This window comes from Streptosporangium brasiliense (assembly GCF_030811595.1).
In the GTDB taxonomy this organism is placed as follows: Bacteria; Actinomycetota; Actinomycetes; order Streptosporangiales; family Streptosporangiaceae; genus Streptosporangium; species Streptosporangium brasiliense.
Genome location: NZ_JAUSRB010000002.1, coordinates 6723884 through 6778095, shown reverse-complemented (window position 1 = coordinate 6778095; position 54212 = coordinate 6723884). Strand labels below are relative to the sequence as shown.

Here is a 54212-nt window from a genome sequence, read left to right as displayed (position 1 = left end):
GGCCTCGCATCCTGTCCTGGAGCCGGCTCCTGCTGCGAGTGATCGCCTCGGTGGACGGCTCGGGCTTGGTCAGCAGGGTGGCGAGCGTGTCGAGGTCATCCATGGACTGTCTCCTTGTCGATGAGGGCGAGGATCTTCGCGCGCGCTCGGCTGAGCCTGGAGCCCACCGTGCCGATGGCGATGCCGAGCGCCTGGGCCACCTCCTCGTAGCCGAGCTGGCCCAGGGCCACGAGAAGCAGGACGTCGCGCTCGCCACCGGACAGGGCGGCAAGTGCCTTGGCCAGGTGCGGCTGCATGCGCTCAGCGGCGACGGAGGCGACGACCCGGCTCTCGTGGCCTTCCACGACGGGTTCCGGCCCCAGCCGGGCCAGCGCCCTGTAGTGGCGTGTCTCCTTGCGCCGGTGCCTGGCGATCAGGTTGGTGGCGATGCCGAACAGCCAGGGCCGCAGGCTCCCGCGTTCCGGGTCGAACCGGTCGCGCCGATCGAAGGCCAGCAGGAACGTCTCGGCAGTGATGTCCTCGGCGATCTGCGTGTCCAGGCGACCGGCCACGTACAGGTAAACGTCGCGGTAGTAGCGGTCGTGCACGATGACGAACAGGTCAGGGTCCCGCCAGCACTGGGCGACGAGTTCGGCATCGGTCACCTGTTCGCCCACTTCGGCGATCAAGTTCTTGTCTCCGACATAAGCCCGCCTTACGGGTGATGGTTACGATCACTCGTTCTTCGCCGCAAGCCAGGATCGTCTTCCCTCACGTGCGTTACGCCCAGTACGGGGCCGGGGCCCGCAAGCAGGGTGACTCACAGAAGGAACCACCAGGCGGCATCTTCACCGAGCCTGGTGATCACGGGCTGGGACGCTCGCGCGGCGGGTTCACCACCAAACTGCACCTAGCCGTCGAGCAGGGCCAAAAGCCCATGTCGATCGTGGTGACCGCTGGGCAGCGCGGGGACTCGCCGCAGTTCGAACCCGTCTTGGAGAAGATCCGCGTGCCCCGCATCGGGCCGGGGCGGCCACGTGTCCGTCCCCGTCGGGTCCGCGCCGACAAGGCATACGCCTCCCGCAGAAACCGCGCCTACCTGCGCCGCCGCGGAATCCGCTGCACCATCCCCGACAAAGCCGATCAGGCGCGCAACCGCCAGAAGCTCGGTTCCCGCGGCGGCCGACCACCGCATTTCGACCCAGCCGACCACCGCGAGCGTCACGCGGTCGAATGCGGGATCAACCGCCTCAAGAGGCACCGCGCCGTCGCCACGCGATACGACAAGCTGGCGGTCCGCTACGAGGCGACTGTCCTCATCGCTGCCATCAACGAGTGGCTGTGATCAGCGCCTCCACAGGGGTCCTACGCGACCCTGACCACGTACTTACCCTGGACGCCGCCCGCCTCCAGCGCCCGGTGTGCCGCTGCTGTCTCCTCCAGGGGGAAGACCGTGTCCACCGCGGGGCTCAGCTTGCCCTCGACCACATGGCGGGCGAGGTCGTCGAAGTCCGCCCGCATGGGGTTGCCGCTGAAGAAGCGCACCCGGCCGTGTCCGTGGACCGTGCTGGCCGCCAGATAGCCGAGCGACGCAGCGGGCCGTTTCAGGTCGAAGGCGATGGTGACCATGCGCCCGCCGGAATTCAGTAGGCGCCGGAAGACCCGCAGATCGGTCCCCACGGTGTCCAGGACCACGTCGAAGCGGCCCAGTTCCGCCGGCCGCACAGTCCGGTGGTCGACAGCCTTGTGCGCGCCGAGCCCGCGGACGAAGTCGAGGTTGGCTGCGCGGGCGAGGGCCGTGACCTCGGCGCCGTACGCCCGTCCGAGCTGGACGGCGGCGTTGCCGACACCGCCCGCCGCGCCCCGGACGAGGAGTCGTTCGCCGGGGCGCAGCCCGGCTTTGTCCCGCAGCGCGGTGATGGCCGTGGTGGCCACCGGCAGCGCGGCGGCGTCCACCAGGTCAAGGCCGTCGGGGAGCCGGCCGACCCGCTCGGCGGGCACGGTCACGTACTCGGCGGCGCTGCCGAACCCGGAGGCGCGGCCCAAGACCCCCCATACGCGGTCGCCGGCCGCGAACCGTGTGACTCCGGCACCCAGTGCGGCGACCTCGCCGGTGAAGTCCAAGCCGACGCGCTTGGGAAATTTCCGGCCGGTCAGGAGACGGAGACGGCCGGCACGGGCTGCCAGTTCGCCGCCGTTGACGCTGAACGCGCGCACCTGCACAAGGACCTCGCCGCGGGCCGGCTCGGGGCGTGGCACGCGGCCCGCGTAGAGCACATCGGGGCCACCGTAGCGGTCGTAGAGCACTGCCTTCATCATGCGGTCGTTCATCGTTCTGCCTTTGCCGCCGGGGGCCGTACAGGGGTCTGGCATCGACCGTAAGCTCTTAAACGGACGCAATCGTCCGTTTGGACCGGAAGCGAGAGACAGTGATAGCGGAATCCTCTCGGATCACAGCCCGGGACGGGGTGCGGGCGGACGCCCGGCGCAACCGGGAGCGCATCCTCGTCGCCGCCCGTGCGGTCTTTGCGGAGCACGGGATCGACGCCCCGATGGCGACCGTGGCCCGTCGGGCCGGGGTCGGCGTGGCGACGCTGTACCGGCATTTCCCGACCCGGGACGCTCTGGTGCGGGGCGCGTTCGCGCAGCAGATGGAGACCTGCGCGCGGGCGCTCACCGAGGCTCTGGCCGCCCCTGACCCGTGGCAGGGCTTCCAGCAGCTGGTTGAGACGGTCTGCACTCTGCAACGGGAGGAACGCGGGTTCCCAGCTGCGTTCGTCGCGGCCTTCCCGGAAAGCACGTCGGAACACGCGCAGTCCCGGCAACGAGCCGAGCGGGACTTCACGACCCTGGTACGCAGGGCCCAGGCGTCGGGCGCGCTGCGGGCCGATTTTCACCCTTCCGACCTCGCCGTGGTCCTGTTGGCACACTGCGGTCTGGTGACCGCCCTACCGGATGATGGTGCAGCGTCCCGGCGCCTGGTGGCCTATCTGCTCCAGTCGTTCCGGACCGACACGGCCAACAAACCGCTGCCTCCGCCGACTGCGCTGACACTACGCAGCCTCCCGATTGCAACTGACAGTTCCCAGGGGCAGCGGCCCCCCAGAGCCTGACATGAAACGGTACCTGCCGCAGGGCACGTCCAGTCCGACAACTCCACTTTCGCAACAGGCCTTAAGCTTGATCTTTAACCCGTACGTCGCGGACGCGGGTTAGCGGATTTCTTGATCCTCGGCTTCATCTTGATGCTCTCCGAGCTGGTCAGTCCCGTGGCGGTGTAGACGTCGTGGCGTGGGGCAGGCTGGTTGTTGCGCCGGCCGGGTGGCCGTCCCGGCCCAGGCCGGGAGGGTTTCGGCGCTTGGGCGGGGCTGGGTGTGGCCGCGCGCAGGTGCCGAAACCCTCGACGGACGCGGGCGGGCGAAGGGGGTTGAGCAGCAACCGAACGGCCAGTGACGTTAGGCGAGCCGCCGGGGCTCGGGTTATCATCACTGGCCGTTCTGATGCGGGTGGTCGCTCGTCCTGTCCCTCGCCGGCGGCTAGCCTCGCACGTGCAGGCCGAAACCCTTGCGGCCCGGCGCTTCCAGGCCCTCCTTCAACCGCAGTGATGGGATCTCGTAGTCACCGAAGTTCTGGCGCCGGAACGCGATCGGCTCGGTCGTCTCCAGCGACAGCAGCCGCTCCTTCCATGCCTTGGCGGCGTCCTCGAAGTCACCGTCGGTGATCCTGTCGCTGCCGTACAGCACGAACGGCGGCAGCACCTCCATACCCGGGTAGTACAGAATCCCGTGGTGGATCGGGAACAGCAGGTCCTCGATCGGGCCGTTGATGCCGCGATCGGTGTAGTGGGACTCCGGGCCCCCGACGGTTACCGACAGGATCGTCCGCCGCCCCTGCAGCGTCCCCTCACCGAAACGCTCGCCGTACCGGGTCTCGTCGTGCACTCCGACGCCGTACGCGAAGCGGAAGGAGAACACCCGGTCCACCCAGCCTTTGAGGATCGCCGGCATCGTGTACCACCACATCGGGAACTGGAAGATCACCGTGTCGGCCCACAGTAGCTTCTCCTGCTCGGCCGCCACGTCGGGCGTGAGCGCGCCGGCATCGTATGCCCCGGCCGAACTCGGTATCACCTGCAGCGGGCTCGTGGCGTGCTCGCCGAAGTCGGCCGCGTCCACCACGGCCTTCCAGTTCATCGTGTACAGGTCGCTCACCCGCACCTCGTGCCCGGCGGCTTCGAGAGTGGACACGGCGAGGTCCTTCAAGGAGCCGTTCAGCGAACGGGGCTCGGGGTGGGCGTAGACGATGAGCGTCTTCATGGCTGTTCCCTTCAACGAGGTGTGTCGCCATTGATGCTCGACCGCCGAGGCCGCGTCATTCAGGGGCGCCTCTTCCATCGGACGGGACTTCCTGGTACTGGCAGGACCACCTTCACCTGCGCAATCAGAGCCACAATGGGGCGCATGGACGATCTCGCGGGCTTCCTGCGCACCCGACGTTCCCGGGTCGACCCTTCCGCCGCCGGCATCCCCGTCGACAGCCGCCGCCGCGTCGAAGGGCTGCGCCGCGAAGAGGTCGCGCACCTGTCCGGGGTCAGCGTCGACTACTACGTACGCCTGGAGCAGGGCCGCGCCACCCAGCCCTCCGAACAGGTCCTCGACGCGCTCGCCCGTGTCTTCGGACTCGATGAGACCGAACGCGGGCACCTGTCCCGGCTTGCGCGGCAGCGCCGCCGCCGCGCGAAGTCTCCCAGCGGGCGCCTGCGGCCGGAGCTGCTGCGCGTACTTGACCTGGTCACCGACGCGCCCGCCCTGATCATGGACCACCGGCTGGACGTGGTCGCCGGGAACCGCCTCGCCGGGCTCCTCTACGGTCGGGAGATGCCGGGCTTGAACACCGCCCGGCACATCTTCCTCGAGGAGGCCGAGCGCGGCCTGTACGCCGACTGGGAGACCTGCACCCTCGACGTAGTCGGGCACCTGCGCCTGGCGGCCGGGAAATACCCCGACGACCCGCGCCTGGCCTCGCTTGTCGGCGAGCTGGCGATGGGCAGCGAGCGCTTCCGCCGCCTCTGGGCCCGCGCGGACGTACGGGCCCGCACACATGGACGCAAGGCGTACCGGCACCCACTGGTCGGACTGCTGGAACTGCACCAGGAGAACTTCGCGCTGCCGGGTGAATCGGGCATGGAGCTGCTGGTGCTGTCCGCGGCACCCGGGAGCCCCACCGAGGACGGGCTGCGCCTGCTGGGCGCGCTCAGTGGTAATGGACATCCCACGGTGAAGGCCTGCCGGTAACGAATGTGTCATGAGCCGCAAGAAGCCGTTGGGGTCAGCGGCGGCGATCGGCGGGGTTGTCTTCGCGGGTGTTGCGTTCGTCGGCGTCTGCGCCGAGGCCGGCGTGGTGGCCGAGGGTGGCAGGCAGGCATGCCTGGGATTTAGCTGGAGTTCGGGCGCGGAGGGGTGTCCGGGCATCGGGAAGAGAGCCCTCCTTTCCTTGTCAGTCAGCTCCTCCCAGGTCGGGCGAGCGCCCTGTCGTGGGCGAGGCGCTGGCGAGCCCTGGCCAGGGCCAGGACATGCGGGTCGTCGAGCGGGATCTGGGGCAGCGGCATGGCGCTCTCCTCAAAGAGTCGAGGGCTGGTCAGTGGGCTTGCCCTCGGTGGCCGCGAGGGTCTTGTGGACGACGCCGACGGAGACGTTGACTCCGGCGGCGATGGTGCGGATGGATTCGCCGCGCTGGCGGCGGGCCAGGATAGCGGCGCGTTTGTCGTCGTCGACCACGGGTCGGCGGCCTCCGACGCGGCCGCGTTTGCGGGCGGCGTCCAGGCCGTTCTTGGTCTTGCGGGTGATGTCGCGGCGGCGGTCTTCAGCCAGGGCGAGCGCGAGGTCGAGGATGAGGGAGCGTTCGGTGTGCTCGCCGGACGCGATGCCTTCCAGGACCTTGACGCCGACGCCGCGGTGGAACAGGTCGGTGAGGACGATGAGTCCTTCCAAGAGGTTGCGGCCGAGGCGGTCGACCTCCTGGACGGTCAGCAGGTCGCCATCGCGGATGTAGGACAGCGCGTTCAGCAGCGCGGGCCGGTCATCGGTGGCGAGCTTGCCGCTGATCTTCTCCTCGAAGACCTTCCAGCAGATCGGATCGAGGGCGTCGTGCTGCCGCTGGGTGTTCTGCTTGTCGGTGCTGACCCGGACCAGGCCGATGAGCGCCATAGAAAGAGCGCCTTCCGTTCATCAAACGTGTGGTGCGAGGTAGCTGAACACTATTGGAAGATGAACGGCAAGATGAACGCTTTGACGAGTTACGGTGGCTCGCCCGGACGTGCTCCCGATGACGTTCATCAGACGTTCGTTACTGAGGTTGAACTCGTGGTGTCGTAGGGGCTGATGGCTCGTCGTCCGTGCGGTATCACCGGGGCATGCGGTATCCACAAGGAGGCGGGCTGACTGCCGAACGGCAACAGTTTCGCGAGGAGTTGCGGCTCAAGGCGGCCGAGCGGTTCGCCCAGGGCGAGGCGACCTCAGTCATCGCCAAGGCCCTGCGCGTCAACGTCCGCTCGGTACAACGGTGGCGGCAGAAGTGGGAGGAGGGCGGTCCGCAGGCCCTGCGGTCGCAGGGGCCGGCATCGCTGCCGAGGCTGAGCGAGGAGCAGTTCGCGCAGTTGGAGGCAGAGCTGGCCAAGGGGTCTGCCGCGCACGGCTGGGAGGACCAGCGCTGGACACTGGCGCGGATCAAGACGGTGATCGGTCGGTGCTTCCACATGGTCTACACGATCCAGGGCGTGCGGAAACTGCTGGCGCGTAACGGCTGGTCCTGGCAGGTCCCGGCCCGACGGGCCATCGAGCGGGACGACGAGGCGGTCGCTGGGTGGGTCAAGGAGGTGTGGCCCTGCCCGAAACCCTCGTCGAGGCGGTGAGCCGGCGGTGAGCGCGCGGTGAGCCCTCCCGTAGAAGCTCTCCTCATGAAGAACATCAACGTCCTGATCTCCGGCTCCTCCGTCGCCGGCCCCGCGCTCGCCTACTGGCTCCACCGGCACGGTTTCACCCCCACGATCGTGGAACGCGCCCCCGCCCTGCGCGACGGCGGCTACGCCGTCGACTTCCGGGGCGAGGCGCACCTGTCGGTCCTTCGCCAGATGGGCCTCCTGGCCGACATCGAACGCAGCAAGACCGGCGTGGGCGCCATGTCGTACGTCAACAGCGCCGGGAAAACGCAGGCCAAGCTGCCCGCCGATCTGTTCGCCGGAGACGTCGAGATTCTCCGGGGCGACCTGGCCCGCATCCTCTACGACGCCACCAAGGAACACACCGAGTACATCTTCGGAGACTCCATCACCTCTCTCACCGAGGACGCCCACGGCGTGACCGTCACCTTCGAACGCGGCGCGCCCCGCAGATTCGACCTGGTGATCGGCGCCGACGGACTGCACTCCAACACCCGCCGCCTGGCGTTCGGGCCGGAGGAGCAGTTCGTCAAGCACCTCGGCGTCCACTGCGCGATCTTCACCACGGCCAACCACCTCGGGCTCGACCACACCGGCCACGCCTACCGCACCGCGGGCAGGCTCGTCGCGATGTACAGCGCCCGCCACAACACCGAGGCCAAGGCCGTTTTCTACTTCGCCTCACCGATGCTGGACCTCGACCGCCGCGACGTGGCACGCCAGCAGGCCGTCCTCGCCGAGCAGTTCGCCGGGAACGGCTGGCAGAGCGACCGGCTGCTGCACGACATGCGGTACGCGCCCGACTTCTACTTCGACTCGGTCGGCCAGGTCCACATGGACACCTGGAGTCGCGGCCGGGTCGCCCTGGTTGGGGACGCCGCCTACTGCCCCTCCTCCCTGTCGGGCATGGGCTCCGGCCTCGCGCTGGTCGGCGCGTACATCCTCGCGGGAGAGCTGGCCGCCGCGCACGGCGACCACCGCGTCGCGTTCTCCCGCTACGAGCAGGAGATGCGCGAGTACGCGACGGGCTGCCAGAAGATGGGCGACGGCGTCGCCAAACTCATGGTCCCCGGCAACCAACTGCTGGCCTCACTCCTCAACCGCTACTACAAGATCATGCCCTACCTGCCGGGCAAGAACATGGCCACCAAAATCGCCCGCAAGGCCGCCGAGAACATCACGCTACGCGACTACCGCGACCTCGCCAGGCGCTAACTGTATTGATCCGCAGTGAGAAGGGCATCCGCTGGGGCGGTCGGCCCGCACCGGCAGCCTGAACCCCTCACCCAATCCGGTGATCGTTTCTGGTCACAGCCCTAGTGCTGCATTCCTGAATGGGAGTGGAGATCCCTATCGACCTGGGGTGATGATGGTCTCAGGGGGGATTGCCATGCCGAAACTGCTGTACGCGCGTCCGCCGGTGGACGCCGAGGAGGACCGGCAGATCCGCAAGCTGGCCGGCGCCCGTCATGCCCCGGCCGACTGGATCATGAGAGCGCAGATGATCGTGTTCAGCTGGCAGGGCCTGCGCACCAGCGCCATCGCGGCCAAGCTCGGCTGTCACATGCAGACCGTGCGCGAGCGGATCGAGCGATTCAACGCCGAGGGCCTGGCCGGACTGGGCGACCGGCCCGGGACGGGTCGCAAACCACGGATCACCGAGGTCGAACGCGGACAGCTCATCGCGTTGGCGCGCTCGACCCCGCCCGGACGCCTGACCCGCGACGCGGCCGGCGACCTGGCCGCCACCGACGACAGCGGCCCGGCGCAGTGGACGCTGGACAGCCTGACCGCCGCCGCCCGCGCGCAGGGCATCGTCATCGCGCGCAGCCAGGTCCGCCGGATCCTGCGAGCGGAGAAGGTCCGCTGGCGACACACCCGCTCCTGGACCGAATCGACCGATCCGGACTTCGCCCCAAAAGAGCCACGATCATCGGCCTCTACACCCAGCCGCCGGCCGCGACCACGGTGATCTGCGCCGACGAGCTGGGGCCGGTGACCCCGCGCACCTTCGCACCCGCGCCCGCCTGGTCTCCCGACGGGCACCGGATCAAAGCCAGGTTGGAGTATTCACGCGGCACCGACAAGACCTGGGTCTACGGCGCGCTGCGCATCCGTGACGGCACCGAGCTCACCTTCTGCGCGCCCTCACGCAACAGCGACGGCTGGATCCAGTTGCTGGCCCGCATCGCAAAAGCCAACCGGCGTGGCGCGATCGTCGTCATCACCGACAACCTGTCCAGCCACTTCAGCTGGAAGGTCCGCCAATGGCTGGTCCGTCACCCGCGGATCCGTCAGGTGTTCATCCCGGTCAAGGCGTGCTGGCTGAACCTGGCCGAGGGCTGGTGGCGACTGCTACGCAAGGCGGCGTTCGCCGGGCAGACCTTCGCCGACGCCGTCGAGATCGCCCACGCGGTCGCCCTTGCCACCGCCCAGCTCAACGCCCACGCCCAGCCCTGGATCTGGGGGCGACCACCGCCACGGCCCCGGATCCTGCGCCGCAAGTTCGTCTACCTGCTTTGAGGAACGCAGCACTAGGGCGGCCAGCTCGGCGAAGCCGATCACGCGCGGCCGGCCGGTCTTTCTTGCCGGGCAGCGTGGCACCAGTGGCCTCGCGGCGCCTGGCGGCGGTCATACCCTCGGCCTGGCGCTCGGCTCGCAGCTCCAGTTCGTATTCCGCGGCCGCGGCCAGGACGCGAACATGAACCGGCCCTCTTTGGCGCCCAGATCGAAGTTCGCTTCATCTCACGCACCATGACGATCACGCACTGGTGCGGGACGGCCTGCTTGATGGTGCGGGCGTACTCCATCGCCTGAGTGAACACCGGCCGCGTTGCCGGGGAGCATGCGCAGGATCAAGTCGACGGCGTTCCCCGAGTGGACTCCTGGAGTCAGGACTTCCTGTAAGAGCAGGCCGCGGATCGCGGCAATGGTGACGGTGGCCATGGTCAGCGCTTCCCCGGTGTCGTGCCCTTCGCGTTCCGCGAGTGAGGCCAGCATTTTGGTCAGGTCGTCGAGCGAGTCGATGAACTCACGGAAGTCCTCCGGCCTGTACGCGGCCAGTCCTACGACGTGGAAGAAGCCGCGGACACGCGACAACTGCTCCGGGCGGGTGTAGGTCCGCCAGATCGCCACGACGAGGTTGGCAAAGGTGCCCTGCTGGGCGGCTGCGAAGAGGGCCTCGTTGTCACGAGATCGCTGTGCCTTGAGCATGGCCGCCAGGACGCCCGGGAGTGACCCGAAGTGGTATCGCAGGAGGGCATGGCTGGTCTCGGTCCGGGCGGCGATCTCGCGGAGCGACACCTCCGGTGAGGGAAGGGCCTCGTCGAAGGCGTCGAGGAGCCGGGCCAGGAGGCGCTCGCGTGCGTCGCCTTTGCGTTCCGAGGTTGACAGGATCACTCCCACAGTTTATCCATTGGAAAAGATTGCTGGCGGTGCCGTGTTGCTTCGTACATGGTCGCAGTCAGCTCGCGACGGCGGAGGGAACGATTCGTGGGACGTTTGCAGGTGGTCGGCGCGGCGGTCGCCGACGGGACGGGGCGCGACCCCATAGACGTCGACGTCACCGTCGAAGACGGGTGGATCACCCAGCTCGGGGCCTCCGGTGACGAACCCGGTGAGCGGCTCGACGCCGGGGGACTGACGATGACGCCCGGCCTGATCGACGCGCACGTTCACCTGGGCCTGTCGAGCCCGATCCAGCCGCAGTTCTCGTTCCAGATCAGTGCCGCCGAGATCGCGGCGGACATCTTCGCCACGGCCGGCGCAGCGCTCGACGCCGGCTTCACGACCGTCCGGGACACCGGCGGGATCGACGGCGGCGTCGTCACCACGATCGCGAAGGGCAAGGTCAGGGGACCGCGCGTCCTGTCGTGCGGACCTGTGCAGTGCCAGATCGGTGGGCACGGCTACTACGGAGCCGACTGGGAACCCACCGAGCTGTGGAGCGGCCATCACCTTCCGGGTCTGTGTGCCCTGTCCATGATGTCGGGCAACGCGGACGAGCTGCGAGGCAACGTACGTGAGGCCTTCCGCCGCGGAGCCTCCTTCCTGAAGCTCTGCGTGACCGGGGGAGTGGTCAGCGCTCACGACCGGCTGACCGACACCCAGTTCACCGTGGAGGAGATCGCTGTCGCTGTGCAGGAAGCCGCGGCACGGGGCACTTACGTGACGGTTCACGCCCACAACAATGAGGGCATTCGGAACGCGGTCGAGGCCGGGGCGCGCTGTGTCGAGCACGGCACCGACCTCGATGAGCCCACGGCCACCTTGATGGCCACGCGCGGGGTCGCCCTTGTGCCCACGTTCGCCGTCGTCGAGCGACTGCTGCACGACCCCGCGGAAGCCGGCCTCGGCGAGTCGGTCCGCGATCGTGTGTTGGGTGTCCGTGAGCGGATGACCGAGGCGCTCGCTGCCGCCAAGGAGGCCGGGGTGCGGATCGGGCTGGGTTCCGATCTCATCGGTCCGGCTCAGGACCGCCGAGGTGAAGAGCTCAAGTTGCGCGCGGAGCTGGAGACGCCGATGGAAGCTCTCGTGGCGGCCACGAAGACCAACGCCGAGATCCTCGGCCTGTCGGACCAGGTGGGGGTCATCGCTCCCGGCATGCAGGCAGACCTCGTGCTCTGGAACGGCAACCCGCTCGAAGATCCGAAGCTCTTCGCCGACCCCGCCAACGCCGTCCTCGTCGTCCAGGCCGGACGCGTGGTGAAGGACCTGCGATGAGCGCCATGTGGCAGGGCTGCCTCGCCGACACCGACTACTTCGAGCTGCGTTCCAGCGGTGGGTACGACTACGGCGTCTGGGTCACCACGCCACCGGGCTACGACCCCGCCACGACGCCGGCGCCCGCGGTGTACGTGCTCGACGGCAATTGGGCCGTGGGCATGACGGCTCCGCTCATCGTCACCCAGCTGGACCCCATGCAGCAGATCCAGCCCTATATCCAGGTCAGCGTCGGTTACGCGGGCGAGGAAGCACAACACTGGGCACGGCTGCGCAACAGAGACCTCGTGCCCCCCGGCGAGCCCATCGCCCAGGAGTTCATCGATGCCGTGGAGAAGGGATTCCAAGCGGGTGTGATGACGCGCGAGGAAGCCGACGCCTACCTCGCCGAGTTGAGCGACACCCACGCCGATGCGTTCCTGAGCTTCCTCACCGCGGAACTGCACCCGCGGATCGAAGGCGACTACGGCACAGCCGCGAGCGGTCACGGCCTTTACGGCTACTCCTACGGCGGACTTTTCAGCCTCTACACCTGGCTCTCCGGCAGCACGCTCTTCGAGAGCGTCGGAGCGGGCAGCCCCGGCGTCGTCAGTACGGACAGTCAGGTCTTCGCCCAGCTCGAAGAGCTGGGGGACAGCCGGCGTGCGGCCAGGCTGCACGTGACCTTCAACGTCCAGGAGCTTCTCGGCGACCTGGCCGTCTACCAGAGCATCACGAAGAACACGGCCACCCTCCTGCACCGCCTCACCTCACGCAGTGGAGCCGTCACCAGCGCGATCCTGGACGAAACGCACGTGACCGGCCTGCAGGCCTCGTTCCTCAGTTATCTCAGGACCTGCCGTGCCCGGTAAGCGCACGGATGTCGTGGTGATCGGGTCGGGGGTGATCGGCGCGTCGGTCGCCTTGGAACTCGCCCGCCGTGACTGGCAGGTGACGGTGGTCGACAAGGCCGGAGGAGCCGGCCACGGCTCCACGAGTGCGTCCAGCGCGGTGGTGCGGTTCAACTTCTCCACCGCCGCGGGCGTCGCCACCGCCTGGGAGGCGCACTTCGGCTGGAGGTCGTGGGCGGAGCACCTTGGCCACGATGTCGGGCCGTTAGCTCGGTACGTACGGTGCGGGATGGCGATGCTGGACGTGGACGTGGCTCCTCGGTCGGTGTACCTGCCGTTGTTCCAGAACGCGGGTATCCCGTTCGAGGAGTGGACGAGTGCGGACCTGTCGGAGCGGATCCCGGGTATCGACGTCGGCAGGTACTGGCCACCGAAACGTATCGACGACGACGAGTTCTGGGCCGAGACCGAAACCACGCTGGGTGCCGTGTACACACCTGATGCGGGGTTCGTGAACGATCCGCAACTGGCGGCGCAGAATCTGGCCGCCGCCGCGCGGGCACACGGTGCCGAGTTCCGGTTCCATGCGTCGGTGCGCGGGATCGAACGGGCCCATGGCCAAGTCACCGCGGTGACACTCGCGGACGGGAGCAGGATCCCCTGCGGCGTGGTGGTCAACGCCGCAGGCCCATGGTCGACCCGCATCAACGAGTTGGCCTCGGTCGGATCCGACTTCACCGTGGGATGCCGGCCGTTACGGCAGGAGGTCGCGCACGTCGCGGCCCCCGTGGGTTTCGGCGCCGACAACCACGCCGGGATCTGCGTCGCGGACATGGACCTGGGTGTCTACCTGCGCGGTGAGGCCGGCGGGGGACTGCTGGTCGGTGGTACGGAACCGGAATGCGACCCGCTGCAGTGGGTGGACGACCCGGATGCCGTCACTGCGCATCCGACGACGGCGGTGTTCGAGGCCCAGGTGACGAGGGCTGCGCGACGGCTACCGGCGTTGGAGATACCGAATCGGGCTCGCGGGGTCGTGGGAGTCTACGACGTCGCCGACGACTGGACGCCGATCTACGACCGTACGGAGCTGGACGGGTTCTACGTCGCCATGGGGACGAGCGGCAACCAGTTCAAGAACGCACCGGTCGTCGGCAAGTTCCTCGCCGCGATCATCGAACAGACCGAGAACGGCGTAGATCACGACGAACGGCCGGTGCGATTCGTCGGCGAGCACACCGGCCTGGCCATAGACCTTTCGGCGTTCTCCCGCAAGCGTCCCCCCGGCACCGAGAACTCAGGCACAGTCCTGGGCTGATGCGCCTTCTTGGCATCTCGTCCACTAATGTCATCCGCCTGGGAGTCGTCGGCTGAATCCGTACGGTGTCGGTTGTGGCGCGTCCAGGACCGTCCGCAGTGGAGATCCACTTACCCTGGCGGTGTCCGGTCGAATGAGGAGCCATAGCCGGTGCAGGACCTTGCCCGGCGGCGAGGTCAGAAGCACCCACGGGCAGCAGTCGCACTGCGGCGAACGTGTTGGTCACGGTGAGATAAGCCAAGCGAAGAGGCACGGTCGATCATTCTGCCGCTTGTTCCACACATGCGCTCCTAATGTCTGGATCGAGAGGATTCAGTCGATCCACCACGGCTCGACAGCACTCTTCAAAAGGGCACACCGTGGCGACGCCGTCAGCTCGCACGTCACCCGGGCGGGATCACCCAGAGCAAGACCGCTGTCCCTGCCGTATTTCCTCAAGGTCACCGACCTGGACCTGGCGACCATCGGGCTGCTGGTCAGCGTGACCACAGCGCTGACCCTGCCGGCGCCGATCGTCGTCGGACGGCTGGCCGATCGGTTCGGGCCGCGACTGGTGGTTGCCGACGGCCAGGCGCTGCAAGGGCTCGGCTCCCTGCTCTACCTGACGGTCTCCGGGGCGGGCTCGCTGGTGGCCGCCGTCCTCGTGACGATGGTGGGGTCGCGGGTCTACTGGTCCTCGATCTTCACGCTCATCGCCGATCATACCGACCGTGCGGACGCCGGGTCGGCGGAGGCGAAAGATCACTGGTACGCGCGCACGGGGATGATCAGGGAAGCAGGCGCCGGCGGCCAGGCATTGCTGGCCAGTGCGATGCTCGCCTTCGACTCCACGGGCGTCTACGACGAGCTGATCCTGGGCAGCGCGCTGGCGTTCCTGGCCGCCGCGCTGATGGTCGTGCTCGCGGTGCCGGCGCTGCCGCATGCACCGCCACCGGCGGACCGTCCTTCCGGGCACCGGGCGCTGCTGCGTGACCGGCCCTACCTCGCGCTGATCGGGACGTGCATGATCTTCGCCCTGTGCAGCACCTTCCTCGCCCTGTCGCTGCCTGTCTACGTCGTCCAGGGCCTGTCCAGCCCCGACTGGGTACCCGGCCCTCTACAGGGGCGGGCTGGGCTCGCCGAGGGCGGCCGGAGCGGCTGCCGGCCACCTACCACCGCACCCACGGGATCACCTATTTCCATGGGTGCTACTCCGTCGGCGAGGACACGTTGTGGGGGGTCAACCGGCGCCGCAAGGGCATCGACCGCACCTGGGCCGCCTTGAGATCGATCCGCGCCGCCCGCCCCGATGGCGCTCCGATCTACGTCATCCTGGACAACCTGTCGGCGCACAAGAACTGGCGCATCCGCGCCTGGGCGAGGAAGAACAAGGTCGAGTTGTGTTTCACCCCGACCTACGCGTCCTGGGCCAACCCGATCGAGGCGCACTTCGGGCCGCTGCGGCAGTTCACCATCGCCGGCTCCGACCACCCCAACCATGTGGTGCAGACCCGGGCCCTGCATGCCTATCTGCGCTGGCGCAACGCCAACGCCCGCCACCCCGACGTGCTGGCCGCCCAGCGCCGCGAACGCGCCCGTGTCCGCAGCGAAAAGGGCATCCGCTTCGGCGGACGCCCTTTCATCTTCGCCGCATGATCACCCAACCCGGCAAACGTTTCCGGTCATCGCACTAGTGGTCGCGCCCGTTAATTCGTCGGGGATGGCGGGTTGAGCCAGGCCGTAGTGTCGCCGAGGTAGAGGCCACAGGCGCAGTCGAGGGCTTCCTGCGGGGTGCCGGCCGGGTAGCCGGTGGACAGGACGGACTTCTCGTAGTCGTCGTGGCTGGCGCGGTAAATGGCGAACCCCCAGCTGGTGGCGGATCCAGCGTAGCGGAGCCGGCAGAGCGGCAGGGTGGTGCCATCGGGGAGCCGGCCGGCGACATAGGCGAACTCGCCGTGATAGCGGACGGTGATGCCGGCGAGCTGAGGCCAGCGCTCGCGTGCCCTGGCGGCCAGGCGCTGGCGTAGCGAGGTCATGGTCGACTCAGGTGGCCTTGCCATACGGCCATCGTGCCCTACCCGCCTGGCTGCACCATGGAGGGCATGCCCTCCAGTCCCTATGTCATATGCCTTGGCGACGCTGAGCGCGCTGAGCTGGAGTCCCTGTCCCGGCGCGGCTCAGCGCCGTTTCGCCTGGTGCTGCGATCACAGATTGTGCTGCTCGCCGCGGCGGGCACAGCGAACCGGATGATCGCGGAGCGACTGGGCATCTGCCAGGACACGGCCCGCAAATGGCGGCGTCGGTACTGTGAACAGGGCATCGAGGGGCTGGCCGACGCGCCGCGCCCCGGCAGGCCGCGCGTGTTCTCCGCCCGCATCGTGGCCGGGGTCAAGGCCCTCGCGTGCGAGATGCCCACCTCGAGCGGAACTCCCCTGGCCCGATGGACCTGCCCCGAGCTGGCCCGCCATACGGCAGCCAGCGGCATCGCTCCCGCGCCCTCGGCGTCCACCGTGCGCCGCTGGCTCGCCGACGACGCCCTGAAGCCCTGGCAGCACCGGTCGTGGATCTTTCCTCGTGACCCGCACTTCGCCCTCAAGGCATCCCGCGTCCTGGACCTCTACCAGCGGGAATGGGAAGGGGAGCCGCTCGGTGAGGACGAGTACGTGCTCAGCGCCGACGAGAAGCCCGGCGTCCAGGCCCGCATGCGCATCCACCTCCCGCTCCCACCGGGGCCGGGGCGGGCGATGCGGATCGAGAGCGAGTACCACCGCTTCGGCACCCTCGCCTACCTGGCCGCCTACGACGTCCATCATGCCCGGGTCATGGGTCGGTGCGAGCCAACCACTGGCATCAGGCCGTTCACCGCGCTCGTGGACCAGGTGATGCAGAGCGAGCCATACGCTTCGGCCAGGCGGGTCTTTTGGGTCGTGGACAACGGCTCCTCGCACCGGAACTGGGCGGCGGCAGCCCGGCTCAGCGACGCCTACCCGAACGCCCAGATGGTCCATCTGCCCGTCCACGCCTCCTGGCTCAACCAGATCGAGGTCTACTTCTCCGTCATCCAGCGCAAGCTCCTCAGCCCCGACGACTTTGAGGACCTCGATGAGCTCGCCGCCCAAATCCTCGCCTTCGAGAACCACTACAACGCCGCAGCCAGGCCCTTCGACTGGAAGTTCACCCGCACCGACCTCAACCGCCTCCTGGCACGCATCAGACAGCACGACCGGCATGCACCGCACCCGCTGGCCGGATGATCCCCGACGAATTAACGGGCGCGACCACTAGTGTCATCCACCTGATATTCGTCGGCAATATTGAGCGAGGGATTCGAGGATCTCCTCGGCCGTCTTGGTCCACGCGAACGGCTTGGGGGCCTCGTTCCACTGGTCCATCCAGGCGCGGATGTCCACGCAGGCCCGTGCCGCCGGGCCCGACGTGGTGAAGATCGCGCAAGATCCGGGGCCGGAGCCAGAACACGGTGCAGCCGCAAGTACGGCCAGCCAAAAGCGGAACAACGCCGCCCCGACCGTCACGCCCCTGCCGTGCACCGAGCTCCCGCCGAGGCACCGGAGAGAATCGCCCAGGGCACGGCGCATAGCCACTCCTCCGGCGACGGCGGGCGACGACGACTGCTGTCGGCGTTCTCATAAACAATCCATTCTGAGAGCAAGATCAACCGATCCGTCGACGAGCCGGACCCGGGCCGGATCTGTTCTCACAACCCGTTCTCACTCAAGAGAGCGCGGCGAGGGTTGTCGGAAATGTTTGTGAGAACATTGTGGAGTGACCGACGCTGAGATCCGCGACGCCGACGACGTCGAGCGCCACCCCTGCCCCCGCTGCGGCGTCCAGCCCGGCTCGCCGTGCCGGGCACGGTCCGGGGCGGTCGCCGGCACGTACCACACCGGGCGGTTCACCCAGGTTCCCCGCCTGGCGAAGATGCTGCGGGTACCCACGCCTGTCGACCGCGGCCCCGGGCAGCCTTGGCGGCCGGGCACCCCGCCGCCGGTCGCGCCGCGCTCGGACGGTCCGGCCGCCGACATCCGGATCGGGTACGCCCGGTGCAGCACCTTGCGGCAGGAGCTCCAGCCGCAGCTCGACGCCCTCGCCGCGTACGGCATACCCCGGGACAAAATTTTCTCCGAGAAGATCAGCACCCGGGTGCGCCTCCGACCGCAGTTCGAGGCGGCCCTGGCCACCGCCCGGGAGATCAAGGCGCACGCCCCGCACTGCCGGGTCATCGTCACCGTGTACGAGATGAAGCGGCTCGGCCGCGACGGCGCCGAGCTGACCGCCATCGCCGATCACCTCGCCGCGCACGGCCTGGCCCTGGAGATGCTCGCCGGCCCGCTGGCCGGGATCTACGACCCGGCCGGGCACGGCCGGATCCTGTTCGCGTTCTTCGCCGCGCTGGCCGAGACCGAGCGCGACAGCATCCGCGAGGGCACTCTCGAAGGGCTCGACGCCGCCGCGCGCCAGGGCAAGCACGGCGGCCGGCCGCCGGTGATCACCGAGGACATGCTGCACACCGTGCTGCGCCGTCAGGCGGCCGGGGAGAAGGTCGAGGCCATCGCGCAGGACCTGGTCATCGCCTCGGGGAAGCGCCGGGGGCAGTCGCCGAGTGTGGCCAGCGTCTACCGGGCCCTGGCAGCGCACGCCAAGGCGAGCGCGTATCCCGACGCCGTGGAGGCGGCCCGCGCGGAGTTCGCCGGCCTATAGCCGTTCGTACTCCTCGTCGAAGTCGACGTCTGGATCGTGATCCGGATCATCCAGGAGCTCGGCCAGCTCGGTAGTGACGTCGTCGGCCCACCCGTCGGTCATACCGGCACCCCAGCCCGGGTGCGCAGGGAAAGCCGCAACGACCCGGCTGGCTTCCTCTAGCCGCTCGAAGCCCGGCAAGCCCGATGCCGGGGTCAGCTTCGCCGTGGCAGGGTCGACGACCATCGCCGTGCCATTGGTGTTCCAGGACTCAACCGCTCACCAAGTCTGTCCGTTGGCGCCGCTGCCGTCGTAGCGAGCGGCCCAACCTGTGGGCGTGAAATCCATTCGGCCAGTCTCCGCCATGAGCGCCGGCGGCGATGGTGGCGTCGTTGGCCGCGCCACGCAGGCAGTGAATTATTCCGATGCCCATTGCGGAAATGTGATGATCACTGAGCGCGATTCCAAACCGCCCAAGCGGTGGGCTTCTGAGCATTTCGGCATGTGCACACCGGACCGTTCGTGAGCAGGTTCTCTGCGCATACGGCGACTGAGCTGGTCACGGTCGGCGGTGTCCGCGGCGGCGGGCTTCACGCCGCAGGACTTTCCGAGGCGCGTTTACACGGATACCTACTGTCGAAGGTCGGTCGTCGCGGGACCGGCTGGGACGGCGGGGGTTCGAGGCCATGTCCAGGCGGAGCGCAGGATGAAGGCCAGGAGCAGCACCTCGATTCCGATGGAGAGGCCGTAGAAGGAGGCCCAGTCCCAGGACTCCCCTACCGCGTTGACCACCGAGTAGGGGATGTAGAGCAATGCAACGACGAGGTTCGTGGCGCGGTTCACCCGGGCGGGCAGCGTCATGGAGAGCATCACCATCAGGGCCGGGATCGCCACGGACGCGAGCATCATGGTCAACAACGTCGGGCTGATGTCGAACTCAAAGACGACGCCAGCCAGGATGTCGTCGATGACGCCGGGCTTGAAGAAGTTGAAGATGTCGACGTAGGCGTAGAGAAACATGAAGCTGGTCCATGCGGCGGCGAGCTTGGCCTGCACGGGAATCGGCGGGTTGTCGAGCAGGTTCGGCGATTTCGTTCGGATGGTCATCGGTTCTTCTTTCGAGAGGACGGTCCCTCCGCCGGAGTGGCGGCAGGTCTGGGCGTGTACGCATGGGTTGGGTCGTTCGCGTCGGTCCGGTCGTCAGACGGTGACGACGACCTTCCCTCGGGTGTGGCCGGCCGCGACGTAGCGGAGGGCGTCGGCTGCTTCGTCGAGGGGGTAGGTGCGGTCGATGACGGGCGTGACCTGCCCGGTCGTGAGCAGGTCGGCCAGGGTGAGCAGGTCCTGGCGCTTCCCGATCGACGTGAAGGGCTTCAGCTGCTGACGGGCGAACCCGGACAGCACGCGTGCTTTGACGATCCGGCCGAGGGGGCCGAGCCAGCGGCCGCCGCGTCCGCTGTTGGGGATGAGGGTGCCGGTGGGCGTCAGTGCTCGGCGGACAGCCGCCAGCGGCTTCGCTTCCACGTTGTCGAGGATGACGTCGTAGCGCTTCTCGGTGCGGGTGAAGTCGGTTCTCGTGTAGTCAACGACATGGTCGGCACCGAGCGACCGGACCAAGTCGACGTTGCGGGTGCTGCACACACCCGTCACCTCGGCGCCGAAAGCCTTGGCGATCTGTACGGCGAAGGAGCCCACGCCGCCCGACGCTCCCGTGACCAGCACCGTCTGGCCCGGTTGAACATTCGCGATCTTGCGCAATGCCTGCAACGCCGTCATGGCCGACGTGGGCACCGCTGCCGCGTCCACGACCGACAGGGTTGCAGGCGTGGACACGAGGTTGTCCGCCGGGACGCAGGCGTACTCCGCGAGCGTTCCGGCGGTGCTCCAGCCGAACACCTCGTCGCCGGGGCGGAGAGCGGTGACATCCTTCCCGACCGCTGCCACCACGCCGGCGAGGTCCCTGCCCGGGATGCCGTGGCGCGGCCGGCGGAGCCCGAACGCCAGGCGCACCGCATACGGCACACCGGTCATCACGAAGTAGTCGCCAGGGTGTACCGAGGCCGCGCCCACCTGGACGAGCACATCGCCTCGACCGGGCAGCGGTAGCCCGACGGCGGACGACTCGAGCACTGAGGGCGGGCCGTAGCGGTACTGGACGGCGGCCCGCATCGTCGCCGCCCCGGCCGGACTCGCCCCCGGAACCAGGCGTGCTCCGGCATTCGATCGCTGTTCGATTCCCACCGAAGCCTCCTCACGTCCGAGCTGCGACTCTCGCAGGCTCGTACACCGTACGTCGTACGCCGTACTATGATAGTACGTTGTACGATTGTCAAGCCGTTCGAGAGCGAGGAGAACCGTGTCTGCGAGGGAACAACGCCAGGTCGCGTCAGACGCGGGGCTGAGCAAGCAGCGGGTGGTGGCCGAGGCGGTCCGGCTCGCCGACAGCGAGGGGGTCGGCGGGCTGAGCATGCGCCGGCTGGCTGGCGCGCTCGGCGCGGGCGCGATGTCGCTCTACTACTACGTGGCGAGCAAGGAGGAGTTGCTGGACGCCATGATCGACGTCGTGTTCGAGGAGATCGAGCTCCCGCCCGAAGAGGCCGACTGGCAGTCGGCGATGCGACGGGAGGCGGTATCCGCCCGACAGGTTCTCGCGCGCCACCCGTGGGCGATCGGCCTGATGGAGTCGCGGACATCGCCGGGGCCCGCGAACCTCCGCCACCGCGAGGCGGTCACCGCCTGCCTGCGGAGGGCTGGCTTCTCGGTCGTGATGGCGACGCACGCCAATTGGTTGCTCAACAGCTATGTCTACGGTTTCGCCCTGCAGGAAGCCAGCCTGCAGTTCGACACCGCCGATGAGTTCGCGGACATGACCGAGGACGTCTTCCTGCCCCAGCTTCCTCCTGACGAGTTCCCCTTCCTCAACGAGTCCGCCGCGGCGCTCGTCGCTGCCGGCTACGACCCGGCGGAGGAGTTCATCTTCGGCCTCGACCTCGTCCTAGCCGCCCTGGAGCCCCTGAGAGCCTCCGCATAGCGACGCTCACGGACCGTCGCGCGGCCCCCTGCACCGCAGTTCCGATCCGTAAGGGGGTTTCCTGACGATCTTGCGACCAGGGGCCAAAAAGTTGAACTTGGTTGAGGAGTGGACGGCGCTTGATACTGGCGCTAAGGATGATCTAGGTGCGGGCTTCGGCTGGCGTGGCGCGTAGGTAGCTGTACACGGTTTCGCGGCTGATGCCGAATTCCTTTGCCAGCGCCGATTTCTGCTGTTTTTTGCTGGTTACTACGGGGAGGTCGGCCAGCCCGGAGATTCAGCTCACGGGGTCCATGTTGTCTTCTCACCTGCTGGCCAGGCGGCTCACATCTGCCCGTCGTCGGTGCCCGGGTCGCGCAGGGCGCGGCGACCATCGGAGTCGAGGTCGGGCGGGGTGAAGCTGTAGTGGCCGGCGACGTTGATGTGCCGGTGCCAGTACAGGTGCAGGCGGGCGACGTCAGCCTCGCGTACCGGGTACCCGTCGGCGTGCAGCCGGCCCAGGATCATGTCGAGGTAGGCCGTGTTCCACAGCGTGATGGCGTTGACGACCAGGCCGAGGGCGCCGAGTTGGTCTTCCATCCCGGAGTGGTAGGCCTCGCGGAGTTCGCCCTTGCGGCCGTGGAAGACGTGCTTGGCCAGGCCGTGCGGCCTGGTCCTGGAGATGCTCGCCGGGTCCCTGCCGGATGTATGACCCCAGCGGGCCCGGCCGCCTGCTGTTCGCGTTCTTCGCCGCGATGGCCGAGACCGAACGGGAGAACATCCGCGAGTCGACTCTCGAAGGACTCGACGCGGCGGCCCGCAAGGGCAAACACGGCGGCCGCCCGCCCGTCATCACCGACGACATGCTGCACACCGTGCTCCGCCGCCGCGCGAACGGTGAGTCGGTCGAGCAGATCCAACCCGACCTGATCATCGCAACCGGCAAGCGCAAGGGCCAGGCCCCCAGCGTCGCGAGCATCTACCACGCGCTCGCCGAGCACGCCAAGCAGCAGGCCTACCCCGAAGCCGTCGCCCAGGCGCACACCGACTTCGCCGACCTCCACGGCGCCGACGACATCCCCCGCCCCCGCCGAGCCGGGGCTTGAGCAGCAACCGAACGGCCAGTGGCGTTAGACACCCCAGGAGCTAAGTGGGTCAAGCTGCGAGGTGTTGGTAGCGGTGGGGCCGGGCAGTTCCTCGGTGTGCAGGCAGCGTGTGCGCTTCCAGCGCAACGGCGGGGGCGGTCTCCTCCTGGGCCATGCGGCTGTCCCGCTCACCGGTCCTTCAGTATCACGGTGTGGGATAATTCCCTGGTCAGGCAGCCTACGAGCCCGTTCCCCCCTGACCCAGGTGAAGGGAGCAGGCATGGATATCACCACACCGCAGATGGTCGCCATCCCCAAGGAAACCGACCACCTCGAACAGGGCAAGTACGGCCCCATCTTCCCCAGGACCCCGGCGTGCTACGGGTTCACGATCATCGCCGACATCAAGCCGGGGCGGGCCGAGGCGATCCGTAACCACGGTCACACGCTGGTCAATGCGCTGGAGAGCGACCCGCACCTGCTGGCGCCGCTGAAACTGCACTATCTGCGCTGGGTGCTGTTCGACGACGACACGCGCTTCCTGTATCAGGGGATCTTCGATACCGACTTCGACAAGTACACCGAGGACGCCGTCGCACTGTTCAGCAAGGTGGGGGTGAGCACGGTCTTCGAGAACCTCGTGGGGTTCCCCGAGGACTGGAAGAGCAACCCCGAGGCGTTCGTCAGGTACGTGCGCGAGCACCAGTGCCCGAGCTTCATCGAGTATGGGGAGTACCCCTACGTCACCGCCGCCGAGATCAAGAAGGCGCTGCGGGTCAAGAGCGCTCTGTCGGAGATGCTCGACCAGATGCAGTGAGGCTGGGAAGACCGAGTCGGCCCTCTACGGTCCATGCCCACGCGCACTTAAGCCTTCGTCAGCAGGCTCTTACACATCACCGGGCTGTGACGGACCGGGTGTCCGACCTGGCAAGGCCTGCCAGTAAGGATCTTGCTACCTGGTACAGGCGACACTTCTGACCGATCAGAATGAAGGTCCTGTCCGGTCTGCGGCCCGGTATGGTCCGTTCCCGCCGCACTCCGGTGGCCCCTCGGGGCGAGTCCGTTGGATTCTGCTCCATTGCTACCGGGACCCCGACATCCGGGAATGCGGCGTGGTGAAGGCGTCAGGAAATCCCGCAAAGGCATATGGATCGTGTTAAAGCCATGGTGACGGGCCCGGGTACCGGCTCACCATGGGACTGGAAAGAGCGGCGTCATACGGCGTCGCCAGGCCAGGATCCACCGCCTGCTGGAGGGTGTCGTGAACGAGGTCGCGGGATTGTGTTTGCTGAGCGTCGGCCTTGCCCTGTTCGTACTCGCGCGGCGCGTCAGGCTCGGGCCGGTGCCCGGCTGGGGCGGGCTGACGGCCAGGATCGGCTTGGGGGACGCGCGATCGTGGGAGATCACGCACGAGGAGATCGAGCAGTGGATCATGGCCGCGGGGGTCGCGGCGGGACTGGCCGGGCTGGCGTCACTGTCGATCGAGGAAGGCTCGACGCTGGCCGCGGTGACGACGCTGGGCATGGGACTGTGCGGCGCGCTGCTGGTGACCGCCGCCGCGACCGGACGCGCGCGACTACGGCGACCCGGTGCCTGAGAGGGGGCAGACCAAGTAAGCCGGAAAGGGGCAACGGCGGCGGACATACAGGACAGAACTACAACCCTGTCCGGTTCCCGAGACGACGTCTGACCAGGTCGGCGCCCTGCTCCCGAAGGCGTCCCCAGCCCCAAAGTAGCGATGAGCTAGATCACGGTTGCGGTTCGTAGTCGTCACGAATCGCGCGTACCGGGGCGTAGGGGGTGTTCCCCGTTCGATCGTGTGCCCTGTTCTCGGGGGTCGGTCAGGTGAAGGGAGCGGCGGAGATGCGTCGGGAGTGGGAGCCTGAGGAGCTGATCGCGGCGTGGACGCTGCTGGACAGCGACTGGGATCTGGTGGGGAACAAGACGGGGGCGACCCGTCTGGGCTTCAGCGAAGCTGCGTGGTGGCGAGGGTGACGACGCTCAGCTCCAGCCCTTGAGCCGGGCACGGCAGCCGGTCGTCGCTCAGCCGCTCGGCGACGGCCGAGCGCTGCTCTGCCGTCATCGGGTCCTGGCAGACGACGAGGAGGTCGACGTCACTGCGTCGCGGGTCGAAGCCCCCGAGCACCGCAGAACCGTGCAGATACGCGCCCACGAGGCGTGGGCCGAATATCTCCGACATCACCGATGCGACATCCCCGGCATAGCGCTCCATGATCCGGACTATAGGGTGCATCAGGTGGACATGACCGATCCCGCCACCCGGGACATCCTCGCCAGCTTCGAACGCGCGCGATCCATGCTGTTCAGGCGCCTTGAGGGCCTGACCGACGCCGAGTACCACTGGGAGCCGGTCAGCGACTGCGTCGGCCTGCGCCCCGGCGACGACGGCGTCTTCCGCGTCGACGCGGTCTTTCCGGAGTCGAGCCCGGATGCGCCGGACCCCGTCACCACGATCGCCTGGCGCATCTGGCACATCGGCAACCTCTGCCTGCGCGGCTACGTGATCTACCTCTTCGACGACGCCCCCGAGTTCGGCGAGCGCGACGAGTGGCCGGGCACCGCGAAAGAGGGCATCGAGGCGCTCGCCGAGGACTGGGAGCACTTCACCTCCCGCATCGCCGCCCTCGGCGACCAGCGTCTGCTGGCCCCGATCGGCATGGGTCCCGGCGGTTGGGCCGAGGAGACCTACCTGAAGCTCGCACTGCACGCCCTGGTCGAGGTCGCGCATCACGGCGGCGAGATCGGCCTGCTGCGCGACCTGTACATACGCCAAGGCGTCTGACAGGGCCTCATCGGGGCAGTGCACACCGCCATGGGCAGGGTGTGGACCCCGACCACCGATACTCCGAAAACAGCGCAGCATCGACCTTCACCTGCCCGGCCATGTAGTCCACCGCCGCCCGCGGCACCTCACCCGCATGTCGCGGGAAGCGGCCCTCCTGCTCAAAGAACTTCAGCAGCAGGCCGAAGCCCAGACGGGTCGCCCCCGTCTTGTTCCCCACCAGATCCCAGTCGCTGTCCAGCAGCGTCCACGCCGCGATCAGCTCCTCAGGCTCCCACTCCTGACGCATCTCCGCCGCTCCCTTCACCTGACGGCCTCCGGGGAGGATCGGACCGGATTTTGGCGCCAGCACCGACCAACTTGCCGACCAGTCGCTCAGAGTGCCGAGGCGGGGTGGGGAATGAGGGCGGACCGCCGTCGCGGTGGACGGTGCTGCCGATGATTGGCCGATCAGCCTGCGGGGGTGGCCGCCGCTGATGGCGCCGTGTCGTTCGCCTAGTCGTGTTCGCGGAGCATGCGCAGGACGGTGGCCGGGGAGGGGCGTCGGCCCTTCTTCTTGCCCTTGATGATGACGAGGCGGGCGGCGATGTCGCGGAGGCTGAGGTTCTGGGCGCGTAGGTGCAGGGCCATGGAGAGCATGGCGTCGTCGGTGACGGTGGCGCCGCCGATGGTCTTGCCGCGGCTGCGGGCGGATTCGTGGCCTTCCAGGGTACGGTCGCGGATGTACTCGCGTTCCATCCCCGACAGGGCGGCGAGCACGGTGAACACCACACCGGACGGGTCGTGGCTGCCCTGCAGCTCGCCGGTGAGGAACTCCAGGCCGATGCCGGCGGCGCGCAGTTGCTCGGCGAGGGCGGCCAGGTCGAGGCCGCGGCCGAGCCACTTGTGCTCGTGCACCACGATGGTGACCGCGACGCCCGCTGTGCGGAGTTCGCGGGCCAGGATGACGGCCTTGTCGAGTTCGGGCCGGATGGTGGCGCGGGTGGAGATCTTCTCGGAGAAGATGCGGGTGACGCCGGCGGTCTTGAGGGAGTCGAGCTGGGTGTCGAGAGATTGGCGGGCGGTGGAGGCGCGGGCGTAGCCGATCCGCACATGCCCCGCCGGTTCCGCACCGGCCGCGGTCGGGCGGGGCAGCTCGATCCAGAGCGTGCCTGGCTTGCGGACGGCCGGGGTCGGGAGGTTGAGCGTCTTGGCGAGCGCAGGCACGAGCCGGAAGCGGGCGGTGTGGTACTGGACAGCGACCTTGCCCTTGCCAGTCTGGCAGGGTGAACCGGCCGGGGCGGCGCAGGAGGTCATCGGGCAGGCGTGGGCCTTCACGCGAAGGTGGTCGTCGTCGCTCACCCCAAGATCGTTTCATAGGAGTGTTTCAACTTGTTACCCGTTTGCACCGACCTATGAAACAGGGGAGTCCCTGGTCGTGATCGGCCAGGGCCGGTGTTTCATGAGTCCTCGCCTGTGAAACACCGAGACGACTAACCGCCATGGTCATTCTCAGCGATGACTGCTGTCCGCCGGTTCCTCAACCCCCCGTTATTGACCAGTGAGCCAGGCCCGACTCAGCTCGCGAAGCCATCCAAGGCGGCGGGAACGGCCTTGGCCATGGTGCTACTGCCGGTATGCCCCGAGTCATCCACCACGACAAGTCGTGCGTCGGGCCAGGCCTGGGCCAATTGCCAGGCGTTCTCCAGCGGACAGCCCAAGTCGAAGCGGCCGTGGATGAGCACGCCGGGGATGCCGGCCAGCTTGTGCGCATTGCGCAGCAAGATGCCTTCCTCCAGCCAGGCGGCGTTGGAGAAGTAGTGGGCGCAGATGCGGGTGAAGGCCAGCAGATCGGCCTCTGGCTGGTCGCTGTAGGCGTTCGGTTTGCCGTTGACCTCCAGGGAGATCACCGCGTCCTCCCAGGCCGCCCAGTCGTGAGTGGCCTTGGCGCGTACGGCGGGGTCGGGATCGGACATCAGCCGCGCGTAGGCGGCCAGCAGATCATCGTCGCGTTCGGCCTGGGGGACGCCCTCGCGGAAGCGCTGCCACTGCTCGGGAAAGAAGCGACCCACACCACGGTAGAGCCAGTCGATCTCAGAGCGGCGGGTCATGGTGACGGCGCAGATGACCATCTCCGACACGCGCGCCGGGTGGGCTTGGGCGTAGGCAAGCATCAGCGTGGATCCCCACGACCCGCCATAGAGCAGCCATCGGTCGACACCGAGATGCTCGCGCAACCGTTCCATGTCAGCGACCAGGTGCTGGGTGGTGTTGGTGCTCAGATCGACGGCCGGGTCGCTGGCGTGCGGCAGGCTCCGACCGCAGTTGCGCTGATCGAACAAGATGATGCGGTAACGCTCGGGATCAAAGCCGCGGCGTTGACCAGGCGTGCAGCCCCCGCCAGGGCCGCCATGGACGACGAGCGCAGGCTTGCCCTCGGGGTTGCCGCAGACCTCCCAGTAGATGAGGTGGCCGTCGCCGGTGCCAAGGTGCCCGTGGTCGTAGGGCTCGATCGGGGGATACATCGCCCCAAGATACAAGCGCCAGCGCCCGAGTCAGCAGCTCCACCCGCACGTCTTTGCACTGCTAACCAAGGTCTGCTCCACCGGCTGACAACCCGATGAGTGAGATCGATAATCGGGCGGGGGCCGACGTCGGCCCACCCGTGCCGACACCGGCCGACAGCACGCCTGGTCGGCGGTCAATCGATGTCCAAGGCGGCAGGCGGGTCCACGGCGGCAGCGAGATTCTGGGACGATGGTGCTCGTGACAGCACGAACTGTGGGGATCGTGGGCTTGGGCCGAATGGGGCTGACTCTGGCCGCTGGCTTCAGCAGAGCAGTCGAACCGGCACGATTGTTCGTCGCAGGTCGGTCGGTATCCAGCATCGAGCGCGTACGCGCTGCTGTACCTACCGCCACGGTGCTGCCGCCAGCCGACTTGGCTGACCGGGCTACCCTGGTTGTTCTGTGTGTGCGCAACGTGGACCTTCCTGACGTGCTCGCCGTTGTGCGTCCTCGACTTTCGGCGGAGCACATCGTGGTCACGATTAACAACGCACTGCCCCTGCCGAGGCTGGCGGACTCGGTTCCCTGTCCCGTTGCCAAGCTGATTCCCAGCGTCGGTAACGAGATCGGTGCGGGCGCGACGCTGCTCATGCCCGGCCCTGGCCTGAGCGAGGACGCCGTTGCCGAGTTGACGGAGTTGCTACAGGGGTTTTCCCGGCCGTTCGTGATCGGCGAGCGACAGGGCCGGGCAGCCACCGACCTGGCATCGTGCGGTCCGGCACTTCTGGCCAGTGTGGCCCAATCGATGATCGCAGCGCAGATCGAGCGCGGCGCGCCGCTACCCCCGGGTCTGGCCGAACAACTCCTCGCGCAGAGCATCGACGCCGTCAGCCGGCTGCTGGATCACGGGACGCCCTTGGCCGAGATCGTGGACCGCGTCGCGGTTCCCGGCGGCAACACCGCCGCTGCCGTCGAGGCGAGCCGCGACGGTCTCGCCGCGGCGTGGCGGGCAGCGTTCTGGGCGACTGCCGACAACGAGCGCTCCAAGCCCCTGCCCGCACTGTGATTCATCGTGCGGACAACGACCTTGGCCAGGGTGCCGGTCACGCCGCACAGCGTGCGTTCAGGGAGCTGTGGACGGTGTTGGTAAGGAGGCCAAGCGCCTGGCCGTACGAGCCGAAGAACGTCTGTTGTGGGCACTGCGCCGCGAGCAGGAAGCCGCGGAGAGCACAGAGGCCCTGCGTGAGCTGCGCGCCGACATGGGGTGTCGTGTTGGGTCGGACCGGGGCGCCCTGCCGTGATTACTCCCGGTGGGTTTCCCCGGCCCGCCCGCCGCACCCGGCGTGCGTGTCTCCACGCACCGGGCGCTCCACATGCCTTGCCCGCTGGTCAGCCGCCTGAGGCGGTTGCCGGTGTCGGAGCCCATGGAGTCGCGATGCTGCCACCGCGGTAGCGGTAGCGCTTCACCGAGACAGTGGATGTGCCGGTGAAGGCGACTCCCTGGTGAGCGACTCTCCAGCCGACGTCGCAGAAGCGACGCCTGAACTCCGGCATCCCCATGCGGGCCTTGCCCGCATACTTCCGGCGGATCCAGCGCATCAACCGGGCCCAGGTGTGGGCGTCGATCGCTGCGAAGGTCGCCTTGGAGACGCCGTAGCGGAAGTAGTTCGCCCACCCGCGCAGCATCCTGTTCAAGCTCAAGATCAGCCTGGCCAGGTCCTGATTGCGGGTTGACCTGTGTGTCTTCGCCGACACCTTGTCCCTGATTGCCTGGACGGCCTTCCTGGACGGTTTGGTGTAGACGAAGTACTTGTTCGTCCCTCGCTTCCGCTGGCGGCGGATGTGATGTCCGAGGAAGTCGAACCCCTCGTCAATATGGACCACGCAGGTCTTGTCCGGAGCCAGCCGCAGCCCCAGCGGGGCCAGTACGGCTGACACCTCCTCACGCAGACTTTCGGCATGGTGCCGGTCGCCCGACACCATCAACACGAAGTCATCAGCGAACCTGATGAGTCTCCAGTTGCCCTGGCCTTTGAGTCTGCGCCGGTTCCGCCGCCGCCATGTGCCCATCATCTGACGCCACTACCGATCGAAATGATCGTCCAGCGCGGTCAAGGCGATGTTGGCGAGCAGTGGGGACAGGACGCCGCCTTGTGGGGTTCCGGTCCAGGTCTCTTCCCGATTGCCGTCCGCCGTCATGACGCCGGACTTCAGGAACGCCTTGACCAGCGCGTTCACCTGCTTATCCGAGATCCTTACCCGCAGGCGATCCATCAGGGCCGTGTGGTCGATCTCGTCGAAACACGCCGTGATGTCGGCCTCCAGCACCCAGCGGTAGTTGATGGGCTCAGAGGCCAGATGGTGAATCTCGGCGATCGCGTCGTGCGCGCGCCGGTTGGGGCGAAACCCATACGAGCACGGCAGAAAGTCCGCCTCGAAGATGGGTTCGAGCACCTGCTTGAGACTGGCCTGGACCACTCGGTCAGCGACGGTGGGGATGCCCAGCTTGCGCAGCTTGCCGCTGGCCTTGGGAATCATCACCTGCCGGACCTCGACCGGAAAGAACTCACCGGACTTCAGTGAATCCCGGATCTGGCTCAGAAACGTCTCGACCCCGATCCGGGTCTCGATCCAGACCACCGTGGCCCGATCGATTCCTGGAGTCCGAGCTCCGACGTTCCTGGTCCACGCGCTCCCACGCATGGATCAGGAACGCTGGATCGTAGACGAGGTTGAACAGGTCACCGAACCGGCGACCGTGATCATCGGTCGCCCAACGGTGCAACTTGGTCTGCATCCTCCGTACCGTGACGAAAGCCGAATCAGCGTCCGGCCATCGCGTGGCGCCGGTATTCACCGGCGCATCTTCGGACATTGCATTCCTTCCTTGTCTGGCATGCTGCCGCCCTTCCCCATGTGACCGGCTCTCCCGGTCTCCGAGTACTACGGCGGCTCCGTCCCGCCCGCGCCTTCGGCTGGCGTCGCGCCTATCCCGCGCTCACCCCTGGAGAAGATGAGGCCGGGAACGACCACGGGCGGTTCCCACGTTCACTGCTGTCCGATCGACGGGTTAGGCACCCGGCTATACCCCTGCGGCATCGCCACGGCTACGCCGTAGTCCTTCACCGTGGCCTCCAAGCCCAAGCAGTTAAGACCGAACCTGGAGTTCCCCGCTCCGTGATGAGGGAGCGGGTACGCGCCGCCATCCAGCCCATATCCACCGGATTTGAGCTGGCAGACACATCAAGAGGCGTAATGGCACCGGTTCCTCGCGTATACCTTCTCGTCTTGCTCACCGCGCTCGGCCCATCCGGTAGTGCTGGGCCGACGCGACTTTGTCGAGGCTGCTCCCACCCTCCCCGGCGACTCCCGGCTCAGGCTGCCTCCAGCTTCACCCCGCCGCTACGACGGCGAAGAGATGGACGGTCTTTCACCTCCATTCGGACAAACAGCGCCTCGTGGCGCACTAAGGCTCGTGCAACCAGGTACACGCGATCACGTTAGGTCAGGTGGTGGGCACGGCAATACTGGATAGGGCCCCCGTTCCGCCGGGTCTTCCGCTCAGCGGCGGGGAGCTGCTGACCAGGCTCGATGCGATCGGATGTGCCCGGTAGCAGCTTCGTTGACGGCAGGCCGATTCAGCGGATCCGCCTGGCCGCCCTACCGCCCAGGTGCAGGAACGCGACCTCACCCGCGTCGTCTCGCAGGAAGCGGCCGACGGCACGCTGCGGGTCGGCGGCGATCGTCACGTCGTCACAGCCCTCGACCAGCGCGAGCGGCATGTCGGGCATGCCCTCCACACCCGCGGCCACCAGTTCGGGTCGCAGCACGAATCGCGCCGTCAGACCCTCGTCGACCTCGAAGGTCCACTGCCCCGCGTCGTAGCTGCCCGCGTACTCCGGCGCGGGTTCGCGCAGCGCCAGCCGTACGGCCTGCGGCTTGGCGTCGAGCAGATGCTCCAGGCACCAGTCGGTCACCAGCTTGCCCAGCACCTTGCCGGGCGCGGAGTTGGTGAGCGTGGTGACGGCGAAGCCGCGCTCGGGCACCAGCACGAACGTGGACAGCTGCAGGTTGCCGATGTTGCCGCCGTGCGTGACCAGCCGCACGCCCGCCTGCTCATCCAGCAGCCACGGCAGCCCGATGCCGGTCCACGGCACGCCGACCCGGACGTGCTCCGCCTGCATCAGCTCCCTGGTGGCGGCTCCGACCGGCTCCTCGCCGCTCGCACCCAGGTGGAAGGCGGCGTAGCGGAGCTGGTCGCGCACCGACGACACCAGCCCGCCCTCGGGCATGCCTTCGCGGAACAGCCCCCACGTGTGCGCGACCTGCGGGCCGTCCTCTCCTACGGCGTGCCCGACGGCGTGCGACCGCGTCGCGGCCTCCCAGGGGAAGAAGAAGCTGGAGCTCATGCCCAGGGGTTCGAGCACGATCCGACTGACCGCGCTCTCGTACGGCTCGCCGCACACGACCTCGATGACCCTGCCGAGCAGCCTGAACCCGGCGTTGTTGTAGGAGGCGAGCGCGTCGGGCGGGAAGAGCTGGGGCAGCTGGTCGTAGGTACCGATCGAGGCGGCCAGCGCGCCGGTGTCCCAGCTCTCGCCGTCGTCGATATCGCCGAGGAATCCGCCGGTGTGGGTGAGCAGGTGCCGGATAGTCAGCTCGTCGGCGGCCCGCTCGTCGGCGAGCTGGAAGCCGGGCAGATACTGGCGCACGCGCCCGTCCAGGTCGAGCCGACCGCGCTCGACGAGGTGCATGATCGCTGTCGCCGTGATCGTCTTGGTGGTCGACCCGATCTGGAACAGCGTGTCGCCCGTCACGGGGGCCGGCGCGTCGACGCTGGTGACGCCGGTGGTGAGGACGTGGTCCGCGCCATCGAAAAGCACGCCGACGGCGGCACCGGGGACATGGAGGGATTTCACCTTGCTGTCGAGCAGGCTCTGCAGATGGTTAAGGTCAGCCATCCGTTCATCCTGCTGACAGCGAGAGCGGTGGGCTTCGTCCGCCCGCACCATTTCCGTCGCGCTGTTCGTCCAGGAGTCAGGGACGCCACCGCTGGCCCGCCGTCTCCGGTCATGCATCCTGGGGTGCCGTTAAAAACCGCGCCACCAACCCCAAGCGGCAACATCTTCCCAGGCCGGGCGGGGTGTCCTCCGGAGAAGCGTCGACTCGCCAGGGCCGCCGCAGCTCTCACGTGTAAGCCATTGACCTGCATATTCTCGCTCGTTTGGGGCTGGTGGCGCGGTTCTTAACGGCGCCCCTTCCTGCGCTGGCAGGTGCTGCGGGGGGCCGGCCCCCTGAAGATCATCGCCCAGGACCCCTCGACCGGGCCGATCCCGCTGGCGGCCGCGCACGCCGCCGAGGGCCTGCAGAAGCTCCTCGGCATCGCCGGCACCGGGCAGGTGCCCGACGTGGAGGCGGTCAAGGAGGGGGTCACCGAGATGCGCGCGGCCCGCCAGTGCCTCGTCGACGCGATCGACAACGTCGACATCCTGCTGAAGATGCTCAGTGGCCTGTCGGTGTTTCTCGACAAGGACTGATGCGCGCCTGGAAGCCGCCGGACGCTTCGGACCCCCCTACGCGCGCACGCGTAGGGGGGTCCGGAAACTCCGGAAACTCCACCGCGGGGACCGCCGCCGCGGGGCGGCCGTGCGGTCACAGGCCGATGCCGCGTATGGGGTTGTCGCGCCACTTGTCGGCGGAGCGGATGTAGCCGTGCACGACGGGGGAGGTCTCCGACCAGCGGCCGTGCCGGGCGATCGCCGAGACCGGCGCCCCGTTCTTGGCGGCGGCGGTGGCCCCGCCGGCGCGCAGCGAGTGCGCGGTGTAGGTCTCGGCGCCCGGCAGGCCGGCCCGCGTCGCGGCGCGGCGCACGATGAGGTTCAGACCGTGCCCGCTGATCCGCGGGGCGGTCTTGCCCGAGGCGCCGGTGTGGCCGGTGGTGATGCGGCCGTGCCGGTCGATGCTGTGAGGGCATCGCATGGCTGGTATGCCGGTTGGTGGGCGCAGCGGGCTGGGTCGAGGGTGCCGCTGACCTCGCCGGATGCTCCACTTCGACGCTGGCGAAGCGATATCCGTTGGATTTTCCGCACCCCGACGACCTACGCGCGGCTGTCCTCCTTGGCGTCGGCGTCCTCACGGCCGCTGTCGTCCGTGATCTTGAGCTTTCGTACGGCGGGAGCCAGCACGAAGGGTAGGTGGGCCGCCGCGGTGCCGAGGCAGGCGATCCACAGGAGCTGGTGAACGGTGACGGCCTCGCCCAGCAGCCCGCCGATGACACCGCCGAGCGGCAGCGAACCCCACATGAGGAAGCGGAGGCTGGCGTTCATCCTGCCGCGCAGGGCCTCTGGGCAGATCGCCTGGCGGTAACTGCCCTGGGCGACGTTGAACATCACCCCGGCCAGGAAGACGAGTGCCATGCCGATCGGGTAGAGGGCGAGCCGCCAGCCGGGTCCGGTGAAGGCGACGAGCACGTTGAGCGGCAGCATGAGGACGGCTGTGCCCCACATCGTGGGGCCGTGACCGAAGCGGGCGATCACGCGTGGCGCGAGGAGCGCGCCGAGCAGGCCGCCGGCCCCCGCGCCCGAGATCATCAGGCCGTAGGCCGTCGCGCTCACGCCCAGCTCGTCGACCAGGTACAACGGCTGGACGATGGCCCAGATGCCGTTGATGAACATGTTCATGGCGCCGCCGAGGCCGATCAGGCGCAGGATGGGGTGGCCGAGCACGTAGCGCAGGCCCTCCATGAGGCTCACGCGCCCCCCGGAGGGAGTCTCCTTGGCCTTGACGGTCGCCAGCAGGGTGGCGGAGATCATGTAGCTCACCGCGTCGGCCACGATGGCGATGGGCGCCGTGAGCGCCTGCACGAGCCAGCCGCCGAGCCCGGGGCCGAAGAGCCCGGCGAGGCTGCGTACGGACTCCAGGGTCCCCATGCTCTTGGGCAGCTGCTCCTTGGTCACGATGGAGGGCAGGAAGCTCAGGTGGGCGACGTCGAAGAAGGCCGTGCCGATGCTGACGATCACGGCGACCGCGTAGAGCTGCGCCAGCGTGAGCGCGTCGAACAGCGCGGCGATCGGGATGGAGGCCAGGGACACCGCGCGCAGCACGTCGGCCGTCACCAGGATGGGCTTCCTGCGCAACCGGTCGACCCACACGCCGGCGGGCAGCCCGAAGAGGAGGAAACCGATCATCTCGGCGGCGCTGAGCAGGCCGATCTCGAACGGGCCCGCGTCGAGCACCAGCAGCGCGACCAGTGGGAGGGCCACGCGCGTGACCTGGGTGCCGAACTGGCTGAAGCCGTCGGCGGTGACGTAACGACGGAAAGCGGGGGGCATCTGATCGACCCTAGGGGTGTGTTGTGGCGCTCTGCGAAATTTCAGCGAGCGGCATCATCGGAGCAGGGGTATATCCGTTGGATTTTCGGCGATTACTGATCTTTAATTCGTGGTGTTAAGCGATCATGTGACCACGCCGGGTTGTCGTGGTACGCCCAGAACATGCGGTACGCGCAAGGCGGCGGGCTGACCGCCGGACAACGAGCCAAGCGCGAACAGGTACGGCTGCGCGCGGCCGAACTGTTCGCCCGGGACTACAGCGACGCCCAGGTGGCCAAGGAACTGCGGGTCAGCCGGATGTCGGCCAACCGCTGGCGCCGCGCCTGGGCCCGCGGCGGGGATGCGGCGCCGGCCTCCAAGGGCCCGGCCTCGCTGCCGGTGCTGGATGAGGCGCGCTTCGCCCGACTGGAGGCCGCGCTGCTGCGCGGCCCGGCCGCGCACGGCTGGAACGACCAGTACTGGACCCTGGCCCGCATCCGGAAGGTGATCGGCCGGATGTTCCACCTGAGCTACTCCTTGCCCGGGGTGTGGAAGCTGCTGCGGCGGCACGGCTGGTCATGCCAGGTTCCGGCGCGCCGGGCCATCGAGCGCGATGAGGGCGCGATCGTGGTGTGGAAGACGGAGGTGTGGCCGGCCGTGGAAAGGCCGCGGCGGACCTGGATGCCTGGGTCTGCTTCGAAGACGAGTGCGGCCGGACGCTGAGAGCACCGATCGCGCGGAGCCGGGCCCCGCGCGGCGCCCCGCCGGTGGCGCACGTGCCGGGGCGGCGCGCGGGCCGCATCTCGGTGGCCGCGCTGACCTGCTACCGGCCCGGTGAGCGTTCCCGGCTGCTGTAGCGGGTGCATGTCCATCGGCGGCGCAAGGATGAGAAGGCGAGCTTCACCTGGGCCGACTACCGCGACCTGATTCTCCTGGCACACCGGCAACTCAGCGCGCCGACCGTGCTGATCTGGGACAACCTGAATCGGCATACCTGCGCGGAAATACGCCGGTTCATCGCCGAGAGCGCCGACTGGCTGCGGGTCGTCCAGCTACCGGCGTATGCGCCCGATCTCCACCCGACAGAGGGCGTCTGGTCGCTGCTGAATCGCGGCGGGCCGGCCAACCTCGCGGTGAGTGGCCTGGATGAGCTGGTGCGAGTGGTCAAGCGAGGACTGAAGAAGATCCAGTACCGGCCGCATCTGATCGACGGTTGCCTGGCCGGGACCGGCCTGGTCCTCACGTCGCTGTAACTTCACATATTAAAACTCAGTAAGCGGGGTCCCAGTAGTAACGACACAGAAAACAACGGATATGCAGGTCAGCGGCCCGCCTTCCAAGTTGTTCCCGAAGGTCTTTAAGGAAGCTCTGACCTGCATATCCGTTGAAAGTCTCGCCGATACTACCGGGACCCCTGCTCGGACAGAGGACGCCCGAGATGTCAGACGTATGGCCGCGACCACACCGGCCGCGACCGTGCGCGAAGATCTGCGCGTCCAGGATTCCTCGGGTGACAGGTCTACTGACCGGTTCTCAGCGGCTCACGGCGGTCTGCTGGTCAATACGGGACAGCTTCTCGGGATTGCGCACGTGGTAGGCGCCGGTGACGTAGCCGTTCTCCACTCGCACCGCCACCACGCCGTCGATCTCGCCGTTGACGCGGACGAGCAGCCCCGGGCCGCCATTGATCTGCACCAGCTCGACGGACCTTTCCGCGTCGCGCTTCCACCAGCCGATGGCCAGCAGGCGAGCAACGTTGTCAGCCCCCACGATGGGCCGCAGCAGGGCATGCTTAACACCGCCGCCGTCGCTCAGGGCGACGACGTCCGGCGCGAGGATGTCGAGCAGGCTCTGCAGCTCGCCGGTTTCTACCGCTCGTTGGAAAGCTTGGAGGGCGGCTCGGTGCTCGGCCGGGGAGCCGGTGCCGCGTGGCCGGCGCGCGGCGACGTGTGCCCGTGCCCGATAGGCGAGCTGACGGACCGCGGACGGGCTCTTGTCGACGGCCTCGGCGATCTCGTCGTAATCCAGATCGAACACCTCGCGGAGCACGAACACCGCCCGCTCGATCGGCTGGAGCGTCTCCAGCACCAGCAGCATCGCCATGGAGACGCTGTCTGCCAACTCCACGTCCTCGGCGACATCAGGCGCGGTCAGCAACGGCTCGGGCAGCCACGGTCCGACGTAGGACTCCTTACGCCGGCCGAGCGTACGCAGCCGGTCCAGCGCCTGCCTTGTGACGATCCGCACCAGGTAGGCACGCTCCTCCCGAACGCTGTCAAGGTCGATGCCGGCCCATCGCAGCCATGTCTCCTGTAGGACGTCTTCGGCGTCGGCGGCGGAGCCGAGCATCTCGTAGGCGACGGTGAACAGCAGGTTGCGATGGGCGACGAACGCCTCGGTGGCGGGGTCCCCGCGGTCGGCACGGTCGAGCGGCCCCGGTGTGCCCGTCGTTCGTCCGCTGCGCTCACTCATGCCTGGCCCCTGCCTGTCCGCACTTAGCTCTACCACACGCACGAGACGCTGCTGCGGACCGTTTTGTAACACCTGCGATCAGTGGTCCACATCACATGTCAGGCGCTGTTACGGGGGGCGGATAGCCGACGTCTCATGGTCGTCAGGACGCCGCGCGAACGATCCGTGCGGCACGCGACACCACGAGTTGAGTTTGAGAAGGGAAGCCTCACCATGTCTGCACCCACGACGAGCGACCTCCGCTCGCGCATGCCCAACCCCCTCCCGTTCGTCCCCGAGATGGCAGAAGTCGCCGGAGGTTTGCACAAGGTCATCAAAAACGGCTCGATCCCGCTGGTCACCGTCCATCTGCTGCAGCTGCGCGCCGGGCAGATGCTCGGCAGCACGTACTTCACCATCCGGGAAACCGGCAACCTCCGCCAGGCAGGGGAATCGGAGGAGCGCATCACCGCCGTGACGACCTGGCGGGACGCCACCTGCTTCACCGACGCCGAACGGGTCGCGCTGGAGCTGGTGGAGGCCGTCCTCACCCATAACCCGTCCGGGGAGCGCGTCCCCGACGAGCTGTACGCCAAGGCGTCCTCGCACTACGACGACAAGGCGATGTGGACGCTCATCATGGCGATCGCCCACATCGGCTTCTTCACCCCCGCCGCGCTCATCGCCAAGCCGATCCCCGGCATGCCCCCCGGCCAGAACTACAGCGAGTAGGAAAGGGAACAAAGCATGAGCATCACCAAGGTCGCGGTGGCAGGAGCGACCGGGCGGCTGGGACGCCACGCCGTGGACGTCCTGGCTGAACGGGGGTACCAGGTCGTGCCGATGTCCCGAGCCACCGGCGTGGACATCATCACCGGTGAGGGCTTGGCCGAGGCGCTCACCGAGGTGGATGTCATCATCGACGTCGCCTCGTGGCACGCCTCCGAGCAGGAGGCGGCGACGGAGTTCTTCCGCACGTCGGCCCGCAATCTGCACGAGTACGGGCAGAAGGCCGGGGTCGCCCGGATCACCGTGGCGTCCATCATCGGCGTCGACAACGCCACCACCGGTTTCCTCACCGCCAAGAAGGCGCACGAGGAACTGCTCCTGTCCGGCCCGCTCGCCGTCCGTATCCTGCGGGCCGCGCAGTTCCACGAATTCGTCGGTCAGCTCCTGGACTGGCAGCAGGGCGACGTCGCCTACATGCCGGCCCTGCCCAGCCAGCTCGTGGCCTGCCGCACCGTGGCGGAGGAACTGGTCGACCTGGCCCTCGACCCCGCCCAGCCCGCTCCAGGAACGCCGATCCCCGAGATCGCCGGACCCCACAAGGAGACCCTGGCCGAGGCGGCCGCACTCCTCGGCGCCCGCCGGGGCATCAAGGTCGTCGGTGTCGACGGCTCCGGCATGCCCGATGCCGAGATCGCCGCCAAGGGCGGCTTCCTGCCCAGCCCGCACGCCAAGCTCGCCGGCCCCACTTTCCAGGAGTGGCTCGACATCCAACCCTGAGCCGGCCGAATGACCACGGCCTCACCTTTCTCTCGGAGCTCCACGGCCCGGAGCTCCGAGAGCAAGCCTTCCTCCGAACTTCGCTCGCCAGCGGCGTTCGGGGGCTCAGTTCGACGCCTGGACTCATCACCGCATCCCGGAAAGGGGCTCACTCATGCCCGTCACCACTATCGACACAACAACCGCACTCGTCCTCATCGACCTGCTGGCCGAGTCCCGCACCTGACGATCCCACACGATCACCAGATGAACGGACAGATGATGACGCAAACGCCGAAATTGCCGCTGCACCTGCGGCGGAACGGGTTCAACCCCGTCGAGGCACTGGCCCGGGCCCGCGACGGCGAGGGGGTGGTCCGGGTAGAGACGCCGTTCGGTCTGCCCGCGTACCTGGTCTGCCGCCACGAGGACGTTCACCAGGTGCTGTCGGATCCGGCCCGGTTCAGCAGTGCCCTGACGCCGTTCCCGGGATCCGGGCAGATGAACGCGGACGAGCTGGCCAAGATGCAGGCCGGACAGCTGATCGGGTTCGACCCGCCGGAGCACACGCGGTTGCGGCGGATGCTCACCCCGGAGTTCACGGTGCGGCGCCTCATTCCTGGCCGGACAGGTGGCGCGTGAAGGTGACGCCGGAGGGGACGGGCCGCCTGATCTGAGAGGAAGCAGACGGCGTCCCGGCGGGGGAGAACTGACCGCAGGCCGGAGGCGACCCCGAGCCCTGTACCGGACAGTGCGAGGGCACTGTCTGGTATCCACCTCAGAGGCGGCGCCGCACCGGAATCCGATCGGCCGCGCTGGTTCGCCTTCCAAGGGTCGTCGTGGGGCGTGGCGCAGCCCGTCGTCCCGCCGTTGGCCGCGTTGGCCGGTGGAGCAGTGGGCGCCGTCGGGGCCGGCGCCTTCCTGGTCGCGGGCATGGCGTTCTTGCTGGTACCGCTGATGCTGCGCCGCGCCACGATCTGACCGTCAACCGCCGGGAAGGGGTGGTTGATCGCTCGGCTCAGTGCTGGATGGCGGCCTTCGCGGCCACAATGATCAGCCCGAGGAGGAGGTTGACGACACCGGTGGTTGCGACCACCCGGCGGGGGGCGCCGGCTCTGACGATGGCCGCGGTGGCCCAGCCGGCCTGTTCAACGAGGGCGACGGCGAGCCCCAGCCACGCGGTGCCGCCAGATTCGAGCCCCAGGAAAGGACTCACTGCCACGGCGGCGGCCGGTGGGAGTGCGGCTTCGGCGATCGGCCACTCGTGGCCGGCCGCACGGCGGATCTGCTTCCAGGACAACTCATGATGGGCCAGCCGCTCGCCGACGAGGAGGGCGTAGACGTGGGTGGCCCAGAAGACCAGTCCAGTGACGAGCAACATGATCACGAGCTGCAGCCGTGGAAATGGGCCCAGCGTTCCTGCTGTGGCGATGACTGAGGCGGCGAGGAGCGCGCCGTAGATCGCGCCGGCATAGTTCCTTGGTGGAGCAGGCGGTTGGGCGCTGCGGCGTCTCATCCCCTCAGCATGTCGGGATGCCCACGGCTCACGCTGTCACCACGCCCGGCTGAATCCGGAGTCGAGGAACAGCGGGACAGCCATTGGCGATACCGGCGAGCAACTTTGGCCAACCGGACAGATTTTCCGTACTGTCCCGTTCCCGTGATGTCGTCTGCCCAGGTCAGCGCGGCGAGACCGCTACAGGAGTCAATCCGGCCCCACGCCGGGTACGGCCGTCCACAGCCGAAACCCAGCTTCTACCCTGTCGCCTGATCTGCGGTCTCCACCCGCAGGTCAGCAGCAGGTTCGTTGGATTCTGCTCCATTGCTACCGAGACCCCTCTCCGGGGCCGCCCAACCCAGGAAACGGAGAGCCGTGTGAGCTCAGCCGGCTCGGAGCGTGCTCTGCAGGTCGGCGATCCGCCCCTGACCGTCAAACTCCGCACGTAGATCTGATCCGCTGAAATGCCGGCCGGTAATGGCTGTCGCCGTCGTTTCGACGTGCCATCCCTGCTGGCCCAGGAAGCTTTCGACCACTGTTCGATGCTCGAGTTCGTACGTCGAGATGACCTGCCCCAGGACGGAGACGACACGTTCCGGCCGCACGGGCGCCAATACCACATCCGGCACGCTCTCCAGAAGCAGAAAAACAGCCCCGCCCGAGTAGGGGCCACGGTAGTAGCAGTGTCCGGTCAGGCCCGCCGCCAGCAGGGAGAGGAGATGCCCGTCGACACGGTCGAGAGGCATGGTCCCTTCGGTCAGCTCCGGGATGTGGTGCTGGCGCCCGTACTCTCGCAACCAGTTGGCCGCGCGCAGGAGACCCGGCGGGAAACCGCTTTGCGTGTTCGCCCACGCCCAGAGCCAAGTCTGGGCGCGCTCACCCTCCGTGCCCAGAAGCTGGATCGGGAATCTGAGGTCCTCACCGAACATGATCATTCCGGCGTCTGTGTCCACGAACCAACCTCGATCGCCGAGCAGGTCCATCAGGGACAACTGGCGTGCCATGGATGAGGCGACATGACGTGAGAGGTGTTGAAGCAGGTTGTTCAAAAGCTGGCCTTTCCCGTGGGGTCAGCAGGGCTGAGGGGTAGCGATCATCGCTTGGGCCGATGACCATGTTTTCCGCCGTGACCAGTCGCGATCGGATCCCGATCGAGAACCGGCCGACGTCGTTGACGCTTTCGCCCGCCGAAAAGCAGAGGAAGGGCCACCGCGGAGAGAAGTCACATGATGCCGTCACCACGCCACCGGGTCGTCCCCCTGCCGGATGAACGCCGATCCGCCGACGGGCGGGTGACACGTCACTGCGCGGAGCAAGTTGGTAGATAAACCGGAGTTACGGGCCAAGGCCGGCGAACCAGGGGTGCCACCGGAATACGGCAGAAACGGGCCACGGGGTGGCACAGCTGCTGGTCAGCGTTATGCGAGTGCTGCGTAGGCGGCGGAGTCGCCGAGGTGGCCGAGACGCCGGCCTGCGCTCTTGCCCGTAGTTTGATGTGGATCAGAGGGGGGTGGAGAGGTTGGGGTGTTGTGGTGAGGGCGCTGTCAGGGCGGTATGAGCTGCTGGAGCCGTTGGGGCGCGGCGGTATGGGGGTGGTGTACCGGGCGCGTGACCGGGAGCTGGAGCGGATCGTGGCGGTCAAGGTGCTGCCCGCGCAGATGCTGCGCGATGAGGACTTCCGGGCCCGGTTCCGCCGGGAGGCGCGGGCGGCGGCGGGCTTGTCGCATCCCCACATCGCGACCGTCTACGACATCGGAGAGAGCACCGATGGCGGGGATCCGGTTCCGTATCTGGTGATGGAGCTGGTGGAGGGCGGAACACTGGCCGATCTGCTGCGCCAGGCGCCGCCCACCGCCGCGGAGGCCGGGCGGATCGTGGCGGCCGTCCTGGAGGCGTTGGAGCACAGCCACGGGCGGGAGGTGGTGCACCGCGACATCAAACCCGCCAACATCATGGTCCACCGCGCCGGCGGCCGGGTGCGGGTGAAGGTGATGGACTTCGGGATCGCCAAGCTCATGTCGGAGACGGCCACCCGGCTGACCGCCACCGGGATGCGGATCGGCACCCCGTCCTACATGTCGCCCGAGCAGGCCGACGGCAGGCCCACCGACGCCCGCTCGGATCTGTACTCCACCGGATGCGTGTTGTACGAGATGCTCACCGGTCGCCCGCCCTTCACCGGGGACTCACCCGCCGTCGTGCTCTTCGGGCACCTGCACAAGGCCCCGCTGCCGCCTTCACAGCTGAACCCGGTCCTGGCCCCCTTCTGGGACCAGATGCTGGCGACCGCGCTGGCCAAAGACCCTCACCAGCGCCACCGGGATGCCGCGGCGATGCGCCAGGCCATCGAAACCGGCTTAGCCGCCCCCACCGCCCAGGCGCCTGCGCCGGCCCCGCCCCCCGCAACCGCACCGGCTACCCGGCTTCACGTCTCCCCACCTGTCGACCCGGCGCCCCCTGCACTGGCGCCCCAGGCGTCGGCCCTCCACGCACCCGGCTCTCCCGGTCTCGGGGATCGGTCCGCGCCCGCATCCGCACCGCGAGAGCACGTCGCTGCCGCGCCGCACCGGGTTCTGTCCCGCCGCCGCCTGCTCACCGGGCTGGGTGTCGCAGGTCTGGCCGCCGCCCTGCCGGCCGCCTACTACACCTTCACCCGGGAAGAGACCGCCACCCTCCGCGGCCAGCCCCTCGCCGGCCACACCGGCCGCGGGGTCTCCGCGGTGGCCTTCAGCCCCGACGGCAAGCTCCTGGCCAGCGGCAGCAGTGACGGCACCGTGCGGTTGTGGCAACTGTGAAGTGATTCCGATCGATGATCAAGCCTGCGGCCCGTTTCTGCCGTATTCCGGTGGCACCCGACTCACAGCTACTTTGCCCCTGGTGACGTCGACCCGAGCGGAGGGCCGGCAACGTCGACATCCTGCTCGGCATGCTGAGCGGCCTGACCGACCTGATCAGCCAGGACTGAGTCGGGGGTTCGGAGTGCGGCGGAACGAAAACGCAGGCCAAGCCCGTTCCCGCAGATCAACCGTGGCGTTGAATGCCTCTGGGGGGAGGCCGTTGAGCCTGCGACTACCGTCACGATGACAGATTCGCCCATCGGGCCGATCTTCGTAGTTTCAGTTCGGGGCACAGCGCCCCCGAAGGAGGCGGAGATGAAGGTTCTGGTCGTTGCGGCGTTGGCGTTGAGCGTGATGGCGAGCCCGGCGCAGGCAAAGGACGGTTGCGCGGACGCGCGCGAGGAGGTGTCGAGCATCAAGGGATGGGTGTCGCCCAACGCCTGCACGTTCATCGACAAGCAGATCAGGTTCGGCAAGGTGACCACGGAGAACCGGGTGCAGGCCTACGTGGACATGTGGGACGCCAACGCGACGCTCTGGGAGCCGGGCAAGGCCGGCGCGCCGCTGATGCAGGGTCTGGACACGATCAGGACGTCGATCGCGGGGTCGCTGGCCCTGGTGCCGGACTTCCGCTTCCGCGGCACGCGCGTCGCCGTGAACGGTCCGGCGGTGATGTTCGAGGCGGTCAACGAGGCCACGCTCAAAGGCCACAAGATCACCTATCCGGCGGTGTACCGGGTCCTGCTGACCGATGGCGGCAAGGTGATCCAGGGCCGCCGGTACTACGACCGTCATCTGTGGTTCTCCCCGCTCGACCCGAGCCTGCCCGATCTGTTCGGTGACGTCGCCGACAGCGGTCTGCCCGAGGAGGGAAGGCGACCGGTCATGGGCCCCGACGAGCTCGCCGCCCGGGCGCAGGCGTGGAACAGCGAGGACGCCGAGGTCCTCACGGCGCACCTCAGCGGCGCTCCGCTGTCGGCCCCCGGGCTGGGCGAGCGCGAGCTGCAGACAGGCGAGGGCAAGCGGGCTTACCTGGCGGCCTTCTTCGACCAGGTCAGCGACGTGAAGCTGCAGCCAGGCCAGGCCGTGCGGGTGCACGGTGCGACGTACGTGGAGTGGTACGGCACGGTCCTGCCGAAGGGGCAGAGCGAGCCGATGAGCTTCGGCATCATCGAGCGCATCGCGGACAAGGGTGGCGTCTCGACGCGGTGGCAGCTGTCCTTCGACCAGCTGCCGCTGATCGCCGACCAGACCAGGATCAACCAGCTGTACGGCCTGCTCAGGTGAGCGCGGCCGGCTCCGCCCGCGAGGTGATCCCCAGTTTGGGGGAAGCCTTGTAGGGGGGCAGACCAAGTACGGGAGAAAGGGGCAACGGCGGCGGGCACATCGGACAGGACTACAACTCTGTCAACTCTGTCCGGTTCCCGGGACGGCGTCTGACCAGGTCAACGCAGCCAGACCGCTGCGGGAGCCAATCCGGCCCCACGCCGGGCGCGGCCATCCACAGCCGAAACCCCGGCTTCCGCCCCCACCGCCCGACCAGCCCTGTTAGCCCTTTCCGGCGTACTTGGTCTGCCCCCCGTCGGTACTGCCCGCGCTTTGAACGGTCCGATGTTGGTACGGCGGTGGGTGTGTCTTGGAAGGCGCATTTATTCCTTCTCCTGGCTCTGTTCGCCGAGATGGAACGCACCTTCACCGCCGAACGCGCCGCCCATGCCCGCGCCGTCGCTGAAGCCAACCACCGCCAGATCGGCCGACCTCTCGCCCACCCCGAAGACAAGATCGAATACGCCCGACTCTTGAAGGCCCAGGGCGACTCCCTCGGCGTCATCGCAGGCAAGACGGGTATCCCCAAGACTTCGCTGCACCGCTACCTCGGCGACTGACAGCTGCGGCGGTTGCGGAATCGAGGGTTTTTGAGACCGCCGGAGACTGGTCTTGATCGCGAACCGCGTACGCTCAGAGCATGTCCGACTCGATCAAGCAGACCGTTGAAGCCCTGTCGGGCATGGACGACGTGAACAGTGTGCGCGACCTGGCGGAGCGAAGGCTGACCCAGGGAGATGCCGTGTTCGTCGCAGATCTTGGAATCGCCCTCTTCAAGCGGTTCGGGGCATCCTCCAATCCGATCTGGCAGTACCGAAGCGTGTTCAACTCCGTTCTGCGTCTTCTGACCGTCGCAGCCGGACGTGAGCACATGGAGCAGACGCTCCGCCTTCTTGCGGTCGTCGGAGAAGGAGACCGCAAGAAGGCGCGGTATCTGGCGTCACTCCTTGGCTCCAACCATTCTGCAGAGGATCTGGCACAGGTCTTCGCCGGTGGGTTGCGGAGCGGGGGCGGCTTAGAGGAACTCCGGGCATGCCTCGTTCATGAACTGATCCTCCGGGACTCGGTCATCGAAAATGTGCCGGCGATCGCGGAGTGGGCCACGTCTCCGCACTGGAGCCACCACCCCTTGCGGTGGCTTCCTCTGAGACGCTCACCAGTAGAAGAGGGACACGAGCTTCCCGGCTACAGCGTTCGCGGCTCCAGCCACTCGCTTCCCTTCGGACCGTCAGACGAAGGATCAGCGGTCACCTCCGAGAAAGGCGCCGCTCCACCCCCGGTCCGGGAGATCAGCACACCCGAGACTTCCGAGGCCATCGAGAGCGCCGTCACGAACTGGGCAGAGGAATCGAACGGCCGGATCGAATCCAGATCATTCGAGCTCGACGGACCTGCAGGATCGATCGCCGACCTGCTCGCCGCGCTGAATCTCGAATGTCTCGCTGGTCTCGGCCGCAAGATGACGCTGTCGACTTCTTCCTGTCCACCTTCTCGGGCCTGGCAGGTGTTGTTCGCCGCCGCGTCCACGGGAGGCGCCTACAACCAAGGCCTCTACGGCGCGTACGGCAGGCTGGCCGCATGGCAGTCGCTCCGCGGCTTGGCCGGAACGTCGGGCGGGGAGGCCTTCGCCGACGCCGAACAGCGAGTCCAGACATCCCGCTGGTACACCTTCGGAGCGACCACGAAATGGTTCGAGCAAGTCGCCTGGGACATCGGCATCACCGCCCTGTCTCCGGATAACCAACGACTACGCTTGCTCGCCGCAACCGACACGGACTGATCTTGCGCGGGATCCTCAGGAAGCCGTGAGGCCTCTGCGCTCAGCCGTCTGTGCACACGACTTCAGAAATCCGTGCAGTTGACTTCGGAAATCGACAAAAGAGGGTCCAGGGGGCCCGGGATGCCTTCAAAAACCCCTTCAATAACCTGAAGGCTTCAACAACCGTCACAGGCCGTTTGTTGAGAGGATGGAGGGCGTGACGAGCATCCTGGAGCCGCCTGCCGACCTGCTGGCCGCCTTACCGGCCCACCCCAGCGAGATCCACATCGGCTACGCCCGGGTCTCCACCGGCGGACAGAAGCTGGAGCGCCAGATCGATGCGCTGAGCGCGGCCGGGCGCCGCCGCATCTTCGCCACAAAAGGTCCGGCAAGACCGTGCAGCGGCCCGAGCTGGAGGCCTGCCACGCCTTCCTGACCGCCGGCGACACCCTGGTGGTTCCCTCCCTGGATCGCTACGGCCGGTCCCTGGCCGACCTGATCGCCATGGTCGGCGAGCTGCGCCGCTGCGAGATCGGCTTCGCCTCCCTGCATGAGAACCTCGACACCACCACCCCGGGCGGGCGCCTGGTCTTCCACGTCTTCGCCGTGCTGGCCGAGTTCATCCGCGAGCTCATCGTCGCCGGCACCCGCGAGGGCCTGGCCGCCGCGCGAGCCCGCGGCCGCGAGCGGCGCACCACCGTCATCGACGCACTCTTCGACCTCGCCGACACGATCATTACCGTGCGTAGCCTGATCAGGCAGGTATGGACGACTCACCGCTGGGACGAACGCCGGACCGCCGACCGTGACCGCACGCCTATCCGCGCGACCTCTTACAGCCTGGCCGCCCACCACGCCCACGTCTTCGGCCGCTGCTCGGCCAAGACCGGCATCGTCCCGTTCACGGACCTGGTCGAACAGGTCATGAGCCAAGGGCCGTATGCCTGCAGATGCCAGGACCGCTTCACGCGCGGACGGGAGACGTCAGTGATCAGGCAGTGAGCGAGTCGGGGTAGAACCGCTCGACGTGGTCGCGCTCGGTGTACATGCGCCAGTACTGATCGGCCAGGTCGTCCGGATCGACGATGCCGACCTTCGGGCCGTCGGCCGCGGTGAAGGCGGCCTGCGCCGCGGCGGCCACCTCGCTCCGGGCGATCAGGGAGGCGACGCTCAGGGTGCCGGCGTAGACGCCCGTGCCGGCCAGCTCGGCGTTGAGGGAGTACAGGTAGTTGCGGGTGGCGGACATCACCGGGCCCAGGCCGCTGAGGTACGGCATCGGCCGCGCCGCCGAGTAGCCCTGGGTCAGCAGAAAGGCACCGTCACCGCGCTCGGTCCACTCCGGCAGCACTGCCCGGACCACCTCGACCGGGGTGAACAGGAGCAGCGGCGACAGCTCCATCAGGGTCGCCGCGTCCAGCTCGGTGGCGGCGGTGAAGCCCGTGTCACCGCTGATCGGCCCGTACTCGACCACGTCGATCCGGCCCAGGCGGTCCCGGATCATCTGCACCAGGGCAGGCACCTCGGAGGGCTTGGCAAGATCGGCGGAGAAGGCGACCGCCTCGATGCCTTCGCCGCCGAGCTCCCCGGCGAGGGCGTCCAGCCGGTCCTTGCGGCGGGCCACCAGTGCGACCCGGAAACCTTCGCGTCCGAAGCGGCGGGCCACGGACACCCCAAGGCCGGTACCGGCACCGAAGACGGCGATCACTTTGGACATGGGAGTGCTCCTTGACATGAACGGCTTTCTTGACCCTGGGGTCAACTTGTTGGACGACGGTAGCATCCAACTTGACCCCCGGGTCAAATTGGATGCGTCTCAGGATGCGACCATGGAGTCCCACGCCACAGCCAGGAGGAACGACCGGATGCGGGCCGATGCGCAACGTAACGCGGAAAAACTACGGGCGGCCGCCACCGAGCTCTTCCAGGAGCGCGGCCTCAAGGTGCCGCTGAAAGAGATCGCCCGCCGGGCCGGGGTGAGTCACGGCACCCTGTACAACCTCTATGGCACCCGCGAGGCGCTCATCGACGAGGTGGTGACCGACCTGGCCGCAGGCCGCCTCGACGAGGTCGCCGAGCACGCCCTGTCCTTCGGCGACGCCTGGGACGGATTCGCCTACTACATCGAGAAGGTCTGCGAGCTGCAGGCCACCGACCCCGCCGTCGCCGACGTGGTCAGCGGCCGGTATCCGCGTGCCGAGCTGCTGATGGCCGTCTGCGGCCGGGCGCAGGCCGCCTCCACCCGGATCATCGAGCGCGCCCAGCGGGCCGGCTCCCTGCGCCCGGACTTCACCAGCGAGGACCTTCTGCTCGTCTTCGGCAGCAGCGCTCTGCTCGCTCGCGCAGCCGCCGGCGCCGCGCCCGGCGCGTGGCGCCGGGGCGTCGCCTTCCTGCTCGACGGGCTGCGTACGGAGGCCGTCCGAGGACCGCTTCCCGTCGCGCCTTTGACCACGCAGCAGATGTACGACGTGCTGGGCGGGCTCACGGTGAATCCGTGAACCCCTTGGCCCCCTCGGCGTGAGGTACGCCGGGTGCGTGGGCGGCTTTCGCATCGCCTTCCTCTACGCGCCGGCCGGCACGCCGGTGGCAGCCACGGGCCGGTTGGCCGCCGCGCCCGGCAAGGCCACGAGCGAGCAGACGACGCAGACTATGGCAGCCGCAGAGTCCGTGGCCGACACCCCGGTATTCCGCGGCCACGGATGTCGGTCCTCGGTGGCCGGGGCACACACCGGCGCAAGCCCGCTGCGGCCACCGCGGCCCGACCTGGCGCTCGCGTCCTGTGGGCCGCAGGCTGCGGCGTCAGAAATGCTCAGTCAGAGACTGTCGAGGAAGTCCTGGAGGGCGGTACCGGTTGAGCGCTCCGGTCAGGCCCGTCCGCTCGAACTCCGCGGATGCCACGAATCGCCATCTGGCCTTGACGATCGCGTCATAGGCGATCTGGCCGCAATAGGCGAGATGCTCGCACCGCCGCTGCAGGTCCGCCAGCTGCCCGTTCTCGCCGTGCACCACCCGCGCGGCCTGTCCGGACGCGGCCGTGGCCGGCCCGGCCCCGGCCCCGGCCCCGGTCGCACGCCCGGCCTGCCCGGCGATCTGCTCCTGAACGTCGCCGACTACGCGTCCCAGCGCCGTCGCGGCGTCGCGTAGCCGCGTCACACCGTGCTCCTGCAGGGGACAGATCGTTGGTGGCGATATCTTCTCAACCCCATGATTCACGGCAAACGCTCGCGCAACTCAAATGGATCAGCTACCCCGGCGGAATCCGTGGTCACCCTGTAGAGATCCTGACGCGAAGATCAGCGGACGAGGCATCGCCAGTAGGCCGGCGCGCGGCAGAACGGATCTCAGCAGCCGTAGTCGGTGAGGTGTTCGTACACCAGGCCAAGATCGATCACGGCGACGTTGAGCGCCGCGAGTGCGACCCGGACGTTGCTGGCGGCGCACGGCGGCATGTCGTCGCCGGCGAGCTCTTTGAGAGCCTCGTAGACGGCGACGAGCTTGGCCTCCTGGCCGGTGAAGGAACTGTTGAGGAGATCGGCAGCCATGGAGATCAACCCTTCAGCGCAGGTCTTGAAGGCGCTTGGCCTTCAGCTCGAAGCGAGGCAGTGAGTTGGGGGCCGCACGCTCGATGATGAAGCGCAGGCCTTCATGGGCATCGGCGAGTTCGGTCTGCAACCGGCCTTCCACGTCCGCCCATGCGCCGTCGTCGAGGGACGGCGCGGGCTCCACCGTCAGGAAGACCTCATCGCGCATCTCGACTTTCTCGATCCGGATCTGGAACTCCTCGATCGGGAAACCGCGCACTATCGCCTCGACCGCCCGCGGATACACGTTGGTGCCGCGCACCAGCTTCATATCGTCCACGCGACCGAGAATGCCGCCCTCGTAGAGGTCGAAGGTGCGGCCGTTCGCGGCGGTCGTATGGGGTACCTTCACGACCGCGTCCGCGGTGCGGTACTTGATCAGTGGGATGATGCTGCGGCCGAACGACGTGGTGACGCGCTCACCCCACTCCCCGTACGGAAGCTCCTCGAGAGTCTCGGGGTCGTAGACCTTCTCGATGAAGTGGTCCTCGATGATGTGGCAGCCGCCGGGCTGGTCGGCCGGCTCGAACATGAAGATCGTTGAGATCTCGGTCATCCCCGCGGTGTCGAACGCCTTCGCGCCCCATTCGGCCTCGATGAGTGCCTTCGTCTCGGGAATCATCCCCGCGGGCTCACCTGAGAGGACGACCGTGCGTACGGCCGAGCTCGGAAGGTCGACTCCCAGTTCGCGGGCCTCCTGGGCCATCCGGAACGCGTACGTCGGCGTGGTCGCGACCACCGTGCAGCCGAAGTCGATGATCTGCCTGACTCGCTGCGTGGTGGTCTGCGCGCCGCCGGGGACGGTCAACGCCCCGATCTTCTCCAGCCCGTTGTGCAGGCCCCAGAAACCGATGAAGGAGCCGTACCCGAAGGCCAGATAGCCGACATCGGCCGGTCGGATCCCGATGCCCCACAGGGCGTAGCACCACATCTCGGCCGCCCAGAACCAGTCCTTGCGGCTGTCGAGCGCCCGCAGTGGCGTGCGCCCCGAAGTGCCGCTCGTGGTGTGCATGCGAATCGCGCCCGCGGCCCCGGTCACGGGCAGGTCGCCGTAAGGTGGCAGCTCCGCCTGGTTCGCCATCCACTCGTCCCGGGTGAGAAACGGGATGCGCTGGTAGTCGTCCCAGCTCTTCAGCTGGTCCGCGGTGAACCCGGCCGCCGCCCACGTGCGGCGGTAGAACGGGCTGCGAGTCTCGGCCCATTCAACGACGCGCCGCAGCTTGGCGAACTGCAGGGCGCGCAGGTCGTCCCGGGCGAGCGCCTCCGTCTTCGGGTTCCAGTACGGGCTCTCGGCCACACCGGGATCCTTCCCTGAATGTCACGATCGTGACGGCCATCATAAGAATGAAAGGTGCCTTGACCCTAGATCCGGGACGTTACGTCTTAATTTCTCTTTGAGTGCGTGCGTCGAGATTGTGTAAGACGTTGGCTTGGCGTGTCCCGGTCAGGACTCCGGGCGCTTGAGCCGCTCGTCGGGAATCACCGCGACACCGAGGATCTCGATCATGGCCTCGGGCTGCCAGAGTGCCGTGCAGCCGATCCCCGCCATCGCCGGATAGACCGGACCGGCCAGCTCGCGCCAGACTCGGCCGATCTCCTTGCCGTGCGCCTGGTAGTCCGGGATGTCGGTCAGGTAGATCGTGATGCTGACCAGGTCCGCAGGTACGCCACCCGCGGCGGCGAGCGTGGTCAGCACGTTGCCGAACGCCTGTCGGAACTGCTCGACGATCCCTCCGGGAACGATCTGCATGTTGGCGTCCAGGGCGGTCTGGCCGCCCAGGTACAGAGTGTTGTCCACCAGCGTGCCGTGGGAGTAACCGCTCGGCGCCGGCAGGGAAGCGGGGTTGATGGCGTCGGGGGTCACGGATTCCTCCTCGGTCGCGAGTGTGGTCGCCCCCACATCTAAGCGCATCTATGTTGCGTTTTCTAGACGGTCGTTAATATTCTGTGACACCTAAGGGAGTCTGGGAGGTATGTATGCGGCTTGCGACCGTGATCACCGAAGCTGGATCGACCGCCGCCGCCCTGGACGAGGACGGCATCTGGCGTCGGCTGCCTGCCCCGGACCTGTCGGCGCTGATGGCCGCCGGGCCGATCCGCCTCGACGACCTCACCGACCCGCTCCTCGGGGCCGTTCCCGTCCAGCCCCTGCCGTCTCCGGGCAAGGTGGTCTGCTGTGGCCTGAACTACGGCGACCACATCTTCGAGATGGGGCGTGAACTCCCCGCTTACCCGACCCTGTTCACCAAGTACGCCGACACGCTGATAGGCCCAGGCGAGCCGATCGAGCTGCCGGCCGGTCTCAAGGTGGATTGGGAGGCCGAGCTCGCCGTCGTGGTGGGGACCGCGCTGTGGCGGGCCGGCCGGGACGTCGCCGCCGCCGCGATCGCCGGTTACACCGTCGCCAACGACGTCTCGGTGCGCGACTGGCAGAACCGCACCAGCGAGTGGTTCCAGGGCAAGGCCTGGGATCGGTCGACGCCGATCGGCCCGGTGATCGTCACCCCCGACGAGGTGGACGTGGCCGCAGGGGTGGAGGTCATCTGCCGGGTCAACGGTGAGGAGGTGCAGCGCGGCAGCACCCGCACCCTGGTCTTCGACCCCGCCGACCTGCTCGCCTACATCTCCACCTTCACCATCCTGCGCCCCGGCGACGTCGTGCTGACCGGTACCCCGGGCGGCGTCGGAGCCGGTCGCAAACCGCCCCGCTATCTCGTCGACGGCGACGTCGTCGAGACCGAGATCCCCGGCATCGGCACGCTGCGCAACGCCGTGGCCTTCCACGCCGGCCCCGCTCATCAGTGACAATCCAGGAGCCAGTCATGGAGCATGACCTGAGCAAGTACGCCCTTGAGGGCGACAACTCGATGTACGCCACCGAGAGTGGCCTGGTCGTCCCGGTGGTGACCCGCGGCGGCCTCGAGGCCGGCGACACCGGGCAGTCCGACGGCGCGACCCGCATCTCCGGCGTCAGCATCCAGCACACCCCGGCCACCAAGCTCTGGTTCGGCAAGGTGGGCAACGAGGCCGGCTATCGCTCGGTCCCGCACCACCACGGCGAGGCCGAGACCGGCGGCTACGTGCTCTCGGGCCGTGCCCGCATCTACTTCGGCGACAGGTTCGAGGACTACGTCGACCTCGAGGAGGGCGACTGGGTCTTCGTCCCGCCGTTCATGCCCCACGTCGAGTGCAACCTGGACCGCGACAGGCCGCTGACCTGGATGACGACCCGCACGCCGGAGAACATCGTCGTCAACCTGCCCGACGTCCCGGACACCGATCTGCCGGGCTGGCTCAGCCGATGACCGCCGGGACGTCGATGACGGCACGGACGCCGCAGACCTCGGCGGTCTTCTGCGCCGCGATCACCCTCACCGAGGCCGAGCCGGAACACTTCGATCTCGCGTTCACCGCCGTCACCCAGCCGTGTCCGTGGCCCAAGGCGTACGGCGGCGACCTGGTCGCCCAGGCCGCGGCCGCGGCGATGCGGTCGGTGACCGACGGCAAGACGCTGCACTCGATGCACAGCTACTTCATGCGCCCCGCCGACATCGGCGCAGACGTGCGCTATGAGGTCGAGTTGCTGCGCGACGGCCGGGGCTACAGCACCCGCCAGGTCCGCGGCTACCAGAACGGCAAGCCGCTCTACGTGTGCCTGGCCGGCTTCGCCGCGGGCGAGCCCGGCGGGACCTTCGCCGCAGAGCTCCCCGCCGGCTTCCCCGGCCCCGAGGAGCTGCCCAGCACCGCGGCCTACCTCGAAAGCCGCAGCGGCGGAACCATGACCGAGGAGTCCAAGGCCTACTGGTCCGCCGGCCGCAGCTTCGACATGCGCCATGTCCCCGGCCCGGTCTACCTGAGCATCGATGGCGAGCAGGTGCCGCACCAGGCCGTCTGGGTCAAGCCGTTCGACACTCTGCGCAGTGTCGAAGGGCTCACCGACGAGCAGCGTGACCTCGCCGCGCTCGCCTACGTCTGCGACTACACCATCCTCGAGCCCGTCCTGCGCGTGCTCGGGCTGCCCTGGGCCGAGCCCGGGCTCGTCACCGCCAGCCTCGACCACGCGATGTGGTTCCACCGCCCCCTGGCATCCGGGACGATCGACGACTGGCTCCTCTACGTCC

Annotated in this window: 62 protein-coding genes and 6 pseudogenes (2 of these 68 running past the window's edge); 40 read left to right on the top strand and 28 right to left on the bottom strand. The window is 68.1% G+C overall.

What is annotated here, in order from left to right; genetic code table 11:
• On the bottom strand, positions 1 to 103 hold the start of the coding sequence (locus J2S55_RS39665) for a CU044_5270 family protein (RefSeq protein ID WP_306871859.1). Its footprint begins 746 nt before the window's first position; the window shows 103 of its 849 coding nt (coding positions 1-103); its start codon is at positions 101 to 103; the stop codon falls past the left edge of the window.
• The gene (locus tag J2S55_RS39660; protein ID WP_306871857.1) at positions 96 to 668 is read right to left on the bottom strand and encodes an RNA polymerase sigma factor; all 573 of its coding nucleotides are present in this window, start codon (positions 666 to 668) and stop codon (positions 96 to 98) included. Before J2S55_RS39660 ends, J2S55_RS39665 begins: the two co-directional genes overlap by 8 nt.
• A gap of 86 nt (positions 669 to 754) precedes the next feature.
• On the opposite strand from J2S55_RS39660, the gene J2S55_RS39655 reads away from it, so the two are divergent.
• Positions 755 to 1324, top strand: coding sequence for an IS5 family transposase (locus J2S55_RS39655; RefSeq protein ID WP_370879746.1), 570 nt, complete (start codon positions 755 to 757; stop codon positions 1322 to 1324).
• 20 nt (positions 1325 to 1344) lie between these two features.
• Here the strand turns inward: J2S55_RS39655 and J2S55_RS39650 are convergent, their stop codons facing one another.
• Entirely contained in the window at positions 1345 to 2310 is a 966-nt protein-coding gene (locus J2S55_RS39650; RefSeq protein ID WP_306871854.1) for an NAD(P)-dependent alcohol dehydrogenase, read from the bottom strand.
• 137 nt (positions 2311 to 2447) lie between these two features.
• On the opposite strand from J2S55_RS39650, the gene J2S55_RS39645 reads away from it, so the two are divergent.
• Positions 2448 to 3092 carry a TetR/AcrR family transcriptional regulator gene (locus J2S55_RS39645; RefSeq protein ID WP_306871852.1) on the top strand — a complete coding sequence of 215 codons (645 nt, stop codon included), beginning with the start codon at positions 2448 to 2450 and terminating at the stop codon, positions 3090 to 3092.
• 423 nt (positions 3093 to 3515) lie between these two features.
• Here J2S55_RS39645 and J2S55_RS39640 read toward each other — a convergent pair whose 3' ends face one another.
• Complete coding sequence (locus tag J2S55_RS39640) at positions 3516 to 4295, bottom strand: NAD(P)H-dependent oxidoreductase (RefSeq protein ID WP_306871851.1); 780 nt, start codon at positions 4293 to 4295, stop codon at positions 3516 to 3518.
• Positions 4296 to 4439: 144 nt separating this feature from the next.
• On the opposite strand from J2S55_RS39640, the gene J2S55_RS39635 reads away from it, so the two are divergent.
• The gene (locus J2S55_RS39635) at positions 4440 to 5273 is read left to right on the top strand and encodes a helix-turn-helix transcriptional regulator (protein WP_306871849.1); all 834 of its coding nucleotides are present in this window, start codon (positions 4440 to 4442) and stop codon (positions 5271 to 5273) included.
• A 324-nt stretch (positions 5274 to 5597) separates the two neighbouring features.
• Here the strand turns inward: J2S55_RS39635 and J2S55_RS39630 are convergent, their stop codons facing one another.
• Positions 5598 to 6185, bottom strand: coding sequence for a recombinase family protein (locus J2S55_RS39630; RefSeq protein WP_306871846.1), 588 nt, complete (start codon positions 6183 to 6185; stop codon positions 5598 to 5600).
• A 206-nt stretch (positions 6186 to 6391) separates the two neighbouring features.
• On the opposite strand from J2S55_RS39630, the gene J2S55_RS39625 reads away from it, so the two are divergent.
• From J2S55_RS39625 to J2S55_RS39610, 4 genes are all read left to right on the top strand, one after another.
• Positions 6392 to 6889, top strand: coding sequence for a helix-turn-helix domain-containing protein (locus J2S55_RS39625; protein WP_306871843.1), 498 nt, complete (start codon positions 6392 to 6394; stop codon positions 6887 to 6889).
• Between the two features lie 45 nt (positions 6890 to 6934).
• Positions 6935 to 8131, top strand: a complete 1197-nt coding sequence (locus J2S55_RS39620) for an FAD-dependent monooxygenase (protein ID WP_306871842.1) — start codon at positions 6935 to 6937, stop codon at positions 8129 to 8131.
• Positions 8132 to 8306: 175 nt separating this feature from the next.
• On the top strand, positions 8307 to 8888 hold the full coding sequence (locus J2S55_RS39615) for a helix-turn-helix domain-containing protein (protein WP_306871840.1): 582 nt from the start codon (positions 8307 to 8309) through the stop codon (positions 8886 to 8888).
• Positions 8885 to 9439 (top strand): transposase, encoded by a 555-nt coding sequence (locus J2S55_RS39610; protein WP_306871839.1) that lies wholly within the window; start codon positions 8885 to 8887, stop codon positions 9437 to 9439. The genes J2S55_RS39615 and J2S55_RS39610 overlap by 4 nt, the downstream gene beginning before the upstream one ends.
• A 222-nt stretch (positions 9440 to 9661) precedes the next feature.
• Here J2S55_RS39610 and J2S55_RS39605 read toward each other — a convergent pair whose 3' ends face one another.
• Positions 9662 to 10321 carry a TetR/AcrR family transcriptional regulator gene (locus tag J2S55_RS39605; RefSeq protein WP_306871838.1) on the bottom strand — a complete coding sequence of 220 codons (660 nt, stop codon included), beginning with the start codon at positions 10319 to 10321 and terminating at the stop codon, positions 9662 to 9664.
• Positions 10322 to 10408: 87 nt separating this feature from the next.
• On the opposite strand from J2S55_RS39605, the gene J2S55_RS39600 reads away from it, so the two are divergent.
• From J2S55_RS39600 to J2S55_RS39580, 5 genes and pseudogenes are all read left to right on the top strand, one after another.
• Positions 10409 to 11638: a metal-dependent hydrolase family protein gene (locus J2S55_RS39600; RefSeq protein WP_306871836.1), complete on the top strand. Its 1230-nt coding sequence runs from the start codon at positions 10409 to 10411 to the stop codon at positions 11636 to 11638.
• Positions 11635 to 12489 (top strand): alpha/beta hydrolase, encoded by an 855-nt coding sequence (locus J2S55_RS39595; protein WP_306871835.1) that lies wholly within the window; start codon positions 11635 to 11637, stop codon positions 12487 to 12489. Before J2S55_RS39600 ends, J2S55_RS39595 begins: the two co-directional genes overlap by 4 nt.
• The gene (locus J2S55_RS39590) at positions 12479 to 13786 is read left to right on the top strand and encodes an NAD(P)/FAD-dependent oxidoreductase (protein WP_306871833.1); all 1308 of its coding nucleotides are present in this window, start codon (positions 12479 to 12481) and stop codon (positions 13784 to 13786) included. Before J2S55_RS39595 ends, J2S55_RS39590 begins: the two co-directional genes overlap by 11 nt.
• 133 nt (positions 13787 to 13919) lie before the next feature.
• Positions 13920 to 14846 (top strand): annotated as a pseudogene (locus tag J2S55_RS39585) (MFS transporter); the annotation flags it as partial.
• Between the two features lie 20 nt (positions 14847 to 14866).
• Positions 14867 to 15421: pseudogene (locus J2S55_RS39580) on the top strand (transposase); the annotation flags it as partial.
• 50 nt (positions 15422 to 15471) lie between these two features.
• On the opposite strand, the gene J2S55_RS39575 reads toward J2S55_RS39580, so the two are convergent.
• The gene (locus J2S55_RS39575; protein ID WP_306863763.1) at positions 15472 to 15825 is read right to left on the bottom strand and encodes a hypothetical protein; all 354 of its coding nucleotides are present in this window, start codon (positions 15823 to 15825) and stop codon (positions 15472 to 15474) included.
• A gap of 33 nt (positions 15826 to 15858) precedes the next feature.
• On the opposite strand from J2S55_RS39575, the gene J2S55_RS39570 reads away from it, so the two are divergent.
• The 3 genes from J2S55_RS39570 (at position 15859) to J2S55_RS39555 (ending at position 18989) form a co-directional block, all read left to right on the top strand.
• Positions 15859 to 17019, top strand: a complete 1161-nt coding sequence (locus J2S55_RS39570; RefSeq protein ID WP_306875770.1) for an IS630 family transposase — start codon at positions 15859 to 15861, stop codon at positions 17017 to 17019.
• 529 nt (positions 17020 to 17548) lie between these two features.
• Positions 17549 to 18484: a recombinase family protein gene (locus J2S55_RS39560; RefSeq protein ID WP_306871832.1), complete on the top strand. Its 936-nt coding sequence runs from the start codon at positions 17549 to 17551 to the stop codon at positions 18482 to 18484.
• A gap of 316 nt (positions 18485 to 18800) precedes the next feature.
• The gene (locus J2S55_RS39555) at positions 18801 to 18989 is read left to right on the top strand and encodes a hypothetical protein (protein WP_306871830.1); all 189 of its coding nucleotides are present in this window, start codon (positions 18801 to 18803) and stop codon (positions 18987 to 18989) included.
• A gap of 104 nt (positions 18990 to 19093) precedes the next feature.
• On the opposite strand, the gene J2S55_RS39550 is transcribed toward J2S55_RS39555, so the two are convergent.
• Together J2S55_RS39550 and J2S55_RS39545 are read right to left on the bottom strand one after the other, a co-directional pair.
• Positions 19094 to 19570, bottom strand: coding sequence for a DUF6326 family protein (locus J2S55_RS39550; RefSeq protein ID WP_306871828.1), 477 nt, complete (start codon positions 19568 to 19570; stop codon positions 19094 to 19096).
• A 93-nt stretch (positions 19571 to 19663) separates the two neighbouring features.
• Positions 19664 to 20704, bottom strand: a complete 1041-nt coding sequence (locus J2S55_RS39545) for an NAD(P)-dependent alcohol dehydrogenase (RefSeq protein WP_306871825.1) — start codon at positions 20702 to 20704, stop codon at positions 19664 to 19666.
• Between the two features lie 115 nt (positions 20705 to 20819).
• Between J2S55_RS39545 and J2S55_RS39540 the strand changes: the two genes are divergently transcribed.
• Positions 20820 to 21494, top strand: a complete 675-nt coding sequence (locus J2S55_RS39540) for a TetR/AcrR family transcriptional regulator C-terminal domain-containing protein (protein WP_306871823.1) — start codon at positions 20820 to 20822, stop codon at positions 21492 to 21494.
• A gap of 142 nt (positions 21495 to 21636) precedes the next feature.
• On the opposite strand, the gene J2S55_RS48475 is transcribed toward J2S55_RS39540, so the two are convergent.
• Together J2S55_RS48475 and J2S55_RS39535 are read right to left on the bottom strand one after the other, a co-directional pair.
• A complete protein-coding gene (locus J2S55_RS48475; protein WP_370879810.1) occupies positions 21637 to 21762 on the bottom strand; it encodes a helix-turn-helix domain-containing protein in 126 nt (41 codons plus the stop codon).
• Between the two features lie 56 nt (positions 21763 to 21818).
• Positions 21819 to 22133 carry a Tn3 family transposase gene (locus J2S55_RS39535; RefSeq protein WP_306875766.1) on the bottom strand — a complete coding sequence of 105 codons (315 nt, stop codon included), beginning with the start codon at positions 22131 to 22133 and terminating at the stop codon, positions 21819 to 21821.
• Between the two features lie 44 nt (positions 22134 to 22177).
• On the opposite strand from J2S55_RS39535, the gene J2S55_RS39530 reads away from it, so the two are divergent.
• From J2S55_RS39530 to J2S55_RS39515, 4 genes are all read left to right on the top strand, one after another.
• Positions 22178 to 22579, top strand: a complete 402-nt coding sequence (locus J2S55_RS39530; protein ID WP_306871822.1) for a recombinase family protein — start codon at positions 22178 to 22180, stop codon at positions 22577 to 22579.
• A 259-nt stretch (positions 22580 to 22838) separates the two neighbouring features.
• On the top strand, positions 22839 to 23375 hold the full coding sequence (locus tag J2S55_RS39525; RefSeq protein WP_306871820.1) for a hypothetical protein: 537 nt from the start codon (positions 22839 to 22841) through the stop codon (positions 23373 to 23375).
• Between the two features lie 468 nt (positions 23376 to 23843).
• Positions 23844 to 24155, top strand: a complete 312-nt coding sequence (locus J2S55_RS39520; protein WP_306871819.1) for a hypothetical protein — start codon at positions 23844 to 23846, stop codon at positions 24153 to 24155.
• A 266-nt stretch (positions 24156 to 24421) separates the two neighbouring features.
• Entirely contained in the window at positions 24422 to 24553 is a 132-nt protein-coding gene (locus J2S55_RS39515; RefSeq protein ID WP_306871817.1) for a hypothetical protein, read from the top strand.
• On the opposite strand, the gene J2S55_RS39510 is transcribed toward J2S55_RS39515, so the two are convergent.
• Positions 24525 to 24791 (bottom strand): nucleotidyltransferase domain-containing protein, encoded by a 267-nt coding sequence (locus J2S55_RS39510; protein ID WP_306871814.1) that lies wholly within the window; start codon positions 24789 to 24791, stop codon positions 24525 to 24527. The genes J2S55_RS39515 and J2S55_RS39510 overlap by 29 nt on opposite strands.
• A 30-nt stretch (positions 24792 to 24821) precedes the next feature.
• Here J2S55_RS39510 and J2S55_RS39505 point away from each other — a divergent pair, with 30 nt between their 5' ends.
• Positions 24822 to 25361: a DinB family protein gene (locus J2S55_RS39505; RefSeq protein WP_306875763.1), complete on the top strand. Its 540-nt coding sequence runs from the start codon at positions 24822 to 24824 to the stop codon at positions 25359 to 25361.
• 7 nt (positions 25362 to 25368) lie between these two features.
• Here the strand turns inward: J2S55_RS39505 and J2S55_RS39500 are convergent, their stop codons facing one another.
• From J2S55_RS39500 to pip, 3 genes are all read right to left on the bottom strand, one after another.
• Positions 25369 to 25650 carry a DUF4158 domain-containing protein gene (locus J2S55_RS39500; RefSeq protein ID WP_306871812.1) on the bottom strand — a complete coding sequence of 94 codons (282 nt, stop codon included), beginning with the start codon at positions 25648 to 25650 and terminating at the stop codon, positions 25369 to 25371.
• Between the two features lie 206 nt (positions 25651 to 25856).
• The gene (locus J2S55_RS39495) at positions 25857 to 26702 is read right to left on the bottom strand and encodes a recombinase family protein (protein ID WP_306871809.1); all 846 of its coding nucleotides are present in this window, start codon (positions 26700 to 26702) and stop codon (positions 25857 to 25859) included.
• Positions 26703 to 26917: 215 nt separating this feature from the next.
• Positions 26918 to 27865, bottom strand: a complete 948-nt coding sequence (gene pip / locus J2S55_RS39490) for a prolyl aminopeptidase (RefSeq protein WP_306871807.1) — start codon at positions 27863 to 27865, stop codon at positions 26918 to 26920.
• A 232-nt stretch (positions 27866 to 28097) separates the two neighbouring features.
• Here pip and J2S55_RS39485 point away from each other — a divergent pair, with 232 nt between their 5' ends.
• Positions 28098 to 28913 (top strand): pyrroline-5-carboxylate reductase family protein, encoded by an 816-nt coding sequence (locus tag J2S55_RS39485; RefSeq protein ID WP_306871805.1) that lies wholly within the window; start codon positions 28098 to 28100, stop codon positions 28911 to 28913.
• Positions 28914 to 28980: 67 nt separating this feature from the next.
• Entirely contained in the window at positions 28981 to 29148 is a 168-nt protein-coding gene (locus J2S55_RS39480; protein WP_306871802.1) for a hypothetical protein, read from the top strand.
• 88 nt (positions 29149 to 29236) lie between these two features.
• Here the strand turns inward: J2S55_RS39480 and J2S55_RS39475 are convergent, their stop codons facing one another.
• The gene (locus tag J2S55_RS39475) at positions 29237 to 29614 is read right to left on the bottom strand and encodes a group II intron maturase-specific domain-containing protein (protein ID WP_306875761.1); all 378 of its coding nucleotides are present in this window, start codon (positions 29612 to 29614) and stop codon (positions 29237 to 29239) included.
• Positions 29615 to 29698: 84 nt separating this feature from the next.
• Positions 29699 to 30385: pseudogene (locus J2S55_RS39470) on the bottom strand (reverse transcriptase domain-containing protein); the annotation flags it as partial.
• 163 nt (positions 30386 to 30548) lie between these two features.
• Between J2S55_RS39470 and J2S55_RS39465 the strand changes: the two are divergent.
• Positions 30549 to 30767 (top strand): hypothetical protein, encoded by a 219-nt coding sequence (locus J2S55_RS39465; protein ID WP_306871799.1) that lies wholly within the window; start codon positions 30549 to 30551, stop codon positions 30765 to 30767.
• Between the two features lie 718 nt (positions 30768 to 31485).
• Here J2S55_RS39465 and J2S55_RS39460 read toward each other — a convergent pair.
• Complete coding sequence (locus J2S55_RS39460) at positions 31486 to 32808, bottom strand: serine hydrolase domain-containing protein (RefSeq protein ID WP_306871796.1); 1323 nt, start codon at positions 32806 to 32808, stop codon at positions 31486 to 31488.
• A 300-nt stretch (positions 32809 to 33108) separates the two neighbouring features.
• On the opposite strand from J2S55_RS39460, the gene J2S55_RS39455 reads away from it, so the two are divergent.
• Positions 33109 to 33384 carry a DUF6245 family protein gene (locus J2S55_RS39455; protein WP_306875758.1) on the top strand — a complete coding sequence of 92 codons (276 nt, stop codon included), beginning with the start codon at positions 33109 to 33111 and terminating at the stop codon, positions 33382 to 33384.
• 115 nt (positions 33385 to 33499) lie between these two features.
• Here J2S55_RS39455 and J2S55_RS39450 read toward each other — a convergent pair whose 3' ends face one another.
• On the bottom strand, positions 33500 to 33826 hold the full coding sequence (locus tag J2S55_RS39450) for a site-specific integrase (protein ID WP_306871794.1): 327 nt from the start codon (positions 33824 to 33826) through the stop codon (positions 33500 to 33502).
• A gap of 119 nt (positions 33827 to 33945) precedes the next feature.
• Entirely contained in the window at positions 33946 to 35178 is a 1233-nt protein-coding gene (locus J2S55_RS39445) for an MFS transporter (RefSeq protein ID WP_306871791.1), read from the bottom strand.
• Between the two features lie 162 nt (positions 35179 to 35340).
• On the opposite strand from J2S55_RS39445, the pseudogene J2S55_RS48675 reads away from it, so the two are divergent.
• Positions 35341 to 36410 (top strand): annotated as a pseudogene (locus J2S55_RS48675) (IS630 family transposase).
• Between the two features lie 280 nt (positions 36411 to 36690).
• On the opposite strand, the gene J2S55_RS39430 reads toward J2S55_RS48675, so the two are convergent.
• Positions 36691 to 37629: an RNA polymerase sigma-70 factor gene (locus J2S55_RS39430; protein WP_306871786.1), complete on the bottom strand. Its 939-nt coding sequence runs from the start codon at positions 37627 to 37629 to the stop codon at positions 36691 to 36693.
• Between the two features lie 213 nt (positions 37630 to 37842).
• Here J2S55_RS39430 and J2S55_RS39425 point away from each other — a divergent pair, with 213 nt between their 5' ends.
• The 3 genes from J2S55_RS39425 to J2S55_RS39415 all read left to right on the top strand — a co-directional run bounded on the left by J2S55_RS39425 (position 37843) and on the right by J2S55_RS39415 (position 39735).
• On the top strand, positions 37843 to 38340 hold the full coding sequence (locus J2S55_RS39425; protein ID WP_306871783.1) for a carboxymuconolactone decarboxylase family protein: 498 nt from the start codon (positions 37843 to 37845) through the stop codon (positions 38338 to 38340).
• 15 nt (positions 38341 to 38355) lie between these two features.
• Positions 38356 to 39114 (top strand): SDR family oxidoreductase, encoded by a 759-nt coding sequence (locus J2S55_RS39420; protein WP_306871781.1) that lies wholly within the window; start codon positions 38356 to 38358, stop codon positions 39112 to 39114.
• A 246-nt stretch (positions 39115 to 39360) separates the two neighbouring features.
• On the top strand, positions 39361 to 39735 hold the full coding sequence (locus J2S55_RS39415; RefSeq protein WP_306871777.1) for a cytochrome P450 family protein: 375 nt from the start codon (positions 39361 to 39363) through the stop codon (positions 39733 to 39735).
• 376 nt (positions 39736 to 40111) lie between these two features.
• Here the strand turns inward: J2S55_RS39415 and J2S55_RS39410 are convergent, their stop codons facing one another.
• Together J2S55_RS39410 and J2S55_RS39405 are read right to left on the bottom strand one after the other, a co-directional pair.
• A complete protein-coding gene (locus tag J2S55_RS39410) occupies positions 40112 to 40609 on the bottom strand; it encodes a hypothetical protein (RefSeq protein ID WP_306871775.1) in 498 nt (165 codons plus the stop codon).
• A gap of 365 nt (positions 40610 to 40974) precedes the next feature.
• Positions 40975 to 41640: a DUF6882 domain-containing protein gene (locus J2S55_RS39405; RefSeq protein WP_370879743.1), complete on the bottom strand. Its 666-nt coding sequence runs from the start codon at positions 41638 to 41640 to the stop codon at positions 40975 to 40977.
• 483 nt (positions 41641 to 42123) lie between these two features.
• Here J2S55_RS39405 and J2S55_RS39400 point away from each other — a divergent pair, with 483 nt between their 5' ends.
• From J2S55_RS39400 to J2S55_RS39370, 7 genes and pseudogenes are all read left to right on the top strand, one after another.
• Positions 42124 to 43386, top strand: coding sequence for a protein kinase domain-containing protein (locus J2S55_RS39400; RefSeq protein WP_306871771.1), 1263 nt, complete (start codon positions 42124 to 42126; stop codon positions 43384 to 43386).
• Between the two features lie 357 nt (positions 43387 to 43743).
• Entirely contained in the window at positions 43744 to 44715 is a 972-nt protein-coding gene (locus tag J2S55_RS39395; RefSeq protein WP_306871768.1) for a nuclear transport factor 2 family protein, read from the top strand.
• Positions 44716 to 45107: 392 nt separating this feature from the next.
• On the top strand, positions 45108 to 45314 hold the full coding sequence (locus tag J2S55_RS39390) for a helix-turn-helix domain-containing protein (RefSeq protein WP_306871765.1): 207 nt from the start codon (positions 45108 to 45110) through the stop codon (positions 45312 to 45314).
• Positions 45315 to 45394: 80 nt separating this feature from the next.
• Positions 45395 to 46534, top strand: a complete 1140-nt coding sequence (locus J2S55_RS39385; RefSeq protein WP_306871762.1) for a DUF6183 family protein — start codon at positions 45395 to 45397, stop codon at positions 46532 to 46534.
• A gap of 196 nt (positions 46535 to 46730) precedes the next feature.
• On the top strand, positions 46731 to 46949 hold the full coding sequence (locus J2S55_RS39380) for a recombinase family protein (RefSeq protein ID WP_306871760.1): 219 nt from the start codon (positions 46731 to 46733) through the stop codon (positions 46947 to 46949).
• Positions 46910 to 47137: pseudogene (locus tag J2S55_RS39375) on the top strand (recombinase family protein); the annotation flags it as partial. The gene J2S55_RS39380 and the pseudogene J2S55_RS39375, both read left to right, overlap by 40 nt.
• Before the next feature lie 48 nt (positions 47138 to 47185).
• A pseudogene (locus tag J2S55_RS39370) lies at positions 47186 to 47311 on the top strand (IS5/IS1182 family transposase); the annotation flags it as partial.
• A 193-nt stretch (positions 47312 to 47504) separates the two neighbouring features.
• Here J2S55_RS39370 and J2S55_RS39365 read toward each other — a convergent pair.
• Positions 47505 to 48227 (bottom strand): SDR family NAD(P)-dependent oxidoreductase, encoded by a 723-nt coding sequence (locus J2S55_RS39365; protein ID WP_175592006.1) that lies wholly within the window; start codon positions 48225 to 48227, stop codon positions 47505 to 47507.
• 112 nt (positions 48228 to 48339) lie between these two features.
• On the opposite strand from J2S55_RS39365, the gene J2S55_RS39360 reads away from it, so the two are divergent.
• On the top strand, positions 48340 to 49008 hold the full coding sequence (locus J2S55_RS39360; protein ID WP_306871756.1) for a TetR/AcrR family transcriptional regulator: 669 nt from the start codon (positions 48340 to 48342) through the stop codon (positions 49006 to 49008).
• 301 nt (positions 49009 to 49309) lie between these two features.
• Here J2S55_RS39360 and J2S55_RS39355 read toward each other — a convergent pair whose 3' ends face one another.
• The 4 genes from J2S55_RS39355 to J2S55_RS39340 all read right to left on the bottom strand — a co-directional run bounded on the left by J2S55_RS39355 (position 49310) and on the right by J2S55_RS39340 (position 51955).
• Complete coding sequence (locus tag J2S55_RS39355; protein ID WP_306871753.1) at positions 49310 to 49663, bottom strand: hypothetical protein; 354 nt, start codon at positions 49661 to 49663, stop codon at positions 49310 to 49312.
• 188 nt (positions 49664 to 49851) lie between these two features.
• Positions 49852 to 50052 (bottom strand): hypothetical protein, encoded by a 201-nt coding sequence (locus tag J2S55_RS39350; RefSeq protein ID WP_306871750.1) that lies wholly within the window; start codon positions 50050 to 50052, stop codon positions 49852 to 49854.
• Between the two features lie 13 nt (positions 50053 to 50065).
• Positions 50066 to 51388: a phenylacetate--CoA ligase family protein gene (locus J2S55_RS39345; protein ID WP_306871747.1), complete on the bottom strand. Its 1323-nt coding sequence runs from the start codon at positions 51386 to 51388 to the stop codon at positions 50066 to 50068.
• Between the two features lie 147 nt (positions 51389 to 51535).
• Positions 51536 to 51955: a RidA family protein gene (locus J2S55_RS39340; protein WP_306871743.1), complete on the bottom strand. Its 420-nt coding sequence runs from the start codon at positions 51953 to 51955 to the stop codon at positions 51536 to 51538.
• A gap of 113 nt (positions 51956 to 52068) precedes the next feature.
• On the opposite strand from J2S55_RS39340, the gene J2S55_RS39335 reads away from it, so the two are divergent.
• The 3 genes in view from J2S55_RS39335 to J2S55_RS39325 are tightly spaced (at most 17 nt apart) and all read left to right on the top strand, a layout consistent with a single transcriptional unit that may run on beyond the window.
• Entirely contained in the window at positions 52069 to 52896 is an 828-nt protein-coding gene (locus tag J2S55_RS39335; protein ID WP_306871742.1) for a fumarylacetoacetate hydrolase family protein, read from the top strand.
• 17 nt (positions 52897 to 52913) lie between these two features.
• A complete protein-coding gene (locus J2S55_RS39330) occupies positions 52914 to 53396 on the top strand; it encodes a cupin domain-containing protein (RefSeq protein ID WP_306871739.1) in 483 nt (160 codons plus the stop codon).
• Between the two features lie 14 nt (positions 53397 to 53410).
• Positions 53411 to 54212, top strand: partial view of an acyl-CoA thioesterase gene (locus J2S55_RS39325; RefSeq protein WP_306871737.1) — the 5' portion only. It continues 128 nt past the right edge of the window; 802 of the gene's 930 nt are visible here — the first part of the coding sequence; it begins with the start codon at positions 53411 to 53413; its stop codon lies off the right edge, out of view.

What these genes read in the sequence shown, in the direction of transcription:
- J2S55_RS39650 (WP_306871854.1), bottom strand. Translation starts at nt 2,310, where the DNA reads ATGAACGACCGCATGATGAAGGCAGTGCTCTACGACCGCTACGGTGGC.
- J2S55_RS39640 (WP_306871851.1), bottom strand. Translation starts at nt 4,295, where the DNA reads ATGAAGACGCTCATCGTCTACGCCCACCCCGAGCCCCGTTCGCTGAAC.
- J2S55_RS39635 (WP_306871849.1), top strand. Translation starts at nt 4,440, where the DNA reads ATGGACGATCTCGCGGGCTTCCTGCGCACCCGACGTTCCCGGGTCGAC.
- J2S55_RS39630 (WP_306871846.1), bottom strand. Translation starts at nt 6,185, where the DNA reads ATGGCGCTCATCGGCCTGGTCCGGGTCAGCACCGACAAGCAGAACACC.
- J2S55_RS39625 (WP_306871843.1), top strand. Translation starts at nt 6,392, where the DNA reads ATGCGGTATCCACAAGGAGGCGGGCTGACTGCCGAACGGCAACAGTTT.
- J2S55_RS39620 (WP_306871842.1), top strand. Translation starts at nt 6,935, where the DNA reads ATGAAGAACATCAACGTCCTGATCTCCGGCTCCTCCGTCGCCGGCCCC.
- J2S55_RS39615 (WP_306871840.1), top strand. Translation starts at nt 8,307, where the DNA reads ATGCCGAAACTGCTGTACGCGCGTCCGCCGGTGGACGCCGAGGAGGAC.
- J2S55_RS39595 (WP_306871835.1), top strand. Translation starts at nt 11,635, where the DNA reads ATGAGCGCCATGTGGCAGGGCTGCCTCGCCGACACCGACTACTTCGAG.
- J2S55_RS39575 (WP_306863763.1), bottom strand. Translation starts at nt 15,825, where the DNA reads ATGGCAAGGCCACCTGAGTCGACCATGACCTCGCTACGCCAGCGCCTG.
- J2S55_RS39570 (WP_306875770.1), top strand. Translation starts at nt 15,859, where the DNA reads ATGGAGGGCATGCCCTCCAGTCCCTATGTCATATGCCTTGGCGACGCT.
- J2S55_RS39550 (WP_306871828.1), bottom strand. Translation starts at nt 19,570, where the DNA reads ATGACCATCCGAACGAAATCGCCGAACCTGCTCGACAACCCGCCGATT.
- J2S55_RS39530 (WP_306871822.1), top strand. Translation starts at nt 22,178, where the DNA reads ATGTATGACCCCAGCGGGCCCGGCCGCCTGCTGTTCGCGTTCTTCGCC.
- J2S55_RS39525 (WP_306871820.1), top strand. Translation starts at nt 22,839, where the DNA reads ATGGATATCACCACACCGCAGATGGTCGCCATCCCCAAGGAAACCGAC.
- J2S55_RS39515 (WP_306871817.1), top strand. Translation starts at nt 24,422, where the DNA reads ATGCGTCGGGAGTGGGAGCCTGAGGAGCTGATCGCGGCGTGGACGCTG.
- J2S55_RS39510 (WP_306871814.1), bottom strand. Translation starts at nt 24,791, where the DNA reads ATGGAGCGCTATGCCGGGGATGTCGCATCGGTGATGTCGGAGATATTC.
- J2S55_RS39505 (WP_306875763.1), top strand. Translation starts at nt 24,822, where the DNA reads ATGACCGATCCCGCCACCCGGGACATCCTCGCCAGCTTCGAACGCGCG.
- J2S55_RS39500 (WP_306871812.1), bottom strand. Translation starts at nt 25,650, where the DNA reads ATGCGTCAGGAGTGGGAGCCTGAGGAGCTGATCGCGGCGTGGACGCTG.
- pip (WP_306871807.1), bottom strand. Translation starts at nt 27,865, where the DNA reads ATGTATCCCCCGATCGAGCCCTACGACCACGGGCACCTTGGCACCGGC.
- J2S55_RS39485 (WP_306871805.1), top strand. Translation starts at nt 28,098, where the DNA reads ATGGTGCTCGTGACAGCACGAACTGTGGGGATCGTGGGCTTGGGCCGA.
- J2S55_RS39465 (WP_306871799.1), top strand. Translation starts at nt 30,549, where the DNA reads ATGGATCAGGAACGCTGGATCGTAGACGAGGTTGAACAGGTCACCGAA.
- J2S55_RS39460 (WP_306871796.1), bottom strand. Translation starts at nt 32,808, where the DNA reads ATGGCTGACCTTAACCATCTGCAGAGCCTGCTCGACAGCAAGGTGAAA.
- J2S55_RS39450 (WP_306871794.1), bottom strand. Translation starts at nt 33,826, where the DNA reads ATGCGATGCCCTCACAGCATCGACCGGCACGGCCGCATCACCACCGGC.
- J2S55_RS39445 (WP_306871791.1), bottom strand. Translation starts at nt 35,178, where the DNA reads ATGCCCCCCGCTTTCCGTCGTTACGTCACCGCCGACGGCTTCAGCCAG.
- J2S55_RS39430 (WP_306871786.1), bottom strand. Translation starts at nt 37,629, where the DNA reads ATGAGTGAGCGCAGCGGACGAACGACGGGCACACCGGGGCCGCTCGAC.
- J2S55_RS39425 (WP_306871783.1), top strand. Translation starts at nt 37,843, where the DNA reads ATGTCTGCACCCACGACGAGCGACCTCCGCTCGCGCATGCCCAACCCC.
- J2S55_RS39420 (WP_306871781.1), top strand. Translation starts at nt 38,356, where the DNA reads ATGAGCATCACCAAGGTCGCGGTGGCAGGAGCGACCGGGCGGCTGGGA.
- J2S55_RS39415 (WP_306871777.1), top strand. Translation starts at nt 39,361, where the DNA reads ATGAACGGACAGATGATGACGCAAACGCCGAAATTGCCGCTGCACCTG.
- J2S55_RS39410 (WP_306871775.1), bottom strand. Translation starts at nt 40,609, where the DNA reads ATGAGACGCCGCAGCGCCCAACCGCCTGCTCCACCAAGGAACTATGCC.
- J2S55_RS39395 (WP_306871768.1), top strand. Translation starts at nt 43,744, where the DNA reads ATGAAGGTTCTGGTCGTTGCGGCGTTGGCGTTGAGCGTGATGGCGAGC.
- J2S55_RS39390 (WP_306871765.1), top strand. Translation starts at nt 45,108, where the DNA reads ATGGAACGCACCTTCACCGCCGAACGCGCCGCCCATGCCCGCGCCGTC.
- J2S55_RS39385 (WP_306871762.1), top strand. Translation starts at nt 45,395, where the DNA reads ATGTCCGACTCGATCAAGCAGACCGTTGAAGCCCTGTCGGGCATGGAC.
- J2S55_RS39365 (WP_175592006.1), bottom strand. Translation starts at nt 48,227, where the DNA reads ATGTCCAAAGTGATCGCCGTCTTCGGTGCCGGTACCGGCCTTGGGGTG.
- J2S55_RS39360 (WP_306871756.1), top strand. Translation starts at nt 48,340, where the DNA reads ATGGAGTCCCACGCCACAGCCAGGAGGAACGACCGGATGCGGGCCGAT.
- J2S55_RS39350 (WP_306871750.1), bottom strand. Translation starts at nt 50,052, where the DNA reads ATGGCTGCCGATCTCCTCAACAGTTCCTTCACCGGCCAGGAGGCCAAG.
- J2S55_RS39335 (WP_306871742.1), top strand. Translation starts at nt 52,069, where the DNA reads ATGCGGCTTGCGACCGTGATCACCGAAGCTGGATCGACCGCCGCCGCC.
- J2S55_RS39330 (WP_306871739.1), top strand. Translation starts at nt 52,914, where the DNA reads ATGGAGCATGACCTGAGCAAGTACGCCCTTGAGGGCGACAACTCGATG.